The organism is Streptomyces roseolilacinus, assembly GCF_014649335.1.
GTDB lineage: Bacteria > Actinomycetota > Actinomycetes > Streptomycetales > Streptomycetaceae > Streptomyces > Streptomyces roseolilacinus.
In genome coordinates, this window is record NZ_BMSV01000004.1 from 512,849 (window position 1) to 568,057 (window position 55,209).

General features: G+C 73.9%; 57 protein-coding genes (2 of these 57 only partly in view). 28 read left to right on the top strand and 29 right to left on the bottom strand.

Annotated features, from left to right (window positions below; genetic code table 11):
• Window positions 1-975: the 5' portion of a two-component system sensor histidine kinase PhoR gene (phoR, locus tag IE106_RS12495; protein ID WP_189532988.1), read on the bottom strand. Its footprint begins 258 nt before the window's first position; only the first 975 of its 1,233 coding nucleotides appear in the window; its start codon is at window positions 973-975; its stop codon lies beyond the left edge, outside the window.
• 208 nt (window positions 976-1,183) lie between these two features.
• On the opposite strand from phoR, the gene phoU reads away from it, so the two are divergent.
• From phoU to IE106_RS12510, 3 genes are all read left to right on the top strand, one after another.
• The gene (phoU, locus tag IE106_RS12500; protein ID WP_189532990.1) at window positions 1,184-1,864 is read left to right on the top strand and encodes a phosphate signaling complex protein PhoU; all 681 of its coding nucleotides are present in this window, start codon (window positions 1,184-1,186) and stop codon (window positions 1,862-1,864) included.
• Between the two features lie 164 nt (window positions 1,865-2,028).
• Complete coding sequence (locus IE106_RS12505) at window positions 2,029-2,178, top strand: hypothetical protein (RefSeq protein WP_189532992.1); 150 nt, start codon at window positions 2,029-2,031, stop codon at window positions 2,176-2,178.
• A gap of 692 nt (window positions 2,179-2,870) precedes the next feature.
• Complete coding sequence (locus IE106_RS12510; protein WP_189532994.1) at window positions 2,871-3,428, top strand: DUF3291 domain-containing protein; 558 nt, start codon at window positions 2,871-2,873, stop codon at window positions 3,426-3,428.
• 159 nt (window positions 3,429-3,587) lie between these two features.
• Here the strand turns inward: IE106_RS12510 and IE106_RS12515 are convergent, their stop codons facing one another.
• Window positions 3,588-5,033 carry a hypothetical protein gene (locus IE106_RS12515; RefSeq protein WP_189532996.1) on the bottom strand — a complete coding sequence of 482 codons (1,446 nt, stop codon included), beginning with the start codon at window positions 5,031-5,033 and terminating at the stop codon, window positions 3,588-3,590.
• Window positions 5,034-5,232: 199 nt separating this feature from the next.
• Here IE106_RS12515 and IE106_RS12520 point away from each other — a divergent pair, with 199 nt between their 5' ends.
• Window positions 5,233-5,529: a ribosomal protein L7/L12 gene (locus IE106_RS12520; RefSeq protein WP_189532998.1), complete on the top strand. Its 297-nt coding sequence runs from the start codon at window positions 5,233-5,235 to the stop codon at window positions 5,527-5,529.
• 79 nt (window positions 5,530-5,608) lie between these two features.
• On the opposite strand, the gene IE106_RS12525 is transcribed toward IE106_RS12520, so the two are convergent.
• The gene (locus IE106_RS12525; RefSeq protein ID WP_189533001.1) at window positions 5,609-6,370 is read right to left on the bottom strand and encodes a phosphoglyceromutase; all 762 of its coding nucleotides are present in this window, start codon (window positions 6,368-6,370) and stop codon (window positions 5,609-5,611) included.
• A 165-nt stretch (window positions 6,371-6,535) separates the two neighbouring features.
• Between IE106_RS12525 and IE106_RS12530 the strand changes: the two genes are divergently transcribed.
• On the top strand, window positions 6,536-7,957 hold the full coding sequence (locus IE106_RS12530) for an MDR family MFS transporter (RefSeq protein WP_229840304.1): 1,422 nt from the start codon (window positions 6,536-6,538) through the stop codon (window positions 7,955-7,957).
• A gap of 135 nt (window positions 7,958-8,092) precedes the next feature.
• Here IE106_RS12530 and IE106_RS12535 read toward each other — a convergent pair whose 3' ends face one another.
• Entirely contained in the window at window positions 8,093-8,581 is a 489-nt protein-coding gene (locus tag IE106_RS12535; RefSeq protein ID WP_189533005.1) for a type III secretion system chaperone family protein, read from the bottom strand.
• Complete coding sequence (gene mshA, locus IE106_RS12540) at window positions 8,574-9,920, bottom strand: D-inositol-3-phosphate glycosyltransferase (protein ID WP_189533007.1); 1,347 nt, start codon at window positions 9,918-9,920, stop codon at window positions 8,574-8,576. The genes IE106_RS12535 and mshA overlap by 8 nt, the downstream gene beginning before the upstream one ends.
• A 371-nt stretch (window positions 9,921-10,291) precedes the next feature.
• Here mshA and IE106_RS12545 point away from each other — a divergent pair, with 371 nt between their 5' ends.
• The 3 genes from IE106_RS12545 (at window position 10,292) to IE106_RS12555 (ending at window position 13,876) form a co-directional block, all read left to right on the top strand.
• Entirely contained in the window at window positions 10,292-11,110 is an 819-nt protein-coding gene (locus IE106_RS12545) for a class I SAM-dependent methyltransferase (RefSeq protein WP_189533009.1), read from the top strand.
• A gap of 219 nt (window positions 11,111-11,329) precedes the next feature.
• Window positions 11,330-12,388, top strand: a complete 1,059-nt coding sequence (locus tag IE106_RS12550) for a C40 family peptidase (RefSeq protein ID WP_189533011.1) — start codon at window positions 11,330-11,332, stop codon at window positions 12,386-12,388.
• 240 nt (window positions 12,389-12,628) lie between these two features.
• Window positions 12,629-13,876: a PP2C family protein-serine/threonine phosphatase gene (locus IE106_RS12555; protein WP_189533013.1), complete on the top strand. Its 1,248-nt coding sequence runs from the start codon at window positions 12,629-12,631 to the stop codon at window positions 13,874-13,876.
• A gap of 58 nt (window positions 13,877-13,934) precedes the next feature.
• Here IE106_RS12555 and IE106_RS12560 read toward each other — a convergent pair whose 3' ends face one another.
• The 3 genes from IE106_RS12560 to IE106_RS12570 all read right to left on the bottom strand — a co-directional run bounded on the left by IE106_RS12560 (window position 13,935) and on the right by IE106_RS12570 (window position 15,451).
• The gene (locus IE106_RS12560; RefSeq protein ID WP_189533015.1) at window positions 13,935-14,264 is read right to left on the bottom strand and encodes a DUF2516 family protein; all 330 of its coding nucleotides are present in this window, start codon (window positions 14,262-14,264) and stop codon (window positions 13,935-13,937) included.
• Between the two features lie 130 nt (window positions 14,265-14,394).
• Window positions 14,395-14,991 (bottom strand): hypothetical protein, encoded by a 597-nt coding sequence (locus IE106_RS12565; protein ID WP_189533017.1) that lies wholly within the window; start codon window positions 14,989-14,991, stop codon window positions 14,395-14,397.
• Window positions 14,992-15,049: 58 nt separating this feature from the next.
• The gene (locus IE106_RS12570; RefSeq protein ID WP_189533019.1) at window positions 15,050-15,451 is read right to left on the bottom strand and encodes a helix-turn-helix domain-containing protein; all 402 of its coding nucleotides are present in this window, start codon (window positions 15,449-15,451) and stop codon (window positions 15,050-15,052) included.
• A gap of 141 nt (window positions 15,452-15,592) precedes the next feature.
• On the opposite strand from IE106_RS12570, the gene IE106_RS12575 reads away from it, so the two are divergent.
• Window positions 15,593-16,387, top strand: coding sequence for a DUF5710 domain-containing protein (locus tag IE106_RS12575; protein WP_229840307.1), 795 nt, complete (start codon window positions 15,593-15,595; stop codon window positions 16,385-16,387).
• Window positions 16,388-16,477: 90 nt separating this feature from the next.
• Here the strand turns inward: IE106_RS12575 and IE106_RS12580 are convergent, their stop codons facing one another.
• The 5 genes from IE106_RS12580 to IE106_RS12600 form a co-directional block, all read right to left on the bottom strand.
• Window positions 16,478-17,329, bottom strand: coding sequence for a sulfurtransferase (locus tag IE106_RS12580; RefSeq protein WP_229840308.1), 852 nt, complete (start codon window positions 17,327-17,329; stop codon window positions 16,478-16,480).
• Between the two features lie 176 nt (window positions 17,330-17,505).
• Window positions 17,506-18,747: an ATP-grasp domain-containing protein gene (locus IE106_RS12585; RefSeq protein WP_189533024.1), complete on the bottom strand. Its 1,242-nt coding sequence runs from the start codon at window positions 18,745-18,747 to the stop codon at window positions 17,506-17,508.
• A gap of 117 nt (window positions 18,748-18,864) precedes the next feature.
• On the bottom strand, window positions 18,865-20,922 hold the full coding sequence (locus tag IE106_RS12590; protein WP_189533026.1) for a HelD family protein: 2,058 nt from the start codon (window positions 20,920-20,922) through the stop codon (window positions 18,865-18,867).
• Between the two features lie 47 nt (window positions 20,923-20,969).
• Window positions 20,970-21,647 carry a TetR family transcriptional regulator gene (locus IE106_RS12595; protein WP_189533028.1) on the bottom strand — a complete coding sequence of 226 codons (678 nt, stop codon included), beginning with the start codon at window positions 21,645-21,647 and terminating at the stop codon, window positions 20,970-20,972.
• Window positions 21,640-22,401: a TetR/AcrR family transcriptional regulator gene (locus IE106_RS12600; RefSeq protein WP_189533030.1), complete on the bottom strand. Its 762-nt coding sequence runs from the start codon at window positions 22,399-22,401 to the stop codon at window positions 21,640-21,642. Before IE106_RS12600 ends, IE106_RS12595 begins: the two co-directional genes overlap by 8 nt.
• Window positions 22,402-22,478: 77 nt before the next feature.
• Here IE106_RS12600 and IE106_RS12605 point away from each other — a divergent pair, with 77 nt between their 5' ends.
• Both IE106_RS12605 and IE106_RS12610 read left to right on the top strand, forming a co-directional pair.
• Window positions 22,479-23,495 (top strand): ATP-binding cassette domain-containing protein, encoded by a 1,017-nt coding sequence (locus IE106_RS12605; RefSeq protein ID WP_308427869.1) that lies wholly within the window; start codon window positions 22,479-22,481, stop codon window positions 23,493-23,495.
• Entirely contained in the window at window positions 23,488-24,240 is a 753-nt protein-coding gene (locus IE106_RS12610) for an ABC transporter permease (protein WP_189533032.1), read from the top strand. Before IE106_RS12605 ends, IE106_RS12610 begins: the two co-directional genes overlap by 8 nt.
• Window positions 24,241-24,262: 22 nt before the next feature.
• Here the strand turns inward: IE106_RS12610 and IE106_RS12615 are convergent, their stop codons facing one another.
• Both IE106_RS12615 and IE106_RS12620 read right to left on the bottom strand, forming a co-directional pair.
• A complete protein-coding gene (locus tag IE106_RS12615) occupies window positions 24,263-25,531 on the bottom strand; it encodes a GNAT family N-acetyltransferase (protein WP_189533034.1) in 1,269 nt (422 codons plus the stop codon).
• A gap of 147 nt (window positions 25,532-25,678) precedes the next feature.
• The gene (locus IE106_RS12620; protein WP_189533037.1) at window positions 25,679-26,359 is read right to left on the bottom strand and encodes an RsiG family protein; all 681 of its coding nucleotides are present in this window, start codon (window positions 26,357-26,359) and stop codon (window positions 25,679-25,681) included.
• Between the two features lie 113 nt (window positions 26,360-26,472).
• Here IE106_RS12620 and dtd point away from each other — a divergent pair, with 113 nt between their 5' ends.
• The gene (gene dtd / locus IE106_RS12625) at window positions 26,473-26,898 is read left to right on the top strand and encodes a D-aminoacyl-tRNA deacylase (RefSeq protein WP_189533038.1); all 426 of its coding nucleotides are present in this window, start codon (window positions 26,473-26,475) and stop codon (window positions 26,896-26,898) included.
• Window positions 26,899-26,918: 20 nt separating this feature from the next.
• Here dtd and ygfZ read toward each other — a convergent pair whose 3' ends face one another.
• The 4 genes from ygfZ to IE106_RS12645 all read right to left on the bottom strand — a co-directional run bounded on the left by ygfZ (window position 26,919) and on the right by IE106_RS12645 (window position 29,554).
• A complete protein-coding gene (ygfZ, locus tag IE106_RS12630) occupies window positions 26,919-27,902 on the bottom strand; it encodes a CAF17-like 4Fe-4S cluster assembly/insertion protein YgfZ (protein ID WP_189533040.1) in 984 nt (327 codons plus the stop codon).
• 10 nt (window positions 27,903-27,912) lie between these two features.
• Window positions 27,913-28,362 (bottom strand): Fur family transcriptional regulator, encoded by a 450-nt coding sequence (locus IE106_RS12635; RefSeq protein WP_189533042.1) that lies wholly within the window; start codon window positions 28,360-28,362, stop codon window positions 27,913-27,915.
• Window positions 28,363-28,400: 38 nt separating this feature from the next.
• On the bottom strand, window positions 28,401-28,973 hold the full coding sequence (locus IE106_RS12640; protein ID WP_189533044.1) for a heme-binding beta-barrel domain-containing protein: 573 nt from the start codon (window positions 28,971-28,973) through the stop codon (window positions 28,401-28,403).
• 239 nt (window positions 28,974-29,212) lie between these two features.
• Window positions 29,213-29,554, bottom strand: a complete 342-nt coding sequence (locus IE106_RS12645) for a hypothetical protein (RefSeq protein WP_189533046.1) — start codon at window positions 29,552-29,554, stop codon at window positions 29,213-29,215.
• 378 nt (window positions 29,555-29,932) lie between these two features.
• On the opposite strand from IE106_RS12645, the gene IE106_RS12650 reads away from it, so the two are divergent.
• The 3 genes from IE106_RS12650 (at window position 29,933) to IE106_RS12660 (ending at window position 31,509) form a co-directional block, all read left to right on the top strand.
• Window positions 29,933-30,295, top strand: a complete 363-nt coding sequence (locus tag IE106_RS12650; RefSeq protein ID WP_189533048.1) for a DsrE family protein — start codon at window positions 29,933-29,935, stop codon at window positions 30,293-30,295.
• 522 nt (window positions 30,296-30,817) lie between these two features.
• Window positions 30,818-30,991, top strand: coding sequence for a hypothetical protein (locus IE106_RS12655; protein ID WP_189533050.1), 174 nt, complete (start codon window positions 30,818-30,820; stop codon window positions 30,989-30,991).
• A 221-nt stretch (window positions 30,992-31,212) separates the two neighbouring features.
• The gene (locus IE106_RS12660) at window positions 31,213-31,509 is read left to right on the top strand and encodes a hypothetical protein (RefSeq protein ID WP_189533052.1); all 297 of its coding nucleotides are present in this window, start codon (window positions 31,213-31,215) and stop codon (window positions 31,507-31,509) included.
• A 609-nt stretch (window positions 31,510-32,118) separates the two neighbouring features.
• Here the strand turns inward: IE106_RS12660 and IE106_RS12665 are convergent.
• The 8 genes from IE106_RS12665 to IE106_RS12695 all read right to left on the bottom strand — a co-directional run bounded on the left by IE106_RS12665 (window position 32,119) and on the right by IE106_RS12695 (window position 37,519).
• Window positions 32,119-32,382, bottom strand: coding sequence for a DUF3099 domain-containing protein (locus tag IE106_RS12665; RefSeq protein WP_189533054.1), 264 nt, complete (start codon window positions 32,380-32,382; stop codon window positions 32,119-32,121).
• 97 nt (window positions 32,383-32,479) lie between these two features.
• The gene (locus IE106_RS12670) at window positions 32,480-32,767 is read right to left on the bottom strand and encodes a DUF1416 domain-containing protein (protein WP_189533056.1); all 288 of its coding nucleotides are present in this window, start codon (window positions 32,765-32,767) and stop codon (window positions 32,480-32,482) included.
• A gap of 37 nt (window positions 32,768-32,804) precedes the next feature.
• Window positions 32,805-33,650, bottom strand: coding sequence for a sulfurtransferase (locus tag IE106_RS12675; protein WP_189533058.1), 846 nt, complete (start codon window positions 33,648-33,650; stop codon window positions 32,805-32,807).
• Window positions 33,651-33,800: 150 nt separating this feature from the next.
• Window positions 33,801-33,884: a putative leader peptide gene (locus tag IE106_RS30965; protein WP_361657456.1), complete on the bottom strand. Its 84-nt coding sequence runs from the start codon at window positions 33,882-33,884 to the stop codon at window positions 33,801-33,803.
• A 241-nt stretch (window positions 33,885-34,125) separates the two neighbouring features.
• Window positions 34,126-34,815 (bottom strand): LmeA family phospholipid-binding protein, encoded by a 690-nt coding sequence (locus tag IE106_RS12680; protein WP_189533060.1) that lies wholly within the window; start codon window positions 34,813-34,815, stop codon window positions 34,126-34,128.
• A 146-nt stretch (window positions 34,816-34,961) separates the two neighbouring features.
• Window positions 34,962-36,350: a hypothetical protein gene (locus tag IE106_RS12685; protein WP_189533062.1), complete on the bottom strand. Its 1,389-nt coding sequence runs from the start codon at window positions 36,348-36,350 to the stop codon at window positions 34,962-34,964.
• 10 nt (window positions 36,351-36,360) lie between these two features.
• Window positions 36,361-36,615 carry a MoaD/ThiS family protein gene (locus IE106_RS12690; RefSeq protein WP_189533064.1) on the bottom strand — a complete coding sequence of 85 codons (255 nt, stop codon included), beginning with the start codon at window positions 36,613-36,615 and terminating at the stop codon, window positions 36,361-36,363.
• Between the two features lie 16 nt (window positions 36,616-36,631).
• Window positions 36,632-37,519: an alpha/beta hydrolase gene (locus IE106_RS12695; RefSeq protein ID WP_189533066.1), complete on the bottom strand. Its 888-nt coding sequence runs from the start codon at window positions 37,517-37,519 to the stop codon at window positions 36,632-36,634.
• A gap of 245 nt (window positions 37,520-37,764) precedes the next feature.
• On the opposite strand from IE106_RS12695, the gene IE106_RS12700 reads away from it, so the two are divergent.
• From IE106_RS12700 to IE106_RS12720, 5 genes are all read left to right on the top strand, one after another.
• On the top strand, window positions 37,765-38,571 hold the full coding sequence (locus tag IE106_RS12700) for a winged helix-turn-helix transcriptional regulator (protein WP_189533068.1): 807 nt from the start codon (window positions 37,765-37,767) through the stop codon (window positions 38,569-38,571).
• A gap of 24 nt (window positions 38,572-38,595) precedes the next feature.
• Window positions 38,596-39,624 carry a LacI family DNA-binding transcriptional regulator gene (locus tag IE106_RS12705; RefSeq protein WP_189533070.1) on the top strand — a complete coding sequence of 343 codons (1,029 nt, stop codon included), beginning with the start codon at window positions 38,596-38,598 and terminating at the stop codon, window positions 39,622-39,624.
• A gap of 101 nt (window positions 39,625-39,725) precedes the next feature.
• On the top strand, window positions 39,726-40,751 hold the full coding sequence (locus IE106_RS12710) for a S1C family serine protease (RefSeq protein ID WP_189533072.1): 1,026 nt from the start codon (window positions 39,726-39,728) through the stop codon (window positions 40,749-40,751).
• Window positions 40,752-40,773: 22 nt separating this feature from the next.
• Entirely contained in the window at window positions 40,774-41,502 is a 729-nt protein-coding gene (locus tag IE106_RS12715; protein WP_189533075.1) for a response regulator transcription factor, read from the top strand.
• Entirely contained in the window at window positions 41,499-42,962 is a 1,464-nt protein-coding gene (locus IE106_RS12720; protein ID WP_189533077.1) for a sensor histidine kinase, read from the top strand. Before IE106_RS12715 ends, IE106_RS12720 begins: the two co-directional genes overlap by 4 nt.
• On the opposite strand, the gene IE106_RS12725 is transcribed toward IE106_RS12720, so the two are convergent.
• Entirely contained in the window at window positions 42,942-43,808 is an 867-nt protein-coding gene (locus IE106_RS12725) for a phosphatidylinositol-specific phospholipase C (RefSeq protein ID WP_189533079.1), read from the bottom strand. The two genes, IE106_RS12720 and IE106_RS12725, sit on opposite strands and share 21 nt — an antisense overlap.
• 115 nt (window positions 43,809-43,923) lie before the next feature.
• A complete protein-coding gene (locus tag IE106_RS12730) occupies window positions 43,924-45,747 on the bottom strand; it encodes a bifunctional metallophosphatase/5'-nucleotidase (protein WP_189533081.1) in 1,824 nt (607 codons plus the stop codon).
• 183 nt (window positions 45,748-45,930) lie between these two features.
• Between IE106_RS12730 and mshD the strand changes: the two genes are divergently transcribed.
• The 8 genes from mshD to pstB form a co-directional block, all read left to right on the top strand.
• Window positions 45,931-46,902, top strand: a complete 972-nt coding sequence (gene mshD, locus IE106_RS12735) for a mycothiol synthase (RefSeq protein WP_189533083.1) — start codon at window positions 45,931-45,933, stop codon at window positions 46,900-46,902.
• Window positions 46,903-47,238: 336 nt separating this feature from the next.
• Window positions 47,239-49,485, top strand: a complete 2,247-nt coding sequence (locus tag IE106_RS12740) for an RNA degradosome polyphosphate kinase (protein ID WP_189533086.1) — start codon at window positions 47,239-47,241, stop codon at window positions 49,483-49,485.
• Complete coding sequence (locus IE106_RS12745) at window positions 49,472-50,425, top strand: CHAD domain-containing protein (RefSeq protein ID WP_189533088.1); 954 nt, start codon at window positions 49,472-49,474, stop codon at window positions 50,423-50,425. The genes IE106_RS12740 and IE106_RS12745 overlap by 14 nt, the downstream gene beginning before the upstream one ends.
• Entirely contained in the window at window positions 50,422-50,829 is a 408-nt protein-coding gene (locus tag IE106_RS12750; protein WP_189533090.1) for an NUDIX hydrolase, read from the top strand. Before IE106_RS12745 ends, IE106_RS12750 begins: the two co-directional genes overlap by 4 nt.
• Window positions 50,830-51,106: 277 nt before the next feature.
• Window positions 51,107-52,237, top strand: a complete 1,131-nt coding sequence (pstS, locus tag IE106_RS12755; RefSeq protein WP_189533092.1) for a phosphate ABC transporter substrate-binding protein PstS — start codon at window positions 51,107-51,109, stop codon at window positions 52,235-52,237.
• A gap of 105 nt (window positions 52,238-52,342) precedes the next feature.
• Window positions 52,343-53,341: a phosphate ABC transporter permease subunit PstC gene (gene pstC / locus IE106_RS12760; protein WP_189533094.1), complete on the top strand. Its 999-nt coding sequence runs from the start codon at window positions 52,343-52,345 to the stop codon at window positions 53,339-53,341.
• Complete coding sequence (gene pstA / locus IE106_RS12765) at window positions 53,338-54,417, top strand: phosphate ABC transporter permease PstA (protein WP_189533096.1); 1,080 nt, start codon at window positions 53,338-53,340, stop codon at window positions 54,415-54,417. Before pstC ends, pstA begins: the two co-directional genes overlap by 4 nt.
• Before the next feature lie 52 nt (window positions 54,418-54,469).
• Window positions 54,470-55,209: the 5' portion of a phosphate ABC transporter ATP-binding protein PstB gene (pstB, locus tag IE106_RS12770; protein ID WP_189533098.1), read on the top strand. It continues 37 nt past the right edge of the window; only the first 740 of its 777 coding nucleotides appear in the window; it begins with the start codon at window positions 54,470-54,472; its stop codon lies off the right edge, out of view.

The window sequence follows — 55,209 nt, forward strand, 5'->3', positions numbered from 1 at the left end:
GCGCTCCTTGTCCTTGTCGGGGATCCCGATGCCCTGGTCGGTGACGGCGATCTCGATGAGGTCGCCGCCGGGGGCGGTGACGCGGCGGGCCGCGATGCCGACGCGGGTGTGGGCCGGGGAGTAGTTGACGGCGTTCTCGACAAGGTTGCCGAGGGCCGCGGCGAGCTGGCCCCGGTGGCCCCAGACCCGCAGGTCGGTGGTGCCTCCGGCGGCCATGGTGATGTTCTTGGTGCCGGCCGTCTGGCGGGAGCGGTCGATGGCCTCGGCGACCAGTTCGTCGACGCGTACGGGCTCGGCGTCCTCCAGCGGGTGGTCGTTCTGCACCCGGGAGAGGTCGATCAGCTCCTGGACGAGGTTGGTCAGCCGGGTCGCCTCGATCTGCATGCGCCCGGCGAACCGGGTCACCGCCTCGGGGTCGTCGGCGGCGTCCATGACCGCCTCGGACAGCAGGGACAGGGCGCCCACGGGCGTCTTCAGCTCGTGGCTGACGTTCGCGACGAAGTCGCGGCGCACGGCCTCGATGCGGCGGGCCTCGGTCAGGTCCTCCACGAGCAGGAGCACCAGCCGGGAGCCGAGCGGCGCCACCCGCGCGGAGACGGCGAGGGCCTCGCCCCGGCCCGTGCCCCGCCGCGCCAGGTCCAGCTCGACCTGGCGTATCTCGCCGTCGCGCCGGGTGTCGCGGGCCATCTGGAGCATCGGTTCCACGGCCAGCTTCCCGCCGCGGACCAGTCCGAGCGCGTACGCCGCGGAGCTGGCCTTCACCACCGCGTCGCCCTCGTCGAGCACCACGGCGGAGGAGCGCAGCACCGACAGCACCGTGTCGACGCCGGGTGGCAGGACCGCGTCCGTGTGCAGCGAGGTCCGGGTGGGCCTCGCCTGGTCGCGCTCGCTCCAGCGGAACGCGAGCATGGCGATGACACCGGTGAGCAACCCGGCGATCGCTGCCACTGCGGCGACCGCCGCGTTCACGTCCATGCATCCAGGTTAGGCATGGTCAACGGCGCACTCCCAGCCGTTCGAGTGGCTGCTCGAACAGTCGTCGCCCAGAGTTCACCGAGGGGACGGTGACGGTTCACTTGGGAGGGAGGCCCCCGACTTGTCACCCGGTGACCGTGGGAACGTGGGGTCCGAGCACCACCCAAGCCCCACCCGGACCCCGAAGCGTAGTGAGAGAGGGACATCCATGCGGGACGCGTACCACGAGGAACTGGACTCGATCGGCGAGGGGCTGGTCGAGATGGCCCGGCTGGTCGGGTCGGCGATCGGGCGCGCCACGACGGCGATGCTCGACGCGGACCTCAAGCTGGCGGAGGCGGTGATCGCCGCCGACCAGAAGATCGACGACCTCCAGCACGACCTGGAGGCCCGTGCGATAGCACTGCTGGCGCGCCAGCAGCCGGTGGCGACGGACCTGCGGATCGTCGTGACATCGCTGCGCATGAGCGCCGACCTGGAGCGCTCCGGCGACCTGGCGCAGCACGTGGCGAAGCTGGCCCGGCTGCGCTTCCCGAACCGCGCGGTCCCGCGCGACCTGCACGCCACGATCCTGGAGATGGGCCAGCTCGCGCAGCGCCTGATGGCCAAGGCGGCGGAGGTCATCATCACCAAGGACGTCGACCTGGCGCTCCAGCTGGAGCAGGACGACGACGAGATGGACCTGCTGCACCGGACGCTGTTCCAGCACCTGATGGACGACCGCTGGAAGCACGGCATCGAGACCGCCGTCGACGTCACCCTGCTGGGCCGCTACTACGAGCGCTTCGCGGACCACGCGGTGTCGGTGGCGAAGCGGGTGGTCTACCTGGTGACGGGCGAGCACGCGGACGAGCTCCAGCAGTCCGAGGCGCCGGTCGAGGGCGCCTGAGGCGGCGCCGCCGGGCTCCGGGCGGTCACGGGACCGCCCGGAAGCGCCTGGTGGTACGGCAGGGGCGCGGAGTCGGCACGGCGCATCCATGCGCCGTTGATGCGCCGCCACCGGCGGGCGTGCAATGGGGGCGAGGCGACACAGGCCCCGCTGAGGAGGAAGCCATGGCAGATTCCCCCACGACCCTGACCGAGCAGGAAACCCCCGCCGAAGCACCCCACCTGCCCCTGCTCGGCGCCTGCGGGTGCGGATCCGGCTGCAGCTGCGGCTGCCAGTCGGGCGGCCCCTGCTCGTGCAGCGGCAACTGCGGGTAACCACGAAGGCCGTGTGACGGCCGCTCGCGGGCAGCGGCGGAGAGGCGACCTCCGGTGCTCGCGGGTACCCGCACCCCACTTCGTACGACGGGCCCCGCGCCGAGGCGACTCGGCGCGGGGCCTTACGCGTGCCCGGGGGGGCGGGGGGCGGCTCCGGGTCCGGGGCGGGGGCGGGGCGGGGACGGCTCGGGGTCCCGGACGGGGGTGGGGCCGGGGCGGGACCGGGGTGGGGCCCGGTGTCGCCACTGAGGTCGGGGCGTCGGCCTTGCGGCGGGGCGGGTCCCCCGGGCGCGACGCCGCCGCAGGTCCGGAGCCGCCCTCGCACACGTCCGCCGGGCCCTCCCCCGGTTCCGTCGCCCCACCCGGTCACCGGGCCGGCACGGACCTCCCGACCTCCCGGCCTCCCGGCCTCCCGGCCTCCCGGCCTCCCGACGGCGGGCGGCGTCACCGCCCCGAACCCCCGTAAACGCCTGTGCACGAAGCCACTTGGGCGGGAAAAACGCAACTTCGACACGGCCCGCGGAGGCGGTTACCTTCGCCTGGCCGTCGGCGGTCGCCCACGGCCGCACAGGGGGTTTTCCAGGCCGTGCCGTCCGCGACGGGACGAGCCGGCCACGCCGCACGAATCCCCGTCCCATGCGCAAGCCACCGAACCGGGTCCACACCGGGCACCCCCAGCCAGGGAGAGACGCATGCCCCACCTTGCTCTGTACACGTTCGGCGCCCTGAAGTCGCCTCTCGCCGATCCCGCACCCCTCACCCGCGAGTTCCACGACCGCGCCGGGGCCGTCTACCAGGAGGTCGGCGAGCACCCCGGATACCTCGCCCGCGCCGAACCGGCAGAAGGCAGCCGGGGCGCGCACTTCGACTTGGACTGGGGCGCGTGGGGGGAGTTCGCCGTACCGGCCTGGTACGACAAGGGCCGTACGGTGGACACCATCGCCCTGGCCACGACCCTCTCCCTCTGGACCGGCCTGCGCCCCGCCTTCGAAGCCGTCTACGGCGGTCTGCACCGCGAGGCGCTGAGCAGGCGTCACGACTGGTTCGAGAGGACGGGGCACCCGAGTCACGTGTTCTGGTGGGTGTCCGACGGCGCGACACCCACCTGGCAGGACGGGGTCTCCCGGCTGGAGCACCTGCACGACCGCGGTGCCACGCCGCACGCCTTCACCTTCCACCACTCGTTCGCCCCGGACGGAACCCCGACCAGGCTCGAAGACATCGGGCCGAAGAACGACCGGGTTCACTGACGGGGAAGCCGAACGGCCGGGCTCGCCGTCGAACGCCTCGATCGGACGGCGGCGAACAGCGACGGCCCGGCTTCGTTCACGAGCTGCCGCGGTCGGTGAGGCCGGCGGGCCCTCGTCCCGTCCACCCGGGCGGGCGGCCCGGCACGGTATCGCTCGGGGTCATTCCCTCTCCCCCGTCAGGGACGCGAAAGGCACCACCGCTTCCGCGTAGAGGTTCACGACTCCGTACCCGTCCATCTCCCGCTCCCTCTCCTCTTCCTCGACACTCCCCTTCGGCTGGAACCGGAAGGACGATATGGACACGTAGGAAGAGGAATCCTCGGGCGTGACAGACCACCACGTGGTCACGTACCTGGGGCGACGCGTCACGTTCACCAGGTTGTTGTTGTGCCGCACCTTGCCGTGATAGATGAGGGTCTCACCACACTCGGAAGGAGCGCAGTAGAACCGCCCTTCCTTCTTTTCCCAGGAGAAGTGGGGCTCCTGGAACTCCCACACGTCGATCCCACCCTTGTCCTCCCGCATCAAGGTCAGTGAGAAATAGGCTTCCAGCGCTTCGTAATCGGCCGTTCTGGGGATGCGGACCAGCTTCTCTGCGGTGTACTCCTCGCCGGGCTCCAGCACCCATCCCGGCGACAGGAAACGCCCCGCGCTCACCGTCTCGCTCTTTTGCTCGGCCACGTACCTCGCCGCGTCGGACTCGGTTTCCATCGCCTCCTTCGTGCCCTTCAGCCCGCCGCCCCTCTTCGAGAACCTCACCATCCACCCGTACACCGAGTAGTCATCGCCGAGGACATAGGCGGGAACCTTCCCCCTGTTCTGCGCGCGCAGCGTCAAGGGCAGCTCCACGAACGAGGTCCGCGAGTCCACCGTGGGTTTTCCGAACCTCGCTTCCAGGTCGACCAGAATCGGCTGGGCAGCCGGTTGGTACATGCTCGAATACACCAGGTTCGCACCGGCTACGAGGGTGGTGGCGGTGATGCCGGCCGCGAAACTCCTGGGATGCGGGATCCCGGCCCAGGTTCTTTCACGGACCAGCAGGCACAGGGCCCACAGCGACCAGCACCACAGAGGGAAGTACGCCAGCAGGTAGGGCGTGTACTCCTTCTCCTGGAGCCAGAGGAACATCAGGAGGCTGTGGGTGATCAGGGCGATGAGCGCTCCGAGCAGCACCGCGGCGCCCGAGAACCGCACCCGCCGCTTCCCCCAGTAGTCGAGGACCGCCGACGCGGACACGCCCTGGACCAGGCCCGCGAGTACGAACAGGAACCCGGTGATCCGGCCCGCGAAGGTCAGACCGCCCAGCGCGTCGGGCGTTCCGATGACCACGAGCAGGGCCATGGACCCCAGCAGGCCGGCCATCATGAACGCGATCGTGAGGCGCCGCTTGACGAAGCGGTCGGGCCACGTCCGGCTGTCTCCCCCGCGCCACCGCACGAGGGTCCCGTCCTCCACCTCCACGTCGCCGGGATGGCCGAGCCGCCGGAGGACCCTTCGCAGGCCCTTCAGCGACCAGGCGCTCCCGACCACCTCCCCGCCCCTGGTGACCTGGCGCAATCCGCGGCTGTCGGGGGGCTCAACGGTTATGTCGGGGCCGTCTTCCATGGGACCAGGCTTGACGCGGAGCCCGACGGGCACCATCCGGACTGCTCCATACGAAGGGGAGGGCAGGTCGTACGGCCCCGGCCTGACTCCGCGGGGTGTACGCCCACCGCATGCCGAGCAGCCGCCGGCGCGCCCGGAAAGCCGTGGCTGCCGTCCTCGAGGGCGCGTACGCTCCCGTTCGCTGAGGCAGGAGGACGAGATGTCCGACGGAGAGACCGCCGAGTACTACACGTCGCTCTGCGACGACCCGTCCCACGAGGTGGTGCTCATCGACTGCGGGCCCCGTGAGATGGACGTGACCCGAGCCGTGCGCAAGGTGACCGGGCTGAGCCTGTGGCACAGCCGGGCCCTGGCGCGCCGAGCACCCGTCGCCCTCCTTGGGGGCCTGTCCGCGTGCAGGGCCCAGGCCGCCGTCGCCGTACTCCGGAGCGCCGGCGCCAGAGCGGAGTGGCGGCAGGAGCCGGAGTACGGAGAGCGCACGGCCCCGTCGCCCTGACGGTCCGGCGGCGGCCCGAGGCAGCGAAAAGCCCCCTCCCGGCGGAGAAACCGCGGGCAGGGGGCTTGTTCGCGGGTGGTTACTTCTTCTTGCCCTGGTTCTTCACGGCCTCGATGGCGGCCGCGGCGGCCTGGGGGTCGAGGTACGTGCCGCCCGGGGTGACCGGCTTGAAGTCGGCGTCGAGCTCGTAGGAGAGCGGGATGCCCGTCGGGATGTTCAGCCCCGCGATGTCGGCGTCGGAGATGCCGTCCAGGTGCTTGACCAGGGCGCGGAGGCTGTTGCCGTGGGCGGCGACCAGGACCGTGCGGCCGGCCAGCAGGTCGGGGACGATGCCGTCGTACCAGTAGGGCAGCATGCGGACGACGACGTCCTTCAGGCACTCGGTGCGCGGCCGCAGCTCCGGCGGGATCGTCGCGTAGCGCGCGTCGCCGGCCTGCGAGAACTCGTTGTCGTCGGCGAGGGGCGGCGGCGGGGTGTCGTACGAGCGGCGCCAGAGCATGAACTGCTCCTCGCCGAACTCGGCGAGCGTCTGCGCCTTGTCCTTGCCCTGGAGCGCGCCGTAGTGCCGCTCGTTCAGCCGCCAGGAGCGGTGGACCGGGATCCAGTGGCGGTCGGCTGCCTCCAGGGCGAGCTGCGCGGTGCGGATCGCGCGCTTCTGGAGGGAGGTGTGGAGTACGTCGGGGAGCAGACCGGCGTCCTTGAGCAGCTCACCGCCGCGGACCGCCTCCTTCTCGCCCTTCTCGGTGAGGTTGACGTCCACCCAGCCGGTGAACAGGTTCTTCGCGTTCCACTCGCTCTCGCCGTGGCGGAGGAGGATCAGCTTGTACGGTGCGTCGGCCATGCGTACGAGATTAGTGGACGCTCCGGACGCGACGACGCTTGACGGTCCCCGTCAATTGAGTGGCCGACGGACCGTGAACGCTCGTAAGTTCCCGGTAAGCAGACAGCCACTTACGGGGGAGCTCGCGTGTCCATCGTCCCGCTCATACGTTCAGCGCGTCGCACGGTGTCCGGGCTCCCGGGAGGGTTCTGGTGGCTGTGGCTGTCGACGCTGGTGAACCGTACGGGTGCGTTCGTCCTGACGTTCCTGTCGCTCTTCCTCACCCAGGAGCTGGGCTTCTCCGGCTGGTACGCGGGGCTCGTCGTCGCGCTGCACGGGCTCGGCGGAATCGCCGGGTCGCCGCTGGGCGGCATGCTCAGCGACCGGTGGGGGCGCCGGCCGACGATGGTGACCGGGCACCTGGCGGCGGCCGCGTGCGCGGCGGCGCTGGCGGTGGTGACCAGCGCCTGGGCGGTCGCGGCGGTGGTGCTCCTCATGGGCGTCGCCATGCAGTCCGTACGGCCCGCCATCGGCGCGACCATCGCGGACCAGGTGCCGGAGCACGACCGGCGCCGGGCGTACGCGCTGAACTACTGGGCGCTCAACCTGGGCTTCGCCATCGCCGCGATCGGCGGCGGTGCCGCGCTGTTCCTCGGCTACCGGACGCTGTTCCTGCTGGAGGCCCTCGCGACGGCGCTGTGCGCGCTGATCGTGTTCGTACGGCTGCCGGAGACGCGGCCCGAGCTGCCGGTGAACGCGGACGGGAAGCGCTCCGCCGGGCCCCGGCTGACGACGCTGGACGTGCTGCGGGACGGGCCGTTCCGGACGCTGGTGCTGCTGAGCCTGCTCGTGTGCACCGTCTTCAGCACCCCGTGGGTCGGCCTTCCGCTGACGATGACCTCCGAGGGGCTGGAGCCGGACGCGTACGGCATGGTCATCGCGGTGAACGGCGTCGTCATCGTCGCGTTCCAGCTGCTCGTCAACAAGATCACCGAGCGGCGGTCGCCGGTCGCGCTGCTCGTCGTCTCGGCGCTGCTGTTCGCGGTGGGCACGGGGGCGACGGCGCTGGTGGGGTCGCCGCTGATGTTCGCGGTGACCGTGGTGGTGTGGACGATCGGCGAGATGGTCTACATCCCGACGAACGCCGCCGCCACCGCCCTGCTGGCGCCGGTGCACGCCCGGGGCCGGTACCAGGGCGTGATGGGGATGGCGTGGTCGGTCGGCGGGTTCGTCGCGCCGGTCACGGCGGGCTGGGTCGTGACCGGGCCGGGGCCGGACGCCCTGTGGCTGGGCTGCGCCGCCGTCGCGGTGGTGGCGGCCGCCGGGTACGCGCTGCTGCTGGGGCGCGCGCTGGGCGGGCACGGGGCGGAGGCCGGGCCGGGGGCCGGCGCGGAGGTGCCGGCCGGTGCGGAGGCGGTGCGTGACGCGGAGGCGGTGCTCGACGCGGCGGCCGGCGCGGGTGTGGTGACCGGTGCGGATGTAGCGGCCGGCGCGGGTGTGGCGGCCGGTGCGGATGTGGCGGCCGGGGGCCCTGCGGGGGCCGGGGGCGCCGCGGCGGCCGGTACCAGGAAGGCCGGCGCCGAGGAGGCCGGGCTCAGCGCGGTGTGAGACCGCGCCGGGCGGCGGCGCCGAGGACTCTGGGGGCGTACGGACACGGGGGTGCCGTACGCCCCCAGGCACGTGCGGGGCCCCGGGGACGCGCTCGCCGGACGGGCGCGGCCGGGCGGAGGCCCGGCCGCGGCGTCACTTCGACGGCTGCGTGAGGTGGCTGAACGCCTCCAGGTTGCGGGTGGACTCGCCGCGGGAGACCCGCCACTCGTACTCCTTGCGGATCGCCGACGCGAAGCCCATCTCCAGGAGCGTGTTGAACGCGCCGTCCGCGGCCTCCAGGACGGAGCCCATCAGGCGGTCCAGCTCGTCGGGCGTGACGGCGGACAGCGGGAGCTTGCCGGTGAGGTAGACGTCGCCGAGCGGGTCGACGGCGTACCCGACGCCGTACAGCTTCAGGTTCCGCTCCAGCAGCCAGCGGTGGACGGCCGCCTCGTTCTCCTCCGGGTGGCGGATGACGAAGGCGTTGAGGGACAGCGAGTGGTTGCCCAGGCGCAGGGACAGCGTGGTGGACAGCTTCTTGGTGCCGGGGAGCGTGACGACGTACGAGCCGGGCTCCGGTGACTCCCAGCCCAGGTCGGCGTCGCGCAGTGCGGACTCGAGGATCTGCTGTACGTCAGCCATGGGGGGAGCGTACGCGACGGCGGTGCTCGTGCATGGCAGCCGCGTACACCTCGGCGGTGGCCGACGCGGCCCGGTCCCAGCCGAAGGACCGCGCGTGGTGCGCGGCGGCGTCGCCGAGGCGGCCGGTGAGGTGCGGGTCGGTGGCGAGCCGGGCCAGGGCGCGCGCGTAGTCGGCCGGGTCGTGGCCCTCGACCAGGAAGCCGGTCTCACCGTCCCGGACGGCCACCGGCAGGCCGCCGACCGCGGCCGCCACGACGGGCGTGCCGGTGGCCTGCGCCTCGATGGCGACGAGCCCGAAGGACTCGCTGTGCGACGGCATGACGAGGACGCTCGCCGCGCGGAACCAGTCGGCCAGCTCCTGCTGCGCGACGGGCGGGTGGAAGCGGACCACGTCGGCGATGCCGAGCCGGGCCGCCAGCTTCTGCAGGCCCTCCGGCCGGGCGAGGCCGCTTCCGCTGGGCCCGCCGACGACGGGGACGATCATGCGGGAGCGGAGGGAGGGGTCGGCGTCGAGGAGCCGGGCGGCGGCGTGGAGCAGGACGTCCGGGGCCTTGAGGGGCTGTATGCGGCCGGCGAAGAGCGGGACGAAGGCGTCCTGCGGCAGGCCGAGGCGGGCCCGTGCGGCGGCGCGGCCGTCGGCGGGGCGGAAGCGGTCCAGGTTGACGCCGGGGTGGACGACGGCGACCCGCGCGGGGTCGGCGTCGTAGTGGTGGATCAGCTCCTCGGCCTCGCCGTCGGTGTTGGCGATCAGACGGTCGGAGGCCCGGACGATCTGCGTCTCCCCGATCACGCGCGCGGCGGGCTCCGGGGTGTCGCCCTCGGCGAGCGCGGCGTTCTTGACCTTGGCCATGGTGTGCATGGCGTGGACGAGCGGGGCGCCCCACCGCTCGGCGGCGAGCCAGCCCACGTGGCCGCTGAGCCAGTAGTGGGAGTGGACCAGGTCGTAGTGGCCGGGCCGGTTGCGGGCCCAGGCGCGCATGACGCCGTGGGTGAAGGCGCACAGCTGGGCGGGGAGGTCCTCCTTGTTGAGGCCCTCGTACGGGCCGGCCTCGACGTGCCGGACGAGGACGCCGGGCGCCAGCTCGACGGACCGGGGCAGGCCGCCGGCGGTCGCGCGCGTGAAGACCTCGACCTCGATGTCGATGGCGGCGAGACGTTTCGCCAGTTCGACGATGTAGACGTTCATGCCGCCCGCGTCGCCGGTGCCGGGCTGGTGGAGCGGGGAGGTGTGGACGCTCAGCATGGCGACCCGCCGCGGCCCGCGGCGGTGCCGTCCGGGCAGCCTGAGCCGGGGCGGCGGCACCCGGGCTCCGGCGAACCGGGACACGTACTGGCTCACGTCGTCGGTCCTTCCGCTCTGGGGCAGGGGCGGGCACGGCATGGCGAAGGGGAGCGGGGAGCCCCTCTCCGCCCCGCCACAACAGCGCGGGGGGACCTTTCATTTCCGCTTTGCCAATTCATTACATCGACCCGTGCGTCGCCCGGGGGCGGCCCGGAGGGGCTGCCCGGGTGCCCGCCGGGTGCCTCCCGGGCGGGGCGGAGGCGGGCGGGCGGAGGGTGGGGTTCCGGGGGCTGGGGCCGCCGGGTCCCGGGCGTGGCTCCGGTGGCGGGGGCGGCTCGGCGGGGCGGAGGCGGGCGGGCGGGGGCGTGGCTCCGGCGGCGGGCCCGGGGCGGGGAGCGGGGTCCCGGGGAGCGTCTACGCTCGTGGGCATGGCTCCGCGGATGACACGCCCCGTCGGGAGTCCCACGCGCGGGACCACCAACCCCAACCGGCTGCGTCGCATGGACCGCTGGATCGCCGACGCCCACGGCGCCGACCTGCGCCGTGCCGACGCCCCGCCGGTCGCCGTCGACCTCGGCTACGGGGCGGCGCCCTGGACCGCCGTGGAGCTGCTGGACCGCCTCCGCCGGGACGCCGACCCGCGCACCCGGGTCGTGGGCGTGGAGATCGACCCCGCGCGCGTGGCCGCCGCGCGGCCGTACGCGCGCGAGGGCCTGTCGTTCGCGCACGGCGGCTTCGAGGTCCCGGTCGACGGCCCGGTCGCCCTGATCCGCGCGGCGAACGTCCTGCGCCAGTACGACGAGGAGCAGGTCGCGGACGTGTGGGGCCGGCTGTGCGGGCGCCTCGCGGCGCGGGGCGGCCTCCTCGTGGAGGGCACCTGCGACGAGATCGGCCGCCGCCACGTCTGGGTGGCGCTGGGCCCCGAGGGGCCGCGCACGGTGACGTTCGCCACGCGCCTCGGCTCCCTGGAGCGCCCCTCGGACCTGGCGGAACGGCTCCCCAAGGCCCTGATCCACCGGAACGTCCCGGGCGAGCCGGTGCACGCCTTCCTGCGGGACTTCGACCGGGCCTGGGCGGCGGCCGCCCCGTACGCCTCCCTGGGCGCCCGCCAGCGGTGGATCGCGACGGCCTCGTCCCTGGCCGGGGACTGGCCGCTGACCGACGGGCGCCGGCGGTGGCGCCAGGGAGAGTTGACGGTGCGTTGGGACGCGCTGGCCCCGCGGGGCTGGTCCACGGCCTCCGGGTAGGAGCACAAGGCCCCCGGGGACCGCAACCCCGCCCTGTGGACGACCGGCCCGGTGGCGCCGATCGCCCTCCGCCTGTGGACGGCCGGCGGGGCCGCCCTCCCGACCCTGTTACTTTCGCCGGTGACATGGCACGATCGCCAGCGGCACCGAATGTTACTGACGGTAAATCAGATGGGGTGCGGTGCCGCCTGGCCGGTCGACGTCCGGAGGGGGAAGCCTGTGAAGAGACGCCGTTGCGTCACCGTCGCGATCACCGCTGTGTGCGCCCTGACCGTTCTCGCGGCGCCGGCCCACGCCGCGCCCGCGCCCGCGCCGACGCCCGGTGCGGCCGCCCGGCAGTCGGGGAAGAGCCTGGAGGAGGTGCGCGCCGAGATCGAGGCGCTGTACCGGCAGGCCGCCTCCGCCACCGACGCGTACAACCTCGCGGAGGAGCAGGCGAAGAAGCAGTCCGCCGAGATCGTGAAGCTCTCCCGGGCCATCGTGGAGGGCCAGGAGAGGATCGACGGGCTGAAGCGGCGCGCCGGCGCCGCCGCCCGCGCCCAGTACCGCAACGGCGGGATCCCGGAGGAGGCGAAGCTCGTCCTCACCGACGACCCGCAGCTGTTCCTGGAGGGCGCCAACCGTCTCGCGCAGGGCCAGAAGGCGACCAGGGACCTGCTGACGGAGCTCCAGCAGAGCCAGGAGGACCTGGAGACGTACACCAGGGACGCCAGCGCCGAGTGGACCCGCCTGGAGGCGAACCGCGCCCGCCAGGCCAGGACGAAGAAGCTGATAACGGAGAAGATCGCCGCCGCGGAGAGGCTGGAGGCGCAGCTGGAGGCCGCCGAGCGGGAGCGGCTGCGGCGCCTGGAGCAGCAGGTGCAGAGGGACGCGCAGGCGGCGTGGCTGGCCTCGGGCGCCCTGAAGGAGACCGACCGCGGCGCGAGCGCCCAGGGCCGGGAGGCCATCCGGTTCGCCCTGGCGCAGGTCGGCAAGCCGTACGTGTGGGGGGCCGAGGGTCCGGACGCCTACGACTGCTCGGGGCTCACGCAGCGCGCCTGGGGCGCGGCCGGCCGCGGCATACCGCGCACGTCGCAGGAGCAGTGGCGCCTGCTGCCGCGGGTGGCGGTCCAGGACATGCGGCCCGGCGACCTGATCGTCTACTTCGGTGACGCCAGTCACGTGGGGATGTACGTCGGGGACGGCACCATGGTCCACGCCCCGCGGCCGGGGCGGCACATCACGGTGGCGGGCGCCGGTTCGATGCCGATCCTGGGCGTCGTCCGACCGGACAGGTAGGCGCGGTCCGGGCACGTCGGGCCGGGGCGCCCCGAAGGCCCCGGCGCGGACGGACCACCCCCTCCCGCGTGATGTTTCTCATGAGGGGGTGGCCATCTACCTCCCCTTGCGCGGCATATGCCACAGACTCTTCGCGGGTCGCCATTCCGTTCGGACGCCGGGTGCCGCTATGGTCCCCGTCGGCGGGGCGTCGTCCGACGCTCCACCGCACCCTCGGGGGGAGGGAAGGAACCCGAACCGATGCCCGTACCCGCGCCTGTGCCCGCACCCGTGCCCGCGCAGCGACAGAGGGTGAACACGCTCGACGTGTCGAACGGTGACCTCACCCTGCTGGTGATCGAGGACGATCCGGCCGGCACCTTCACCGTCCCCGAGCTGGTCGACGCCGCCGGCGGCCGCGTCCGCATACGCACCGCCCGGAACCTCACGGAGGCGGAGCGGCTGCTCACCGACGACGTGCACTGCGTCCTGGTCGACCTCGACCTGCCCGCCGACGCGCGGCGCGGCGACGACCCGCTGTCCGTGCTGCGGCACGTCCTGCGCGTCGCCCCGCGCCACGCCGTGCTCGTCCTGGCGAGGTCGGAGCGCGCGGAGCTGGCGGCGGAGGCGGTACGGGCGGGCGCGCAGGACCGGCTGTTCCGGGAGGAGCTGGACGGGCCGCTGCTGAGCCGGGCCATCCGGTACGCGGTGGAGCGCAAGCGCGCCGACTCGGTGCAGGTGAAGCTGGCCGAATCGCGGCTGCGGGCCCAGGAGAACGCCCGGCTGGAGCGCGGGCTCCTGCCGACGCCGCTGCTCCAGGGCTCCGACCTGCGGTTCGCCGCCCGCTACCGGCCGGGCCGCTCGCGCGCCCTGCTGGGCGGGGACTTCTACGACACGGTGCGCACCCCGGACGGCACGGTGCACGCGATGATCGGTGACGTGTGCGGACACGGCCCCGACGAGGCGGCGCTCGGCGTGGAGCTGCGCATCGCGTGGCGGGCGCTGACGTTCGCGGGCCTGTGCGGGGACGAACTGCTGTCGACGCTGCAGCAGGTCCTGGAGCACGAGCGGGAGAACGAGGAGATCTTCGCGACCCTGTGCACCGTGGACATCGAGCCCGACGGGCGGCGGGCCGGACTGTGCCTGGCCGGCCATCCGGCGCCGCTCGTCGCCCGCCCCGCGCAGGGCGCCCGGCTGCTGCCGTACGAGGACGGCGGCCCGGCGCTGGGCGTGCTGCCGAGGGCGCGGTGGCCGCGGCGGCAGGTGGAGCTGGGCGGGGTGTGGAGCCTGATGATGTACACCGACGGCCTCATCGAGGGCCGCTCGGCGGGCCCCGGCTCGCCCCGGCTCGGCCAGGAGGGCATGGTCGACATGATCAACCGCCAGCTGGCCCGGGGGCTGGTCGGCGAGGAGCTGCTGGAGGCCGCGGTGGCGGAGGTCCGCGACCTGAACGACGGCGAGCTGACGGACGACGTGGCGGTCCTGCTCCTGGACCGGGCCGCCCGCTGACGGGCCGGCCGCTCCGGCCCGTCGGCCGACGGCCTGTCGGCGGACGGCCCGGGGACCGCTAGCGGCCGCCGTTGTAGGGGCCGTACGGGCCGTCGCTGCTGGAGCCGCGGCGGCCGCCGCCCGACACCTGCCGCAGGGCGGGGCGGACGTCCACCATGAAGACGATGGTCGCGACGAGTCCGGCGAGCTGGAGGACCAGGAGGATCGGGAAGAGGTTCACGACGACCGTGACGCCCAGGATGATCAACCAGAACGGCTTGGTCTGCTTGTCCGCGGCCCGGTAGGCGTCCTCGCGTGCCAGGACGGCGAGGACCAGCGCGACGGCGGCGAGCGCGAGCATCGCGAGGGACAGCAGCCCGAGCAGCGAGTTGAAGCCGGACATCAGCATGGTGAGTACCGCCTGTCAGGTGGGTGGAGCGCCTCGCGGCCAAGGTACCCGTACAACGCTCCGACAACCGTGAACGTGCCCGGCCGGGCCGCACGCCGGTGAGGCACCGGGCCCGGCCGGACGCCTCGGTTCACTTCTCGCCGGTGGTGCCCGAGGAGGTGGTCTTCCGGGTGGTGCCCCTGCGGGTGGAGGCCCTCCGCTCGGCGGCGGTCCTGGCGGGGGCGTCGGCGTCCGCCTCGGCCCCGGCCGCCTTCCCGGTGCCGCCGGCCCCGGTGGCCTTGTCGTCCTTGGCGGCCTTGGGCTCCGGGGCGGTGTCGGGCTCGACGGCGATGGCGATCTCGGTGATCTCCTCGGCGGCCTCGCCGCGCCACGCCCGGACGGCCTGCTCGCCGTGCTCGGCGACCTTCTCGTACGTCTCGCGGGCCTTCACGGCGTACTCGGCCGCCATGCCGACGCCGCGCAGGGCCAGGCCCTGGGCGGTCTCGCCGAGCTTCTTCAGGTCCGTGTCGAGGCCGTCGACCAGCTCGACGAACTTGGTCTGGAGCGTCGCCTGGGCCTCCTTGGCCTGCGCGGTGACCTTCTCCTGGACTTCCTTCGGGTCGGTGTTGCGCACCGCGTCGAGCCGGGACGGGGCCTCGGCGGCGATCTTGCGGGCCTGCTGCACGGCGAGGTCGGCGGTACCGGCGGCGAAGTAGAGGGGCGTACGCAGTTCGTCGATGATGGCCATGGTCTGTGGTCCTCCCATGTCGCGGGTCGTCGCGCGCGAGCGCGGGTTCGCCGCGGGGTCAGAGTTCGGTGGATCCTGCGCCTGTTCCGGCATCGCCGGTGCCGCCACCCGTGTCGAGCGCGTTCTCCTTGCGGAAGGAGTCGTAGATCTGGAGCAGCACCTGCTTCTGCCGCTCGTTGATCGACGGGTCGGCGAGAACGGCGGCCCGCGTCTCCAGCTCCTCGCGGTCCCGCTCGTCGAGGATCCCGGCCCGCACGTACAGGGTCTCGGCGGAGATCCGCAGCGCCTTGGCGACCTGCTGGAGGACCTCCGCGCTCGGCTTGCGCAGCCCGCGCTCGATCTGGCTCAGATACGGGTTCGACACCCCGGCCGCCTCCGCGAGCTGCCGCAGCGACAGCTGCGCGGTGCGCCGCTGCTCGCGCAGGTACTCGCCGAGGTTGCCGACGTTGAGCGATGCCATACCCCGATGCTGCCCCACTCTCGCTAACAATTGCAAGCACATGCTTGCCACGGTTACACACCCCGGACGTCCCCGCCACCGCTGCCCGCCCCGCGGCGTCCCGTGCCAGCATGGGCGGAGACGACCGTCGGGAGGGGAGCCATGGCAGTCGAACGCCTCTGGTTGGACGTGCCGTTCGCCGAGAAGGACGAGGCGAAGAAGGGCGGGGCCCGGTGGGATCCCGCGGCCCGGCGCTGGTACGCGCCGCGCCCGGGGATGGCGGAGCTGGAGCGGTGGGCGGCCGCGCCCGACGTCCCCGACCTGCTGCCCGGGGAGGACCGGAGCCTCGGCAGCGGCCTGTTCGTCGATCTGGTGCCGCGGACCTGCTGGTTCACCAACGTCCGCTCCTGCGTGGACGCGAAGGACTGGGAACGGCTCCGCCGGATGATCACCCGTCGGGCCGGGCAGCGGTGCGAGATCTGCGGGGCCGCCGAGAGCCGCGAGCAGAGGCGGTGGCTGGAGGCCCACGAGCGCTGGACCTTCGACGAGGCGGCGCGCGTGCAGACCCTCAGGCGCCTCGTCTGCCTGTGCACCGACTGCCACACGGTCACCCACTACGGCTACGCACAGGTCCGCGGCGTCGAGGCGCAGGCGTTCGCCCACCTGGTGAAGGTCACCGGGATGACCGAGGTGCAGGCCCGGCAGCACGTCCAGGCCGCCTTCGCGGTGTGGGAGAAGCGCTCCCTGGTCACCTGGGAGCTGGACCTGGGCATCCTCACCGACGCCGGGATCACGCTCGCCCCGCCTCCCGGGGCGGGGGGCCGCGCCCGGGTCTCCGAGGAGACGCTGCGTTCCGGTGGCCGCCCGGCGGCGCCCCGCCGGCCCGGTCCGGAGCGGGACGCCCGGGGGTACGGGCGGGGTCCGGCCACTCCGGGCCCTGACCGCCCCAGGCCCTGACCGGTCCTGGGCCTGACCGGTCCTGGGCCTGACCGGTCCCGGGCCTGGCCCCTCCCGGGCCTGGCCACCCCGGGTCGCCGTCCGGTGCGGTCAGGGGCGTGGGGCCGCCCCGCCCGTCACCACCGGCAGGTCCGACGGCCGCCCCCACTCGCTCCACGAGCCGTCGTACACCGCCAGGTCCCCGTACCCGGACAGCTCCGCTCCCAGTGCCAGGACGCAGGCCGTCACCCCCGAACCGCAGCTGAACAGCAGCCGCTTGGACCCCTCCCCCACCAGCGGCGCGAACAGCTCGCGCAGCTCGGCCGGAGGGCGCATCCGCCCCGCCCCGTCCAGCAGGTCCCCGAACGGCAGGTTCACCGCGCCGGGCATGTGGCCGCCGCGCAGTCCGCCACGGGGCTCGGGCTCCGTCCCGGCGAAGCGGCCGCGCGTACGGGCGTCCAGCACGACCGCGCCCGGGTCCGCGAGGGCGGCCGCGACGGCGGCGCTCCCGACGAGCCACCCCTCGCGCGGCCGCGCCGTGAACCCGCCCCGCACCGGGGCCGCGGCGGCCGGGGGGCCGTCCTCCACGGGCAGTCCCGCCGCGGCCCAGCCGGGCAGCCCGCCGTCCAGGACGGCGACCCGGTCGAAGCCCGAGGCGCGCAGCATCCACCAGGCGCGGGCGGCGGAGTGGAGGCCGGCCGCGTCGTACACGACGACCGTGCTCGTGTCGTCCACCCCCAGGTCGCGCACCGCCTCCGTGAACCGGGCGGCGTCCGGCGCGGTGTGCGGCAGCGGCGCGTCGTGGTCGGACAGCGCGCCGTCGATGTCGAAGCGCCGTGCCCCGGGCACGCGCCGCCCGACGTCCCGGTGCGCGCCCACCGAGGCGTCGAGGACGACCAGTCCGGCCGTCCCCAGCCGCTCCCCCAGCCACCGGGGGGTGACGAGCGGGCCCGGGACGGCCACCGGGGCGCCCCCGGCCGCCGTGACGTGCCGGGCCCCAGCGGCTCCCGCGCCTCCCGCGGCCTCTGTTGCTTCCGTGCCTCCCACGACCTCTGCTGCTTCGGTGCCTTCCGCGGCCACTGTTGCTCCTGTGGTTTCCGTGGGCCGGGGGTTCCGTCCGGCTTCCTGCTCCGGGGTGGTCATGCGTCCTCCTCCGACGGGGTCGTCGTCACGATCGTCCGGGACCTCAGTTCGTCGACCGCGTCCGCGCACGCGCGCGTGCCGTCCGCCGTCAGCACCGCCATGCCCAGCCGGTCCGCCGACGACCGGAGCGGGGAGACCGGGTCGCCCGGCTCCACCGGGAGGTCCCAGTGCTCCAGCCGCCACGCGGTCGGGGCGGGCCTCGGGGCGACCGCCGCCACCCGGCCCGGCGGGGCGGTGACGAACACCGTCGCCGCCGCGGCCGCCACCGCCCCGTCCGGCTCCTCGCGCGGGCCCTCGCCGACCGGCCAGCCCAGCGCGGCGCGGCGCCAGTCGATCCCGCGGGTGAGGCGTACGAGGTCGGGGATGCCGTCGCCGCCGGGGCGGTTGTGCGTCTCGATGACGGTCACGCGCGCGCCGTCGACCTTGACCTCCGTGTGCGCCGGGCCGTCCGTGAGGCCCACCGCGTCGAGCAGTTCCGCGACCGCCCGCTCCACGCGCCGCCGTCCGGCCGCGTCCAGCGACGGCGCCGGCATCAGGTGGGCGACCTCGACGCACGCCTCGCCCTGCGTGTGCTTCTCCGCGATGCCGAGGCACGTGTGGCGTCCGCCCGAGGACAGCGTCTCGACGCTGAACTCCCGCCCCCCGACGTACCGTTCGAGCAGGGTGGCCCCGGTCCTGCGGTCCTCCGGCAGGTCCGCCGCCGACCGGAGGAGCGCGACCGCGTTGCTGCCGGTGCCCGCGATCGGCTTGGCGACGACCGGCGCCCCCGCACCCGCACCCGCACCCGCACCACCGTGCCCGGCACCCCCGGCACCCCCGCCGCCCCCGCCGCCCCCGCCGAACAGCCGGGCCACCGCCTCGGCGTCGTCGCCGGCCGCGAACGGCGGGTTCAGGTGCGGGGCCGCCCGCTCCAGTACGCGCCGCATCTCCAGCTTGTCGCGGGTGGCCCGTACGACCTCCGGGGGCACCCCGGCCGCGCCGAGGCGCCGCGCCGCGACGGCCGCCGGTTCGAGCCCGAGTTCGGTGAGCGAGACGACGGCGGCCGGGGACAGGGGGCGCAGCACCTCGTCGACGAACGCCAGGAACGTCGGGCCGTGCTGGTAGTCGACCGCGTGGTGCGCGGCGGCGGGCGCGTCGAGGGGAGCCGCGCCGGGCAGCCGTACGTGGACGACGTCGACGGGCAGCGTGGCCGCCGCGCGGGCGACCGCTCCGTCGGCGCCGAGGACCACGAGCGTCACGGCGCCCGCTCCGGGGCGCGCGCACGGCGGGCGCGGCGTCCGTCCCCCCACTCCACGGGGGTGATCGTAGCGGCCGGGCGCCCGCCCCGGCACCGTGCGCGCGCCCGGGCCGACCGGTCACGGCGTCCCGGCGCCCCCGCCCAACTCCGCCGGGAGCGGCCGGGCGTGGAGGACGTCCAGCCGGGACACCGCGCGCGTGAGCGCCACGTACAGCCGGTGCGGGCCGCGCGGCCCGGCGTCCGCGACGGCGGCGGGCTCGGCGAGGACGACGTGGTCGTACTCCAGGCCCTTGGCCAGCCCGGCCGGCACCACCGTGACGCGCGGCGCGCCGGCGGCCACGTCCCCGGGGTGCCCCGTCGCGACGCCGGCCGCCTCCAGTACGCCGCGCAACCGCTCGTGCGCCGCGTCCGCCACGACCACGCCGACGGAGCCCTCCCGGTCGAGCGCCGCCCGCACGGCGTCCACCACCGCCGCCTCCAGGTCGGTCACCGCCCGTACGGTCACCTCGCCGTCCCGCCGGACCGACCGCGCGGGCGGCACGTCCACGCGCAGGGCGCCGAGCAGCCGGTTGGCCAGGTCCACGACGGCGCCCGGCACCCGGTAGCCGGCGGTCAGCGCGGTGAGCCGGGCGTCCGGGCGGCCCAGGTGCGCCAGTTGCTCCCGCCAGTCGCGGGCGGCCCACGGGGTGGTGCCCTGCGCCAGGTCGCCCAGCACGGTCAGCGAACCGGACGCGGAGGTGCGGCGGGCGACGGCCCGGCACTGCATGGGCGACAGGTCCTGCGCCTCGTCGAGGACGATGTGGCCGTACCCGGCGGCGCGTTCGAGCTGCCCGGCCAGCTCGTCGAGGAGGACCAGGTCGGCGGCCGTCCAGCGGGCGGAGCGGTACGAGCGCGGGGGCCTGGTCCAGCGGATCGCGGCGCGCTCGGCGTCGGTCAGCGCCGGGTCGCGCGGGTCGGCCAGCACCTCGGCGAGCACCTGCTCGGGGACGACCCCGGGCCAGCAGGCGTCCACCAGCGCCGACACCGGCCGCGACCGCCCGACGCGCCGCTCCCAGGCGGCGCCCACCGGGCCGGCCCGCCGCTCGGCGCGGGTGCGCAGGGCCCGTACGACGCGGCTGCGCAGGCGTTCCCGGCCGACCAGGTACGGCGGGGCCTCCGCCCGCACCTCCTCGACGAGCACCGCGAGTTCGGCGGCCGGGACGCGCCAGCGGTAGGCGCCGTCCGGCACGACCAGCTCCCCGGACGGGGGCGCCACGCGCGCGTGGAGGGCCCGGCGCAGGACGGCGGCCATGCGGGCGTCGTGCTTGACGGCCGCCGCCGCTTCGGTGTCCTCGGCGCGGGGTTCGTGGCCGACGGTGCGGGCGATCTCCTCGTCGACGGTGGTCTGGCGCACGTCCCGCTCGCCGAGCGCGGGCAGCACCTCGGAGACGTACGCGAGGAAGGCCCGGTTGGGCCCGAGGATGAGCAGGCCCGCGCGCTGGACCCGCCGGGGGTGGGTGTACAGCAGGTACGCGGCGCGGTGCAGGCCGACGGCGGTCTTGCCGGTGCCGGGGGCGCCCTGGACGCAGAGGGACGTGCCGAGCGGGGCCCGGACGAGGTCGTCCTGCTCGGGCTGGATGGTCGCGGCGATGTCCCGCATGGGGCCCACGCGCGGCCGCTCGATCTCGGCGGCGAGCAACCCGCCGGCGCGCGCTCCGGACCCACCGTCCGCTCCGGTCCCGGCCGCCGGGTCCGTCAGGTGCTCGTCCTCCAGGCCCGTCAGGTCGGCGGAGTCGCCCTTGCTGTACGGCGCCCAGCCGAAGCGCCGCCGGACCCGTACGCCCTGGGGGTCGTCCGGCCGCGCCTGGTAAAACGCGCGGGCCACGGGCGCCCGCCAGTCGACGACGAGGGGCGGCTCGGCCGGGTGGGCGCTGACGCGGCGGCGGCCGATGTGGTGGCGGCGGCCGTCGGTGTGGTCGAGGCGGCCGAAGAACAGCGGTCCGGGCGGCTCCTCGCGGAGCTCCTTGGCGTGGCTGCGCAGGTGGAAGCCGAGGTCCTCGGCGTCGGCGCCGGACGCGGAGACGTCCTCGCCGGTGACGACGCGTTCGTCGGCGCCGTCCGCCATGCGGGTCAGCGTGGCGCGGCAGAGGTCGTGGAAGGCCCGTTCCCGGTCCAGGTCGTGGTCGAGTGGCGTCATTCCCCCGAGAATAACGCAACCGAGTATCTTTTTTTACCGAGTAACGCTCAGCGGAGGTGACTCGCGAGGCCCTCCGCCAGCTGCCGGAACGCCACGTCCGCCGCCGCGACCGCGTCCGGGTACACCGCGTCCGCGCTCTCGCCGGCCTCGATCCGCCGCCAGTTCTCCTCCGCCAGGACCCGCAGCACGGCGACGACCTGCCCCGCCGCGAGCCGCCCGCCGACGCCTCCGCCGAGCGCCTCCGCGAGCGCCCGCTCGGACTCGCCCTGGTACGCGTACAGCCGCGCGACCAGGCTCGGCGTCCCGTACAGCAGCCGGTGGAAGGCGAGGACGGAGGGCTCGTCGCTCAGCCCGGTGACCGGGTCGCGGCGGTCGAGCCCGTCGAGGACGTGCCGGTGCAGGGCCGCCAGCGGCCCGACGCCCTCCGCGCGGGCGGCGACCACGCGCGCGGCCTCGTCGCGGTGGTCCGCGAACCGGTGGACGACCAGGTCCTCCTTGGCCGGGAAGTACCGGAACAGCGTCGGCTTCGACACCTCGGCGGCCGCCGCGACCTCGGCGACGGAGACCCGGTCGAAGCCGCGCTCCAGGAAGAGCGCGACGGCGGTGTCGGAGATGGTCCGGTACGTCCGCGCCTTCTTCCGCTCCCGCAGACCGGGCCCGCCCCCGGCCCCCGGCTTCCCGGCACCGCCCGCGCCCGCCGGGGCGCCCGTACCCGCCTCAGCCATCCGTCCGCTCCACCAGCACCTGGACCCCGTCCAGCAGCCGCTCCAGGCCGAAGCGGAACTCGTGGTCCGGGTCGTCCGGACCGTCCATGGCCCCGGACTCCAGCGCCCGCGCCACCGCCGGGTACCGCTGCGGGTCCGCCAGCAGCCGCAGCGTGCGGCCGTAGCGGGCCATCACCTGCTCGGGCGTCTCACCGGTCGCCTTCATCGCCGCGGCGAGGTCCGCCGTCAGGCCGGCCTCGTTGCGCACGAACCCGCCGACCAGCAGCACCACCGAGATCTTCGCGCCCTCGTCGAGCCCGGTCGGCGCGAGCGCCTCCATCCCGGCCTCCCACCACGCCACCGAGTTCGGCGTCGCCGGGGGACCCGAGACCGGGATGCGCAGCAGCCACAGGTGCCGCTGGAACACCGCCCGCTGCGCCCGCGCCCAGCGGGCCAGCCCCTCGCGCCAGCCGGTGCCGGGCGGCGGCGGGTCCGGGGGCGCGCCGATCGCCGCGTCCTGCATGAGCACGTACAGCTCGTCCTTGGCGCCGACGTACCGGTACAGCGACATCGTCGAGACGCCCAGCTCCTTCGCGACGCGCCCCATGGAGACCGCCGCGAGCCCCTCCGACGCGGCGAGGGCGACCGCCGCGTCCACGATCCGGTGCACGCTCAGGCCGGGCCGGGGCCCCTTCGCGGGGCGTTCGCGCAGCCCCCAGGCGGCCTCCAGGCCGGGCGGGAGCCCCGTACCACCAGCGTCCGCCACCGGCCTCATCCTCCCTGCCTCCGGCCCGGACCCCGGGCCGCTTGACTCCCATCCTAGTAATGCGTAACCCTTACACAGTAACGCGTATGTCATACGCAGTAGAGGGGATCGCCATGCCCGGCACCACCGCCATCGAGGCCGTCGGCCTCCGCAAGTCGTACGGGGACCTCCGCGTCCTCGACGGGATCGACCTGCGCGTCCCGCGCGGGACCGTCTTCTCCCTCCTCGGCCCGAACGGCGCCGGGAAGACCACCACCGTCCGCGTCCTGGCCACGCTCACCCCGCCGGACGGCGGCCGCGCGCGGGTCGCCGGGCACGACGTGGTCGCCGAGCGCGCCCGGGTGCGCCGCGCGATCAGCCTCACCGGGCAGTACGCCGCCGTCGACGACCTCCAGACCGGCGCCGAGAACCTGCGCATGATGGGCAGGCTCTCCGGGCTGTCCCGCCGCGACGCGCGCCGCCGCGCCACCGCCCTGCTGGAGCGCTTCGACCTCGCGCACGCCGCCGACCGCCCCGCCGGCACCTACTCGGGCGGCATGCGCCGCAGGCTCGACCTCGCGGCCGGCCTCGTCGGCGAACCCGAGGTGGTCTTCCTCGACGAACCGACGACCGGCCTGGACCCGCGCAGCCGCCAGGAGCTGTGGCGGGTCGTGCGTGACCTGGCGGAGGGCGGCGCGGCGGTGTTCCTCACCACCCAGTACCTGGAGGAGGCCGACCGGCTGGCCGACCGCGTCGCCGTCATGGACGGGGGGCGCGTCGTCGCGGAGGGCACGGCCGAGTCCCTCAAGTCCCGCGTGGCGGGCCACCGGCTGGACGTCGTCGCCACGGACGCGGCGGCCTACGAGCGCCTCGCGGCGAAGGCGGGGACGCTCACCCGCGCGCACGCGGCGCCCACCGCCGACCCCGGTCCGCGCCGCTCCCCCGAGTCCCTCACCCTCGGCGTGCCCACCGACGGCGGCGCCCCGTCCGTGCGGGCGCTGCTCGACGCGCTGGACCCCGACGGGACCGACGTCGCCCGCTTCGCGGTGCGCACCGCCACCCTCGACGACGTCTTCCTGGCGCTGACCGGCGCCACCACCGCGAAGGAGCCCGCCCGTGCCTGACGCCACCCTCACCCTCGTCGGCCGGGGCGTCCGGCTCAGCCGCCGCAACCCCGACGCGCTCGTCACCGCGATGGTGCTCCCGGTGATGCTGATGCTGGTGTTCGTCTACTTCTTCGGCGGCGCCATCGACACCGGCACCGGCACCTCGTACGTGACGTACGTCGTGCCCGGCGTCCTCCTGCTGTGCGCCGGCTTCGGCGCGTCCACCACCGCCGTGCGGGTCAGCGAGGACATGCGGGCGGGCATCGTCGACCGGTTCCGCTCCCTCGACGTGGGCGCGACGCCGATCCTCGCCGGGCACGTCGGGGCGAGCCTCGTGCGGAACCTGCTGTCGACGGGGCTCGTCGTCGGCGTCGCGTTCCTGATCGGTTTCCGCCCGGAGGCCGGGGCCGCCGGGTGGGCGGCGGCGCTGGGGCTGCTGTTCACGTTCGTGCTGGCCGTGTCGTGGCTGTCGGCGGCGGCCGGCCTGCTGGCGCGCACGCCGGAGGCGGCGAGCGGCTTCACCTTCTTCATGATGTTCCTGCCCTACCCGAGCAGCGCGTTCGTCCCGATCGGCACGATGCCCGGCTGGCTGCACGGCTTCGCCGAGCACCAGCCGGTCACGCCGGTCATCGAGTCGCTGCGGGGCCTGCTGCTGGACCGGCCGGTGGGCGACGCCCCGTGGGTCGCGCTGGCGTGGTGCGCGGGGCTGCTGGCCCTGGCCCTGGCCCTGTCGGGGGCGCTGTTCCGGGCCCGTACCCGGTGAGGGCGGCCCGCCGGACCCGCCGTCAGAAGACGTCCGGGCACCAGGCCCGGCGCGAGGCCCCGAACAGCAGGTCCGCCCGCGCCGCCGCCCCCGGCACCGGCTCCTCGACCCGGCCCAGCGCCACCAGCCGGGACACGGACCCGTCGCCCAGGTACAGCGCGCCCAGTTCGGCCACGTCCAGCACCAGGTCGGCCGCCGCGGACGTCGGCGCGCACGCGGCGCCCTCCGGGGAGGCGTCCAGCCGGAACCGGCCCCCGGCCGGCCCCGCGGCGTCCCGCACCTCCAGCACCAGCGACCCCTCCGCCCGGTACGCGCGCGCCTCCAACGCCCGTACGACGTCCAGGATCCGCACCCACATCATGTCCGCGTGCGTCATCACCCGGGCGGCCCGCTGGTCCGGGAGGAGCATCGGCAGCAGGTCGTCGGGGGCGCGGTCGCCGCTCCGCACGAACACCACCCAGTCGATCGAGCACACGTACCGCCACAGCGCCCGCTCGGCGGCCGGGGTGACCGCGATCAGGTCGCGCACCGTCAGCGTGTTCCGCGGCTGCCTGCCCTCGTCCCACGTCCCTTCGGCGGCGTACGTGACGTACCCCTCCGCCTCCCCCGACGCGGAGCGGTACACCGCGTGGAACGGCTCCGTCCAGGGTTCGTCCGGCCCCCTGTTCCAGCCGGTGAGGTGCTCCCAGTCGCGCACCACGCGGCTCACCATGCCGTGGCGCACGGCCCGCGCCCGGTCGTACAGCTCCGGGCCCAGCTTGCGGACGGCCTCCCCGTCGACGAGGACGACACGGCCGCCGTCCTCCGGACCGGACCAGCGCGGGTCCAGCGCGGCGCGGCGCAGGTCCACCTTCCACTCGGTGCACCAGGTGGCCGGGCCGAAGCCGAAGCGCCCGTAGATCGGGTACTCGGCGGCGATCAGCGTCGCCAGGACGTCACCGCGCTCCCTCGCCTCCGCGAGCTCGGCGGTCATCATCCGGCCGAGCAGGCCGCGGCGCCGGTGCGTCGGCGACACGGACACGTTCGTCACGGCGCTCGCCGCCACGGGGGCGCCGCCGACCGCCGTCACCTCCTGCGCGAACGACCGGAACGTCGCCACGCACCGCCCCTCGTCGAACACCCCGCGCATCCGCGGGAAGTCCTGGTAGGGCAGCCGCACCGCGATCTCCTCCGGGGAGGGCGTCGGCGGGCGCAGGAAACCGGTGCGCAGGGCGCGGAGCCAGTCGGGGTAGTCGTCCTCGGTGAGGACGCGCGGGGCGAGGGGGCCGGAGGCGGTGGGGTGGGGCGTCATGGCGGCCACGCTAGACACCCGTCCGCCCCGGCCGCACCGGGGTTTCCCGCCGCCCGCCCGGCCGGCACCGGGCGGGGCAGGGGCGGAAAGCGGCGGACCGGCGGTCAAAAGCCGCCGGTCCGCACGGCCCGCGCCCGGGCCGGTTCCTCACACCAGCAGGTCGTCGACCTGCGCCTCGCCCTCCCGGTACCGGCGGGTGATCTCCGCGCTGCACTCGTCCGCCGTGCGCTGGAGCTCCTGGCGGCGGCGGGAGACCACCTGCTCGTACCGGGCCAACCGCCCCATCGCCTCGTGGAGTTCGACGTCCGTGCGGGCGTCGAGGTCGGACAGCTCGACCTCGGCGAGCATCTCGGCCGCCAGCAGCCGGTACTCCTCGCTCCTCGGCGTGGACAGCGTCATGTGCCGGGCCGAGCCGGGGCGGCGGCCCGACGGCGCGTCGGCGAGGATCTCCGACAGCCGGTCCATCACCGGCACCTCCGGCGCCGCCCGCCGCGCCAGCTCCGCGCGGAGGATGTCGATGCGGCCCTGCAACAGCCGCCGCACGTAGCTCAGGTCGGCCTCGTCGGCGTGCGAGTCGCGCCGCAGCGCCCGCAGTTCGTCGAGGCGGAGCGTTCTCAGGTCGGGGGACACGGTGGACTCCGGCGGCCGTACGGCCTCCAGCGCGGCGAACCCGACGGCTCTGGCCGTTCCGGCCGTCGTCGTCACCGCCCCGGCGGCGGGCGACCCGGCGGCGGACCGCTGGGTCGGCGGACGGGACCGCTCGGACGCCGGACCGGCACAGGTGGCCGTGGTGGGGCCGGGCTGCTGCCCGGCGCCGGGTGTGCTCATGTGTTCCGTCCCCTCGACCGGTGCTCAGGCGCACCGCCTGACAGGCATGGTGCCACTCCCGCATGCGGCGCGCAGTCGTGTGCACCCGTTCGGCCCTCGGTAAGTTGGGACGCATGCGAGCAGTGGTACAGAGGGTCGACGGGGCACGGGTCGAGGTCGCGGGCGAGACCGTCGGGGAGGTCGTCGGCGAGGGCCTGTGCGTCCTCGTCGGCGTCACCCACGGGGACACCCCCGAGAAGGCCGCGCAGCTGGCGCGGAAGCTGTGGGGCCTGCGCGTGCTGGACGGCGAGAAGTCCTGCTCGGACGTGAACGCGCCGCTGCTGGTGATCTCCCAGTTCACCCTCTACGGGGACGCCCGGAAGGGCCGCCGCCCCACGTGGAACGCGGCGGCGCCCGGCGACGTGGCCGAGCCGCTGGTCGACGAGGTCGTGGCGCGGCTGCGGGAGGCGGGGGCGACCGTGGCGACGGGCCGGTTCGGCGCGGAGATGCGGGTCTCGCTCACCAACCACGGCCCGTTCACGGTGCTCGTCGAGGTCTGACCGCCGGCCGGCGCGGAGCCCTACGGCTCCACCACCGGCTCCTGCGCCGCCGCCGTCGTCCCGGCGACGACGAGCGGCGCGTCGACCGGAACGTTCCGCTTCACCAGCGCGAGGGCGATCGGGCCCAGCTCGTGGTGGCGGACCGCCGTGGTGACGAAGCCGAGCTGCCGCCCGTCCGGGCCGTCCGCGGCGAGCCGCACGGGCGCGCCGTGCGCCGGGAGGTGCACCTCGCTGCCGTCCAGGTGCAGGAAGACCAGGCGGCGCGGCGGCTTCCCCAGGTTGTGGACGCGCGCGACGGTCTCCTGGCCCCGGTAGCAGCCCTTCTGGAGGTGGACGGCCCGGCCGATGAGGCCGATCTCGTGCGGGATGGTGCGGTGGTCGGTCTCGAAGCCGAGCCGCGGCCGGTGCGCCTCCACGCGCAGCGCCTCGTACGCGAGGATCCCGGCGAGCGGGCCGTGCGCGGCGGCGTACGCCTCCAGCTCGCCGCGCGGCAGGAACACCTCCCGGCCGTGCGGGGTCTCCCGGACGACGGCGCCGTCCGGGACCTCGGCGACCGACCCGGCCGGGAGGTGGACCACGGCCGTCTCGTCCGTGCGGTCGGCGACCTCGACGCGGTAGAAGAATTTCATCGACTCCAGGTACGCGAGGAGCGCCTCCCGCGTGCCGGGCTCCACGTGCGCCCACACCGTCGTGCCGTCGTCGACGAGGTACAGGGCGTGCTCGATGTGGCCGTTCGCGGAGAGGATCAGCGCGTCCGCGGCGCGGCCCGGCGGCAGCTCGCTGACGTGCTGGGTGAGCAGCAGGTGGAGCCAGCTCAGCCGGTCCTCGCCGCTGACGGTGACGACCCCGCGGTGGGAGAGGTCGACGAGGCCGCTTCCCGCGGCGAGGGCGCGCTGCTCGCGGAACGGGTCGCCGTAGTGCGCGGCGACACCCTCGTCCCGGCCCTCGGCGGGGACGGCACCTGGCAGGGACAGCAGGGGGCTGGTCGGTGAAGGTCGCTGCATGCCGTCCAGCCTACGACTCGCCCTCCGGCGCCTCCGCCCGCCTCTTCTCCGTGCAGTCCCGGCACCGGCCGTAGATCGCGAAGTGCTTCAGGTCGGTGTCGAAGCCGAACGTGTCGAGGAGCTTGCGGGTGAACTCGGCGGCGACCGCCACGTCCGCCTCGATGACGCCCTCGCAGTCCCGGCAGACCAGGTGCAGGTGGTGGTGGCGGTCGGCGAGGTGGTACGTGGGCGCGCCGTGCCCCAGGTGGGCGTGGCTGACCAGGCCCAGCTCCTCCAGGAGCTCCAGGGTCCGGTAGACGGTGGAGATGTTGACGCCGGAGGCGGTCTTGCGCACCTCGGTCAGGATGTCGTCGGGCGTCGCGTGCTCCAGCACGTCCACCGCCTCCAGGACGAGCTGGCGTTGGGGCGTCAGCCGGTAACCGCGCTGCCGAAGGTCGCTCTGCCAGTCGGTGCTCACCACGCGCTCCAGTGTAGGAGCACCGACCGGTCCCGTCGGGCCTACTTGAAGAAGGCGATGCCGTCGTCCGGCAGGTCGCCCAGGCTCTTCGCCATGGCCTCGACCTCCTCCGGCGTGACGACCTTCTTCAGGTGCGCCGACATGTACGGGCGGAGCGGCACCTCGGGGGTGGCCTTCTCGCCGACCCACATCAGGTCGCTCTTGACGTACCCGTACAGCCGCTTGCCCCCGCTGTACGGGCCGGAGGCGGCGGTGCGGGCGACGGCGTCGGTCGCCAGGTCGATCTGCGGCTTCTTGTCGGCGAGCTCGCCGTACCAGACCTCGACGATGCCCTGGTCGCGGACCATCACGACCTCGACCTTGCGGTCCTTGTCGATGCGCCAGTAGCCGCTCTCGCTCTCCAGCGGGCGGACCTTGTTGCCCTCGGCGTCCAGGACCCAGGTGCGGGAGGTGTACTCGATGAAGTCCCGGCCGTCGTGGCCGAAGGTCACGGACTGGCCGAAGTTGCACTTCTCGGCGCCGGGGAAGTCGGAGACGCCCGCGCCCTCCCACGTGCCCAGGAGGAACGCGAGGGGAACGAGGTCCGGGTGCAGGTCGGACGGGATCTGGATCATGATGTCAGGCTGCCTGGCGATCTGTGCGGGTGCGGGGGGTCAGCGCTGGCCCTGGTACAGCTTCTTCACGGTCAGACCGGCGAAGGCGAGGACGCCGATGCAGACCAGGACCAGCAGGGCGGAGAAGAAAGCCTCAAGCACGGGGTGCTCCTCGGGTGGACGGTGCGCTGGGTAAGGGGCCGGGTCCCAGCCTAATGGGTGGGACCCGGCCCCTTCCTGTGAGGTGCGCCGGACCCGGCTCAGCCGAGCAGCCGGTCCCGCAGGACGACCGTCTGGGGGAAGGGCACCTGCGCGAGCGTGCCCTTCCGGGACCGGACGACCGGCGCCAGGGTGTCGCCGGCGACGGCGTACGCCTGCCGGGTCCGCTCCGGGCCGTACGGGGCGACCTCACGGAACACGTACGACGACGTCTCCGTCTCGTCGGGCAGGGTCCGGACCGGGTCGTTCCCCATGCGGGCGCCGCCCGTGAGGGCCGTGCCGGGGGTGCCGCCGAACCCCAGGTCCTCGTCCTGGAAGGCCCGGGTGGAGGCCGCGGAGTCGAACTGCAGCAGGTGGACCCTGGTGGCGGTGCCGTCCGGCATGGTCCAGCCGCGGGCCGCGACGCGGCGCGCGGAGTGGCCGGTGAGCGCCTGCCTCGGCTCCGGGCGCGTCGCCGGCCGGGTCCTCGCCGGGCTCCGGCCGCTCCCGCGTCCACAGCGCGGTCGACACGGTCCGGTCCGCCCCGTCGGCGGTCCTCTTCGCGTACACCGGCCCGCCGCCGGCCGCGCCGAGCACCAGCACCGCCGGGAGGACGGCGCCGAGCACCCGCCGGGTCCGGGAGGGGGCTTCGGTTGCCGGGTGGTCACGTCCGAGAGGAGTCCCCCCACGAGACCTGGGGTGTGCGTTCCGGTTCGGCCGTACGACCCACTGGCATGTGCAGGGAGATCGGGGCTGTGCGCACGCGCATTACAGTTCGGAACATGGCGAAAAAGCTCGTGATCAAGGTGACCGCCGGGGCCGACGCCCCCGAGCGGTGCTCGCAGGCGTTCACGGTGGCGGCGGTCGCCGCGGCCAGCGGCGTCGAGGTGTCGCTGTGGCTGACCGGGGAGTCCTCGTGGTTCGCGCTGCCGGGGAGGGCGGCCGAGTTCGAGCTGCCGCACGCCGCGCCGCTGCCCGACCTGGTCGAGTCGATCCGGGCGGCCGGCCGGATCACGCTGTGCACGCAGTGCGCGGCCCGCCGGGAGATCACCGAGGAGGACCTGATCGAGGGCGTGCGCATCGCCGGCGCCCAGGTGTTCCTGAGCGAGATCATGGAGGACGGGGTCCAGGCCCTCGTCTACTGAGGACGGACGTCCCGGCCGGCGCGTACCGCCGGACCGGCAACCGGCGCGGCGGCTCCGAAGGGGCCGCCGCTTGTCACGGTAATCGTGCATCCGGGTGACGCCGGAGAACCTTGCCCGGCCGCGACGAGTTGCACAGTGCGCCGAAACGCGGCAGCGGATGCGCGGGCTTCCCTGGACCGCGGGCGCGACCCCGATTCGGCACCTTCGGAGGGGCACTCCTCGCCTCTGAAGCGGCGGCGCCGGCCTGCTGTTTTTCTTAATCCTTCTCACGGACAGGCCGGCGCCGCTTTTCCGTCTCCCCAGTCTCTTCGCCGCCCCGTGACGACCACACCACCCTTATGGCGGCATGACCCGTCCCGCTTGCCCTCGTTCAACCAAGCGGGTGGGTAATTCTCCCGGCCCGCTGGCACCACGGACGTGCCAACGACGAGACCAGGACTGGTGGAGGTCCTCATGCGCAAAAAGGGATTCGCGGCACTCTCTCTGTCCGCCGCGGCACTTCTGACCGGCGGAAGCAGTGGCGTGGCGCAGGCAGAAGAGGCGCCCAAGTTCAGCAACGAGACCCAGATTCTTTCCTGCTTCAGCCTGGAAGTCCTGGACATCCCGATCGCCTCCGCCGCGAACAACAACATCGACTGCTCGGAGAACCACCGCTCCGTGCAGAAGCACAGCTTCAAGCACGAAGTGCGGGACTGACATCACCCGGTCGGAGCAAAACCCCCGGGGTGGCGCTTCGTTTTACTGATTGGTGATGCCGGAAAGCGGAACTGATGCCTTACGGCATGAGCGCCCTGATGGCAGAAGCGACCACAATCCGGCATTGCGGTTGAACCCGGTACTGAATATCAGTCACACAGGCGTTCCGCCCTGTCGGCGCAACGACATACAACTCTCAGAATCAGAAGGAAAAGAGAAGGATGAAGCTCAAGAGCGCCCTCGCCTGCACGTTCGCCGCCCTGGCCGTGGCTGGTGGTGCCGCCGGCACCGCTCAGGCCGCCGACGACGACACGACGAAGTTCGAGAACAACACGCAGATCCTCAGCTGCGACGTCGTCGAGGTCATCGACATCCCGATCCTCTCGTCCGCCAACAACAACATCGACTGCTCCGAGAACGTCAAGGAGGAGGAGCACCAGTCGGTGCACATCGTGGACGAGGACAACGCCCACGCCACCGCGGTGGTCGTCCCCAAGGGTCACCACGAGTACCGCTGATCATGAGTGCTCGGCGCCCGGGCACGACCAGCGGCGTCGAGCACTCGTGGAGTCCGTCCGCTTCGGATCCTGTCCGGAGCGGTCGGACGGGCCGGGTGGATCCCGATGACTGAGACGCATATCGCGCGGCTCCGGCGGTGTCCACTTCCTTCACCCGCCGTGGGCGCCCGTGCGCTCCGGCTGTCGGACCCGGCCCCGCCTTCCTCCTAGAGGCAACGAAGCACCACCAGCTCGACAGGCCGGACACAGCCGCTAGTCCGGTCAGCACGACGGTAGGCCCAGCTCGCCCTGCACCATCCGTCCACTCCACCGACATTCGGCAGCGCTCGGCAAGGCGCACGGCCGGAGACGCCGGTCCGCGGGAGATCCGCGGTTCGGCGGGCACGAGGGAGCGGTACGGAAAGGGCGCGCTGGGCCTTCGCGTCGTGCCGGGACCCGCGGGTCCGGCCGCACACCGCGAGCGGCCGCGCACGGCGGGCGGCTACGCACGACGGGCGGCCGCGCAGGACGAGCGGCTACGCACGACGGGCGACCGCGCAGGACGGGGCGCGGGGCCGTGCAGGACGGGACGGCCGGGTGCGTGCCGTCGGGTCCGCCCGCGGGGGCGCGCTACGGCTCCGGCTTCCTCTTGCCGTCCAGTTCGTCCCACCACTCGTCGGACTGCCGGTCACCGGTGGGGTCGTCCCACCAGCGGTCGTCCGGGCCGCGCCGGTTCGCCGCCCACGCGGCGAGCGGCGGCAGGAGCATCGCCGCGAAGGCCATCCCCACGGCCGCCTCCACGGACCACAGCCGCACGAAGGACCACGCGCTGACGAAGAGGGCCAGGCAGGTGCCCATCAGCGCGAAATAGGTGCGCCGGCGCCGTGCGTACACATCTCCAGGGTATGACCGAAGGGCCGCACCTCAAGTCCCGGAAAGCGTCCAACCCCCAGGAGGTGCGGCCCTTCGGCCGTTCGGTGGTACCGCCGCGTCAGACGGCGATCGCGACCTCGGCGAGGCCGCCCGTCTGCACGACGACCTGGCGGTCCGCCGTGGCGCCCGGCACCAGGGCGCGGACGGTCCAGGTGCCCTCCGCCGCGTAGAACCGGAACTGCCCGGTCGCGGAGGTGGGGACCTCGGCGGTGAACTCGCCGGTCGAGTCGAGCAGCCGGACGTAGCCGGTCACGGGCTCGCCGTCGCGGGTCACCTGGCCCTGGATCGTGGTCTCACCGGGCTTGATCGCGGAGGCGTCGGGGCCGCCGGCCTGGGCTCCACACATGTCGTACCTGTCCTTACGCGTCGCGGGTGGGGCGGAATTACTTGGCGGGGCCGAGCTCGATCGGCACGCCGACGAGGGAGCCGTACTCGGTCCAGGAGCCGTCGTAGTTCTTGACGTTCTGCTGGCCGAGGAGCTCGTGCAGGACGAACCACGTCAGCGCGGAGCGCTCGCCGATGCGGCAGTAGGCGATGGTGTCCTTCTCCAGGTCCACCTGCTCGTCGGCGTAGAGGGACGTCAGCTCCTCGTCCGACTTGAACGTGCCGTCGTCGTTGGCGTTCTTCGACCACGGGATGTTGCGGGCGCTCGGCACGTGGCCGGGGCGCTGCGACTGCTCCTGCGGGAGGTGCGCCGGGGCGAGGAGCTTGCCGCTGAACTCGTCGGGCGAGCGGACGTCGACCAGGTTCTGGTTGCCGATGGCGGCCACGACGTCGTCGCGGAAGGCGCGGATCGAGGTGTCCTGGGCCTTGGCCTTGTACTCGGTGGCCGGGCGGTCGGGGACCTCGGAGCCGTCGACCAGGTCGCGGGAGTCGAGCTCCCACTTCTTGCGGCCGCCGTCGAGGAGCTTGACGCTCTCGTGGCCGTACAGCTTGAAGTACCAGTAGGCGTACGCGGCGAACCAGTTGTTGTTGCCGCCGTAGAGGACGACGGTGTCGTCGTTGGCGATGCCCTTCGCGGAGAGGAGCTTCTCGAAGCCCTCCTGGTCGACGAAGTCGCGGCGGACCGGGTCCTGGAGGTCCTTCCTCCAGTCGATCCGGACGGCGTTCTTGATGTGGTTCTTGTCGTACGCCGACGTGTCCTCGTCGACCTCGACGATGACGACCTTCGGGTCCTCGATGTGGGCCTCGACCCAGTCGGCGTCTACCAGGACGTCGCTGCGGCTCATGCTGTCTTCTCCTCCGGGGCAGTCTGCGGCGGGATGCGGATACGGCAGGTCGCGCCGAGCGCTCAACGCGTACGGGGGTGCGGGGCGGCTACGGCGCACGGGAGGCCCCCACGGCGAGGGGGCCGGGAACGCGGGGTGCGAGAGCCCCGCTCAGACAGTGCGACAGAGCATGGCGGCGACGCGGCACAGGTCTACTGCCCGCCGCTTCGTGAGGTCCGCCTGTCGCTTCATCATGGGTCCGATCGTAGGGACGGACAGGCGGCCGTGTCACCGGCGTGTCGCATGGTGAGACGAGAACATCCGCCCAGTGGGACGACGAAGCCCCCGGGAGCGGCTCGGGGCCGGTCTCGCCGGGGGCGTTCCCGCAGTTCGTCTAGGGTTCGGACGGGGGCGTCTCGCGATGTGGTCCGCACTTCGGGACCGCCCCGCCACCGGGGCACCGCGCCCGGCGGTCCGGGGCGCCGTACGGGCCCGGTCAGCCCGCCAGGACCACGTTCCGGCCCGTCACCGTGATCTTGAGGCCGTCGGGGGTGGCCTCCACCTTCCGGATGCCCAGCCCGGCCGGGAAGCCGTTCACCTCGCGGTCGAAGTCCGTCCTCTGGCGGACCAGCTCCTCGATCCCCGGGATCCCCTCGCCCGGCACCTCGTCGGCCCGCACCCGCAGCGTGTCGCCGTCGACGACGCTCACCGTGGACAGCACGCTCCGGGTGAGCTTCCGGCCCAGCACCTCGACGCTGCCGGTGACCTTCAGCTTGCCGTTGCCGCCGTAGCCGAGGGCGATGTCGCTGTCGGACGTCTTGCGCAGTTCGTCGTACGAGATGCGGGCCGTGCCCGTCGCGGACGCGGCGACCGCGCGCGAGTAGCCGTTCTCCAGCCGTACGTCGTGCAGCTCGGCGAGCAGCTCGCCGACCCGGACCGTGCGCCCGCCCGCCCGCGCCTCGACGCCGGTCATGGCCACGTCGACCTGGTCCAGCTCCTTGCCGAGGACCTGCGTCAGGAACGGGAAGCCGCGGATCGACACGTCCGGCGTCCCGGACAGGCCCTGCCTGGCCCGGATCCGGTCGGCCGCCTCCGACTCGGCGGCGGCGACCACCAGCCGGTCCGCGATGGTGAAGAGTCCGCCGAGGACGACGGCGACGATCAGCAGTGTGCGTAGTGCTCGCATGGTTCGGTGTTTCCCCCGCCCTGTTGGTGCCCGACCCCCGACGACGTGAATGATCGACGTACGGGGTCACCCATTGGTTCCCCGGGCACCCCGCACGTCACATACGCCACAGGCGCAACACGGCGCCGACGTGGCCGACCGGACGGTCAGACCAGCGCGCGCCCCAGCAGGTACACGGCGGGCGCGGCGACCGTGAGCGGCAGGGCGACGCCGGCCGTCATGTGGACGAACCGCGACGGGTAGTCGTACGCGGCCACCCGCAGGCCGATCACCGCGCACACCCCGGCGGCCAGGCCCAGCACGGCGGCCTGCGCGCCCAGCCCGGCCGGCTGGCCGGCCGCGAGCCCCGCGCCGGCGCCCGCCGCCAGGGCCGCCACCAGGGAGACGGCACCGGGCAGCGGCAGGGCGCGGACGACCGCCGCGGCGGCGACGGCGAGGGCGCCGACGACGACCGCGTCGGGCTCGGCGGCCAGGAAGCCGGCGGCCACGACGGCGAGCGCCGAGGAGACGACCGTCGCCATCAGCCCGTACATCCGCTCCTCCGCCGCCGCGTGGCTGCGCAGCTGGAGGACGAGGACGAGGAGGACCCAGACGCCGAGGGTGCCGAGGAGCGCGGCGGGCGCGTGCTCCCGGCCGGTGGCGAGCAGCGCGGCGTCCGCGACGGCGCCGCCGAGGAAGGCCAGCGCGATGCCCTGGCGGGCGGGCCACATGCCGTTGAGCCGGAACCAGCCGGCGGCGGTGACCGCCTGGAGCAGCACCAGCGGGACCAGCAGCACGTACGTGCCGAGGGCGGCGCCCCCGGCGAGGAGGACGCCGAGCAGCGCGGTGAGCCCGGCGGGCTGGACGCCCGGGTCGATGATCGGCGACCGGCCCTCGGCGCGGGCGCGCTGGGCGTCGGTGATCCGGGCGTTGCCGAGGGTGGTGGGCGCGCCGTACCCGGGCTCGCCGGCGGGCGCGGGGGTGGCGGGCGCGGTGGTCGGGGCGGGCGCCGGCGCCGGGCCGGGCGCGGTGGCGACCGGGGCCTCGGGCTGCCCCGCGTGGGATCCGTGGCCGTGGCCGGGGACCACCTGACCGTACGACGGTGCCTGACCGTGGCCGGGGACCGCGTGGCCGTACGACGGTGCCTGACCGTGGCCGGGGACCGCCTGACCGTACGACGGCGCGGCCGCCTGGCCGTACGACGGCGCCGGGTCGTGGCCGGCCACCGGCGGCAGGTACGCCGTCGGGGCGTCGTACCCGGTCGGGTGCCCCGACGCGGCCTGCGGCGGCGCCGGGTGGCCGCCCGGGCCCTGCGGCGGGAGGTACGTCGTGTCGTCCGGCATCCGGGGAGGCTGCGGCTGCTGCGGCCGGACGGCCGGCTGGTAGTGGGTGTCCCACGTCTGGCCCTGCCAGGTCTGCGCGACCTCCGCGTCCGCGGCGCCCGCGCCGGCGGGGAACGGCGCCGCGGGGGGCTGCTCCCCGTACGGCCGGCCCGCGTACGGCGACGGGTCGCGCGGGGCGCGCGGGTCGTACGGGTACTGCTGATCGCTGCTCATGCTGTGCGGCTCACCCTCCTGCGAACGGCGGAAGCACCTCTACCGTGCCGCCCTCCGCCAGCCGTACCGTCTCATGCCCGCGTGTCCCCACGGGGTCTCCGTCCACCAGGAACGAGCACCTCCGCAGCACCCGGACCAGCTCCCCCGGATGCCGGTCGCGGGCGGCGGCCAGCGCCTCCGCGAGCGTCTCCGCGGCGTACGGCTCCTCGGCGGTGCCGGCGGCGGCCTTGGCCGCGGCCCAGTAGCGGATGGTTCCCGCTGCCATGGGAGGGCTCCTTTCGTCAGGCTTCCATGATGGGCCACGCCCGGGGCGCCGGGGACGGGCCCGGCCCCTCCGGTGCCGTCAGCCAGCGGGCGATCCGCGTGAGCAGCTCCTCCCCGGCGGCGTTCTCGGCGTGCCCCATGCCGGGCTCCAGCCACAGCTCGGCGTGCCCGCCCGACGCGGCGGCCAGCGCCCGCGGGTGGTCCACCGGGAAGTACGGGTCCCGGTCCCCGTGCACGACCAGCAGCGGCGTCGGCGCGATCAGCGGCACCGCCTCCACCGGGGACAGGGGCACCGGGTCCCAGTCGCGGTCGTGGATGCGGGTGCCGAACCCGTACCGGCCCACCACCCGCCCGGCGGGGCGGGTGATCAGCCAGTGCACGCGCCGCATCGGGGCGGTGCCCCGGTAGTACCAGCGGGCCGGCGCGCTCACGGCGGCCACCGCGTCCGTGCGTGCCTCCGTGCGCCCTTCGTGCCCCTCCCCGTACAGCGCGGCGTGCCGGAGCACCACCGAGCCGCCCATGGAGAAGCCGACCGTCACCACCCGCGCGTGGCCGCGCTCCCGCGCCCAGGCCACCGCCGCCGCCAGGTCGAGCACCTCCCGGTCGCCGACCGTGGAGCGCCCGCCGGAGCGGCCGTGACCCCGGAACGAGAAGGTCACCACCGCCGCGTGCCGGGCCAGGACGGCCGCGGCCCGCCGGAGCGCCGGGCGGTCCACCGACCCGGTGAAGCCGTGCGCGACGACCACCGCCGTGTCGGCCGGACCGGCGGTGCAGGGGTCGTAGCGGGCCTCCAGGCGCACTCCGTCAGGAGACCGCAAAGACATACGCAAGGTTTCGTCCAGAGGGCCGCGCGTGAGCGAGGAGACATCCACACTGTGAAATGGCTCCTCTGTCCCGGATCTCATGTGGGCTATTGTGGCTGGCAGAGGATCCGGGCAAGGCAGCCCCCGGGTCCTTTTGTGTTTTCCCGCCGTTGTTACGGGCGGGTGAACGAAGGCTCTCAAGGGCTCGGGGCCGCCGCAGGAACACCGAAGGAAGCAGTGCCGCAACGTCCTCGCACGGACCGAGGAGGAACCGACGTTATGGGCGAGCTGACCGTGCACGACCGGACGACGACCAGCAGGACGACGACCCAGGCGGGTGGGACACGATGAGTTCTCTGCTGCTGCTGACGAACGCCCTGCAGCCGTCGACCGAGGTGCTCCCGGCCCTCGGGCTGCTGCTGCACCACGTGCGGGTGGCCCCCGCCGAGGGCCCCGCCCTCGTCGACACCCCCGGCGCCGACGTGATCCTCGTCGACGGCCGCCGCGACCTGCCGCAGGTGCGGTCGCTGTGCCAGCTGCTCCGCTCGACGGGCCCCGGCTGCCCGCTGCTCCTGGTGGTCACCGAGGGCGGCCTCGCGGCCGTCACGGCCGACTGGGGCATCGACGACGTGCTGCTCGACACGGCGGGTCCGGCGGAGGTCGAGGCGCGGCTGCGGCTCGCGACGGGCCGCCGGCAGATCACCGCCGACGACTCCCCGATGGAGATCCGCAACGGCGACCTGTCGGTCGACGAGGCGACGTACAGCGCGAAGCTGAAGGGCCGGGTCCTGGACCTCACCTTCAAGGAGTTCGAGCTGCTCAAGTACCTCGCGCAGCACCCCGGCCGGGTCTTCACCCGGGCGCAGCTCCTCCAGGAGGTGTGGGGGTACGACTACTTCGGCGGCACCCGCACGGTCGACGTCCACGTGCGGCGGCTGCGCGCCAAGCTGGGCCCGGAGCACGAGTCGCTGATCGGCACCGTGCGCAACGTCGGCTACCGGTTCGTGGCGCCCGAGAAGGTGGAGCGCGCCGCGGAGGAGGCGCGGACGGGCGCACGCGCGGAGCCCGCGGCCAAGGAGGCGACGCCGGAGGTCCTCCGGATGGAGCACGGGAAAGAACCGCAGGAAGCGGCCGTACGACCTGCCCGGAGGTAGGTCACCCCGCGTAGACTGCCGCGCGTGGCCAAGGTGACGCGGGACGACGTGGCACGACTGGCGGGGACTTCCACCGCGGTCGTGAGCTACGTCATCAACAACGGACCCCGGCCGGTCGCCCCGGCCACGCGCGAGCGTGTCCTCGCCGCCATCAAGGAGCTGGGCTACCGGCCCGACCGGGTGGCCCAGGCGATGGCGTCGCGGCGGACGGACCTCATAGGCATGATCGTCCCGGACGCGCGGCAGCCGTTCTTCGCCGAGATGGCGCACGCCGTGGAAAGGGCCGCCGCCGACCGCGGGAAAATGGTCCTGGTCGGCAATTCGGACTACCGCGACGAGCGCGAGATCCACTACCTGCGCGCGTTCCTCGGAATGCGGGTCGCCGGCCTGATCCTGGTCAGCCAGGGCATGAGCGAGCGCGCCGCGCAGGAGATCGAGGCGTGGGACGCGCGCGTGGTGCTGCTCCACGAGCGCCCCGAGGCCCTGGACGACGTGGCGGTCGTGACGGACGACATCGGCGGCGCGCAGCTGGCCACCCGCCACCTGCTGGAGCACGGCCACGCGTACGTGGCGTGCCTGGGCGGGATCGAGTCGACGCCGTCCGTCGGCGACCCGGTGGCCGACCACGTCGAGGGCTGGCGCCGCGCCATGCGGGAGGCGGGCCGCTCCGTCGAGGGACGGCTCTACCAGGCCGCGTACGACCGGTACGACGCCTACGAGACCGCGCTGAAGATCCTGTCGGGCCCCGACCGGCCGCCCGCGATCTTCTGCGCCACGGACGACCAGGCGATCGGCGTGCTGCGCGCGGCGCGGGAGCTGCGGCTGGACGTGCCGGGGGACCTGGCGGTGGCCGGGTTCGACGACGTGAAGGAGGCCGGGCTGACGGACCCGCCGCTGACGACGATCTCGTCGGACCGGCCGGCGATGGCCCGCGCGGCGGTGGACCTGGTCCTGGACGACGGGCTGAAGGTCTCCGGGGGGCGCCGGGAGCGCGTGAAGCAGTTCCCGTCGGCGCTGGTGATCCGCCGCAGCTGCGGCTGCGACGGCGCGTAGCCCCCGCGACTGCCGGTCCTCATCCCGGGCACACGAGGTTCTGTCGCCGCTCTCAGGGCGTCCTCAGGAACCTCTCATCCACCGGAGCGACAGTCGTAGACATGACGGACCACGACCGCCGGAGCACCGGCCACCAGGGGAACGACGAACCGCAGCGGTACGCCGGGTTCCACGACCCGGTCCACCCGCCGCCTCCGCACGCGTCCGCGTTCCCGGAGCCCCCGGCGGTCCCGGAGCCCCCGGCGGTCCCGCCCCGTGCCGGCACCCGGCGCCGGCACCGGGCCGGGCGGCCGGTCGGGCTGATCACCGCCGTCGCCCTCGCGGCCGCCGCCGTCGGGGGCGGGGCGGGCGCCCTCGCCCGGGAACTGGCGGGCGGCGACACGGCGGCCGCCCCCTCGGGGGTCGCCGGGACGGCCGTCTCGCGAGCGGGCACCGGCACGGTCGCCGGGGTGGCGCAGGCCGTCTCCCCCAGCATCGTGGAGATCGGGGCCGCCACCGGCTCCGGGCAGTCCACCGGCTCCGGCGTGATCATCACCGCGGACGGCGAGGTCGTCACCAACCACCACGTCATCGCGGACGCCTCCGAGATCGAGGTCCGCCTCGGCGACGGCACCACCCGCACCGCCGACGTGGTCGGCACCGACCCCGGCAAGGACCTGGCGCTGGTCAGGGTCCGCGGCGCCGAGGGCCTCAAGGCCGCCGCGCTCGGGGACTCCGGCACGGTCCGGGTCGGCGACCAGGTCGTCGCGATCGGCTCGCCCGAGGGCCTCACCTCCACCGTGACCAGCGGCATCGTCTCCGCCCTCGACCGGGAGGTGACCGTCTCCCGGGACGGCGGCGGCAGCGGGCGGGCCCAGGACCGGTCGTCCGCGTACGGCAGCGGGTGGTCCGGTGGCGACACCGGCTCCTCGAAGACCACGTACAAGGCGATCCAGACCGACGCCTCCCTCAACCCCGGCAACTCCGGCGGCGCCCTGATCGACATGAAGGGCGAGGTCATCGGCATCAACTCCGCGATGTACGCGCCGAGCGCCGCCACCGGCTCCACCGCCGGCAGCGTCGGCCTCGGCTTCGCCATCCCGGTCGACACCCTCAAGGCCTCCCTGGACACCCTCAGGGGTGACTGACCCGCGTGCGACGCTGATCCGCATGAACACCACCGCCGAGCCCGACCGCATCCTCGTCGTCGACGACGAGCCCGCCGTCCGCGAAGCGCTCCGGCGCAGCCTGGCCTTCGAGGGGTACGGGACGCTGACCGCCGTCGACGGCGTCGACGCGCTGGAGAAGATCGGGGCGTACGCGCCCCACCTCGTCGTCCTCGACGTCCAGATGCCCCGCATGGACGGGCTGACCGCCGCCCGCCGCATCCGGGCGTCCGGCTCGACCGTGCCGATCCTGATGCTCACCGCCCGCGACACGGTCGGCGACCGGGTCACCGGCCTCGACGCGGGCGCCGACGACTACCTGGTGAAGCCGTTCGAGCTGGACGAGCTGTTCGCCCGCATCCGCGCGCTGCTGCGGCGCAGCTCGTACGCGGCGGGCGGCGGCGCCGGGCCGGGCGACCCCGGCGACGTGCTGTCCTTCGGGGACCTGCGGATGAACCTCGCCACCCGCGAGGTGGCGCGCGGCGAGCGGCGGGTGGAGCTGACGCGGACGGAGTTCACGCTGCTGGAGATGTTCCTCGCCCACCCGCGCCAGGTGCTCACCCGCGAGCAGATCCTCAAGGCCGTGTGGGGCTTCGACTTCGAACCGACCTCCAACTCCCTGGACGTGTACGTGATGTACCTGCGCCGCAAGACCGAGGCGGGCGGCGAGCCGCGGCTGGTGCACACCGTGCGCGGGGTGGGGTACGTGCTGCGCGAGGGGGGCGGCGAGTGACACCCGGCCCCGTACGGCGCTTCCGCGCGCTGCCGCTGCGCTCCCGGCTGGCGCTGCTGACGTCGCTGGCGGTCGCCGTGGCGGTGGCGGCGGTGTCGGTGGGGGCCTGGCTGCTCACCCGGGCGCAGCTGCTCGACGAGCTGGACCGGTCGCTGGAGAACACGGCGGCGCCCGAGGAGCAGGTGGTGGACGCGCTGGTGGCCTGCCGGGCCGGGGTGGCGCCGGAGCCGCCCGCCCCGGACCGGCCCGGTTTCGCGTACACGCAGGTGGTCCTGGCGGACGGCGAGCGGTGCCTGGCGCGGTACTCGCGGGCGGTGCGGGTGACGCCGCGGGACGTGGCCGTCGCGGCCGGCGGCGCGCGGGAGGCGCTGCACACCTCGGCGACGGACAGCGGGGAGAGCGTGCGGGTGCACACCGTGCGGGAGACGGTGAGCGTGCCCGGGGTGGCGCCGCGGGTGACCGTCGCCGTGTCGCTGGCGCGTCCGCTGGCCGAGGTCGACGCCGCGCTGAGCCGGCTGGCGCTGCTGCTGACCGCGCTCGCCGGGATAGGCGTCGTCGGCGCGGGCGCGGTGGGGCTGTGGGTGGCGCGGGCCGGGCTGAAGCCGGTCGACCGGCTGACGGACGCGGTGGAGCACGTGGCGCGCACCGAGGACCTGACCGTGCGCATCCCGGTGGAGGGCGAGGACGAGATCGCCCGGCTGTCGCGGTCGTTCAACGCGATGACCGGGGCGCTCGCCTCGTCCCGCGACCGGCAGGCGCAGCTCATCGCGGACGCGGGGCACGAGCTGCGGACGCCGCTGACGTCGCTGCGGACCAACGTCGAGCTGCTGGCCCGGATCGAGGAGACCGGGCGGTCGATCCCGGCGGAGGACCGGCGGGCGCTGATGGCGTCCGTGAAGGCGCAGATGACGGAGCTGGCCGCGCTGATCGGCGACCTCCAGGAGCTGGCCAGGCCGGACGCGGCGGCGGCGGGCCGCCTGGCGGTGGTCGCGCTGCACGACGTGCTCGACCAGGCTCTCGGGCGGGCGCGGCTGCGCGGCCCGGAGCTGCGGTTCACGCGGGAGGTGCGGCCCTGGTTCGTACGGGCGGAGGCCGCGGCGCTGGAGCGGGCGCTGGTCAACGTCCTGGACAACGCGGTGAAGTTCTCCCCGCCGGGCGGCACGGTGGAAGTGCGGCTGGTGGACGGGGTGCTGACGGTGCGGGACCACGGTCCGGGCATCGCGCGGGAGGAGCTGCCGCACGTCTTCGAGCGGTTCTGGCGCTCCCCGTCGGCCCGTTCCCTGCCCGGCTCGGGCCTGGGCCTGTCGATCGTGGCCCGCACGGTGCGGCAGGCCGGCGGCGAGGTGGCGCTGAGCCGGGCGGAGGGCGGCGGCACGCGCGCGGAGATCCGCCTGCCGGGCGCCCCGACGCCGCCGCCGGGGGACGCGGGCGCCGTGGGGTCAGTTGTGCCGCAGGAGTGAGGCGATCAGGCCGGGGCGGGTGTCGGGGAAGTCCATGGGGACGATGCCGAGGCCGCGCCAGGCGGTGGCCCCGGCGCTGTCCAGGAGGGCGTGGACGCGCGGGTTGAGGCGGTCGGCGTTCCAGCGGGGCGGGAGCAGCGCGGCGGTGGAGACGTGGTTGACGTACAGCCTGCCGGGTTGCGCGACGGCCTTGCGGAAGTGCGCCTCGATCTTGGGGTACTTGGCGGTCGGCTCGGCCGTGTAGTCGTCCTGCACGTCGAAGAGCGCGCCGTCGCCCCAGCGGACCCCGGGCAGTCCGGCGTTGTCGGCGAGGAGGACGACCCGGCCGCGGGCCTCGCCGAGGAGGGGCAGTCCGTCGCCGATGCGGAAGAGGGGGCGCCAGCCCTTGGCGTCGAGGTAGCGGTCGAAGACCTGCCGGAAGACGGCGTCGCTCTCCTGCGAGTACTCCTGCTTGACCCGCATGAGGACGGTCTCGGCGGGGTGCGCGGCGAGGAAGTCGCGGCAGGCGGTCAGCACGTCGCCGAACATCTGGTTCTGGTAGTACGCGCCGTGGTGGATGGCGAAGGAGTCGCCGGTGACGCGGCACCGGATGTCGAGGTAGCGGACGCCGCCGGCCAGTTGCTGGGCGACGGTGGTGTTCTGGCAGGCCACCCAGGGGCCGCCCGCGGGGGCGGCGGAGTTGTGCGTGCCGGGGATGGTGAGGGTGCGCAGCGGGGTGGTGTCGGGGTGGGCGCCCATCCAGTCCCCGGGGCCGGCGGCGCGGGCGCGGGCGGGCGGGGCGCCCAGGGCGAGGGCGGCGCCGGTGGCGGTGGCGGCCGTGAGGAAGCCGCGTCGGGTGAGGGCCATGCGCCGGATTATGACGCGTACACACCAACAGAAGAAGACCGCCCGCGGGCCGGCCGGGAAAAGGGGGAGGGGGCGGCGGACCTCCGTGGTCCGCCGCCCCCGTCCGTCCGGCGTGCTACTTGACGACCGTGATGCGGTCCGCCGCGGGCGGCGTCAGCGGGGCGTCCGCCGAGGAGTGCGCGCCCAGGTAGGCGATGAAGACCTCCAGGTCGGACGCGCCGACCCGCTTGTTCGCGCCCTGGCCGAGGGCCGTGAAGCCGTCACCGCCGCCGGAGAGGAACTCGTTCATCGCGACGCGGTACGTCGCGGCCGGGTCCAGCGGCCGGCCGTCCAGCTTCACCGAGGGGACGACGACGCGGGCGGCGCCGGTCTTCGTCATGTCCAGCGTGTACGTGAAGCCCCGCGACACCTGGAGGATCTTCGGCGACGCCTCGTTCGCGCCGCTGACCTGCTGCTGGAGCGCGGTGACGATCTGCGCGCCGGTCAGGTCGACGGTGGTCATCATGTTGGTGAACGGCTGCACGGTGTACGCCTCGCCGTACGTCACGACGCCGTCCGCCGCCTCGCTGCCGGACCTGGCGTGCACCAGGTCGCCGCGGATGCCGCCCGGGTTCATGAAGGCGATCTGCGCGCCGCCCTTGTCGGCCGGGGCGAGGCCCTCCAGCTGCGCGTCGGCGATCAGGTCGCCGAGCGGCTTCTCGTACGCGGTGGAGCCGCGGCCGTCGATGTTGGCCGAGATGTGGCCCACCGGACGGTTGGCGATCGGCGCGGCGAGGGCGTTCCACTTGGTGATCAGGTCGGTCATGTCCCGGGCCGCGCGCTCACGCGTGACCACGTGGTTCGCGGAGGTGACGGCCGTGCGGACGATGTCCTTGGTGGCGCGGTCGTAGGTGAGGGTCGTGTCGGTGTACAGCTTGCCGAACGACGCCGCCGAGGTGACCGTGCGCGGCTTGCCCGCCGGGTCCGGGATGGTGCACGCGTACGCCTGGTGGGTGTGGCCGGTGACCAGGGCGTCGACCTGCGGGCTGAGCTTCCTGGCGATGTCCACGACCGGGCCGGAGACGCCGTCGCCCGGGCCGGGGCTGTCGCAGTCGTAGTTGTACGCCGAGGAGGCCGGCGCGCCGCCCTCGTGGATCAGGGCGACGATGGACTTCACGCCCCGGCGCTCCAGGACCTTCGTGTACTTGTTGATCGTCTCGACCTCGTCGCCGAACTTCAGGCCCTTGATGCCCTCGGCGTTGACGATGCCCGGGGTGCCCTCCAGGGTCACGCCGATGAAGCCGATGCGGACGCCGTCCTTCTGCCAGATGAAGTACGGGTCGAGGACCGGCTCGCCGGTCTTCTCGTTCGTGACGTTCGCGGCCAGGTAGGGGAACTCGGCGCCCTCGTAGGTCGTGCCCTCGGCGCAGCCGTCCGTGGGGTGGCAGCCGCCGTTCTGGATGCGGGCCAGCTCGGCCGCGCCCTCGTCGAACTCGTGGTTGCCGACCGAGCTGACGTCGAGCTTCAGCTTGTTGAGCGCCTCGATCGTCGGCTCGTCGTGGAACAGGCCGGAGATCAGGGGGGAGGCGCCGATCATGTCGCCGGCCGCCGCGGTGATCGAGTACCGGTTGCCCTTGCGGGCGTCGCGCAGGTGCGTGGCCAGGTACTCGACGCCACCGGCCTTGATCTTCTCGGTGGTGCCGTCCTCGTGGCGGTGGACGACCTCGCCGGAGGAGCCGGCCGGGGCCTCCAGGTTGCCGTGCAGGTCGTTGAAGGAGAGCAGCTGCACGTCGACGGTGCGGCCGGTGGTCGCCTTCTTGCCGTACGTCCAGCCGTCCGCGCCGTCCTCCTCGGCCGCGCCGGCCGGGAGGGCCGCCACGAGCGCGCCGAGGGTGGCGACGCCGGCCGCGGCGGCGAGTATCCGCCGCCCCGTGCGCTTCTTGTGCCGTGTAGCTGACATATGTCTGTTTTTCCCCTTTGACACCACATGACCTTACGTGCCGTCAGGTGACGCCGAGGCCATGGCTCCTGGTATGCCGAGCGCAGCCTAAGGTCAACGCGCGTAGCGCAACAGGGGGGAACGGGTTACGACCTGGTTGCCATCGCCCCTCCGGCCCCGGCCCGCGGTCGTAGGCTCGTACCCATGACCACTGACGTTCGCGCAACAGCCCCCGAGGCGGGTCGCCGCATCGAGATCTACGACGAACTCACCCCCGAACAGGCCCGGGGCGTCCTCGACCTGCTCGCCGACGCCGCCCGCACCGACGGCATGCAGGCGGTGTCCGAGCAGGGCAGGCTCCAGCTGAAGGCCTTCCTCGCGGAGCACGGCGGCCCCGTCGGGGACGGCGGGCGGCGCGAAGGCGTGCGGCACCTGCTGCTCTCCGTCTCCGACCGGCTCGTCGGCTACGCCCAGCTGGAGGACACCGACCCGGTCGAGGCCCCGGCCGCCGAGCTGGTCATCGGCCCCGCGCACCGCGGCCGCGGCCACGGGCGGGCGCTCGGCTCGGCCCTGCTCGCGGAGTCGGGGAAGCGGCTGCGGGTGTGGGCGCACGGCGGCAAGTCCGCCGCCCGCCACCTGGCGCAGGTCCTGGGCCTCACCCTCTTCCGGGAGCTGCGGCAGCTGCGCCGGCCCCTGGCGTCCCTCGACGTCCCCGAGCCGGTCCTGCCGGCCGGGATCACGGTCCGCACGTTCGTCCCCGGCCAGGACGACGCCGCGTGGCTCGCCCTCAACGCCGCCGCGTTCGCGCACCACCCCGAGCAGGGCGCCCTGACCCAGCGCGACCTGGACGACCGCAGGAACGAGCCGTGGTTCGACCCGAAGGGCTTCTTCCTCGCCGAACGCGAGTCCGACGGGGCCCTGGTCGGCTTCCACTGGACGAAGGTGCACGCCGAGGAACGGCTCGGCGAGGTGTACGTCCTCGGCATCGCCCCCGACGCGCAGGGCGGCGGGCTCGGCAAGGCGCTCACCGCGATCGGCCTGCGCCACCTGGCCGCGCAGGGCCTGCCGACGGCGATGCTGTACGTGGACGCCGACAACACCGCGGCGCTGCGCGTCTACGAGGGCATGGGCTTCGCCACCCACGAGGTGGACCTCATGTACCGCACGGAGACCTGACCCGCCCCGCTCCCGGCGGCGCGCGCGGCCGCCGGGAGGCCGGGCACGGCCCGTGGAGCCGAAGGGCGCACGAACGCCGAGGGGGCGGTCACCCGCGGGCGCTGGGCGCGGCCGCCCCCTCGGCGCCCGCCCGGAGCACCGCGGGGGCGGACGGGGGACGGGAAGCGCGCGTTCCGGCGCACACCCCGCCCGCACCCCTCCGCATCCGGGATGTCACGTCCCCGTCACCGATCATTCAGACACGCTTGCGAAGCTCGCTCAATGAAGCCCGCCGTGTCCGCCTTCACGGCCCGCTCCGACGCGCCTGACCTGCCTCTGGCGCGGAAGAATGGTGTCATGAGCCAGCAGCCCGCAGAGGTCCCGGTCCCGCAGGTACAGCCGTCCGCCCCGCACCCGCAGCCGTCCGTGGGGTCCCCAGCCGCGCACCGGCCGCAGGGCGTCGCCGGCGCGTCCGCCGTCGGCCTCGCACCGGACATCGACGCCGACCTCGACCCGTACGACGGGGACGGCACGCGCACGGAACTGCCCGAGGGCCGGTTCCTGGACCGCGAGCGCAGCTGGCTCGCCTTCAACGAGCGCGTCCTGGAACTGGCCGAGGACCCCACGACACCGCTCCTGGAGCGGGCGAACTTCCTCGCGATCTTCGCCTCGAACCTCGACGAGTTCTTCATGGTCCGGGTCGCCGGCCTCAAGCGCCGCATCGCCACCGGCGTCGCCACCCGCTCCGCGTCCGGGCTCCAGCCCCGCGAGGTCCTCGACCTGATCTGGACCCGCTCCCGGGAGCTCATGGCCCGGCACGCCGCCTGCTTCCAGCAGGACGTCGCCCCGGCCCTGGCCGACGAGGGCATCCACCTCATCCGCTGGCCCGACCTGACCGAGAAGGAGCAGGCGCGCCTCTTCACCCTGTTCCGGCAGCAGATCTTCCCGGTGCTCACGCCGCTGGCCGTCGACCCCGCGCACCCCTTCCCGTACATCTCCGGGCTGTCCCTGAACCTCGCCGTCGTCGTCCGCAACCCGGTCAGCGGCCACCGCCACTTCGCCCGCGTGAAGGTGCCGCCGCTGCTGTCGCGGTTCCTGGAGGCGTCGCCGCAGCGGTACGTGCCGCTGGAGGACGTCATCGCCGCGCACCTGGAGGAGCTGTTCCCCGGCATGGAGGTGCTGGCCCACCACATGTTCCGGGTCACCCGCAACGAGGACCTGGAGGTCGAGGAGGACGACACCGAGAACCTCCTCCAGGCCCTGGAGAAGGAGCTCATGCGGCGCCGCTTCGGCCCGCCGGTGCGGCTGGAGGTGGAGGAGTCCATCGACCCGTACGTCCTCGACCTGCTCGTGCGGGAGCTGAAGGTCTCCGACGCCGAGGTCCACCCGCTGCCCGGCCCGCTCGACCTGACCGGGCTGTTCGGGATAGCGGGCCAGGACCGGCCCGAGCTGAAGTACCCGAAGTTCGTGGCGGGCACCCACCGCGACCTGTCCGAGGTCGAGTCGGCGTCCGCGCCCGACGTCTTCGCCGCCCTGCGCGAGCGGGACGTGCTGCTGCACCACCCGTACGACAGCTTCTCCACGTCCGTGCAGGCCTTCCTGGAGCAGGCGGCCGCCGACCCGGACGTCCTGGCGATCAAGCAGACGCTGTACCGCACCTCCGGCGACTCCCCGATAGTCGACGCCCTGATCGACGCCGCCGAGTCCGGCAAGCAGGTCCTCGTCCTCGTCGAGATCAAGGCTCGCTTCGACGAGCGGGCCAACATCAAGTGGGCGCGCAAGCTGGAGGAGGCCGGCTGCCACGTCGTGTACGGCCTGGTCGGGCTGAAGACCCACTGCAAGCTGTCCCTGGTCGTCCGCCAGGAGGGCGAGCTGCTGCGCCGGTACTCGCACGTCGGCACCGGCAACTACCACCCCAAGACCGCCCGCCTCTACGAGGACCTCGGCCTGCTCACCGCCGACCCCCAGGTCGGCGCCGACCTCTCCGACCTGTTCAACCGGCTGTCCGGCTACTCGCGCCGCGAGACCTACCGCCGCCTGCTCGTCGCGCCCAAGTCGCTGCGCGACGGCCTCGTGTCGCGGATACACAAGGAGATCGTCCACCACCGGGCGGGCCGGCCCGCGTACGTCCGCATCAAGGTCAACTCGATGGTCGACGAGGCCATAATCGACGCCTGCTACCGCGCCTCGCAGGCCGGCGTGCCCGTCGACGTCTGGGTCCGCGGCATCTGCGCCCTCCGCCCCGGCGTCGTCGGCCTGTCGGAGAACATCCGGGTCCGCTCGGTCCTCGGCCGCTTCCTGGAGCACTCCCGCGTCTTCGCCTTCTGCAACGGCGGGGAGCCCGAGGTGTGGTTCGGCAGCGCCGACATGATGCACCGCAACCTCGACCGCCGCATAGAGGCGCTGGTGCGGGTCGCCGACCCGGCCCACCGCGCGGCCCTGACCCGCCTGCTGGAGACCGGCATGGCCGAAACGACCGCGTCCTGGCACCTCGGCCCGGACGGCGAATGGACCCGGCACGCGACGGACGCCGACGGCCGGCCGCTGCGCCACGTCCAGCAGATGCTCATAGACGCCCGGAGGCGCCGACGTGCACAACCCTGACCACCAGGCATCCGCCGGTGAGGTGCTGGCACCGTACCTCCACGCCCGGGCGAACGACTTCCTGCGCGCCCTGCGCCTGCACACGGAGAGCAACGGTTCGGACACGGCAGGTGCGGAGGAGGCCGCCCGGTCGCTGCTCACCGCCGCCCGGCGCATCAGCGGGACCCTGCACACCTACCGGCCCCTCCTGGACGGGGCGTGGGCGGACGGCCTGCGCTCCGAGCTGGCCTGGCTGTACGGCACCCTCGCCCAGGAGCACGCCTGCACGTCCCGGCTCGTCCGGCTCGTCGACGCGCTGTCCCGGCTGACCGGCGGGCCCGTGCCGGCGCCGCGGGGCGCCCGCGCGGGGGCGCCGCGGGCCGGGGGCGAGGCGATCACGATGGGTGCCGCGCGCGCCGGCGCCCTGCTGGAGCGGCAGCTCACCCTCGCCCGGACGCGCGCCCACTCGGCGGCCCTGGAGGCGCTGGGCTCGTCCCGGTTCCACGCGGTCGCCGACGCGGTGGCGCTGCTGGCGTCGGAGGTGCCGTTCGGGCCCGCCGCGTCGTCCCCCGCCGAGGAGGTCCTGCCGGTTCCCGCCGAGACGGTGGAGCGCCGCCTGCTGGACGCCGTGGCGGCCCTCCCCATGAGCCCCGCCGTGGGCGGCGAGCAGCAGGACGCCCCCTGGCACCAGGTGCGCCTCCTGCTGCGCCTCCACCGGTACGCCCTGGAGGTGCGGCACGCCCCGGGCCCCGAGCTGTACGAGGCGGCGACCGCGCTGGACCGGCACCGGGACGCCGCCGAGGCCGCGGCCGCCGCCGCGTCGGCCGCGCGCACGCCGCGCATCGCCCCGGCGACGGCGTACACCCTCGGCGTCCTCCACGCCGACCAGCGCCACGAGGTGGAGGGCGCCCGCCTCGCCTTCCACCGCGCCTGGCGGCGCACGGCGGTGGCGGCGCGGTGAGCGACCGCGCGGGCGTCGTCCGGGCGGCCGGCTGCGTCCTGTGGCGCCGGACGGCGGACGGCGCGGTGGAGGTGTGCCTGATCCACCGGCCCAAGTACGACGACTGGTCGTTCCCCAAGGGCAAGGTGAAGGCCGGGGAGGAGCTGCTGGCCGCGGCGGTGCGGGAGGTCCGCGAGGAGACGGGCCGCGCGTGCGAGCCGGGCGCCCTGCTCGGCACGGTCCGCTACCGGGCGGGTACCCGGGAGAAGGAGGTCACGTACTGGTCGGCCGAGGCCACCTCGGGCGCCTTCACCCCCAACAAGGAGGTGGACGCCCTGCGGTGGCTCCCGCCCGAGGAGGCCCGGGGGCTGCTCACCCACCCGCAGGACCGCTCCCTGGTCACCTGGTTCCTGGCCGCTTGGTGACTCCTGGCCGGTTATGTGACGCACGGGGCGTACGAGGCGGGAGCGAACAGCCCGCGAAGGTACTCACCGGCACTTACAGCATGGTTCACCTCGCGTTCACCCACCCCCGCCGACCGCTTCACCTGATCTGCCTAATTTCAGCCGTACGAGGTGACCGACAGACGCCACCACGACCCACTCCGACACACGCCGTCGTACAACCGGCCATGGGCACGGACCACGTCATCGGCCCCCTGCCTCCCCGCAGCTCGGCGGTTACTGGAAGGAACACCCGAAAGTGAAGCTTCATCGCAAGACCGGGCTTCGCGCCACCGCGCTCGGCGCCCTCGCCGTCTCCGGCGCCCTGGTTCTCACGGCGTGTGGCTCGGACGACAACACGAGCCCGGACGGGGCGAAGAAGACCACCACCGCGTCGGACGTCAAGTGCGAGGGCGCCAAGGGCCAGCTCCTCGCGGCCGGCTCGACCGCCCAGAAGAACGCCATGGACCTGTGGGTCAAGAACTTCCAGGCGGCCTGCGAGGGCGTCGAGGTGAACTACCAGGCCATCGGCTCCGGTGGCGGCATCACCAAGTTCAACCAGGGCCAGGTGGCGTTCGCCGGCTCCGACTCCGCCCTGAAGGAGGAGGAGACCGCCGAGTCGCAGAAGATCTGCAAGGGCGGCAAGGGCATCAACCTCCCGATGGTCGGCGGCCCCGTCGCCATCGGCTACAAGCTGGACGGCGTGGACGGCCTCGTCCTCGACGCCTCCACCCTCGCCAAGATCTTCGACTCGAAGATCAAGAAGTGGAACGACCCCGCCATCGCCAAGCTGAACCCGGGCGTCAAGCTGCCCGACGTGGCGATCCAGGCCTTCCACCGCTCCGACGAGTCCGGCACCACGCAGAACCTCGGCAAGTACCTCAGCGAGGCCGCCGCCGCCGACTGGAAGCACGACCCGAAGACGAAGTCGTGGCCCGCCCCCGGCGGCCAGGCCGCGAACGGCTCCTCCGGCGTCGCCGCCGCGGTCAAGGACACCAACGGCGCGATCGGCTACTTCGAGCTGTCGTACGCCGCCGCCAGCAACATCAGCACGGTCAAGCTGAACACGGGCGCCGCGCAGCCGGTCGAGGCCACCACGGAGAACGCCTCCAAGGCCATCGCCGCCGCCAAGATCAAGGGCACGGGCAGCGACCTGGCCCTCTCCCTCGACTACAAGACCAAGGCCGAGGGCGCCTACCCGATCATCCTCGTCACGTACGAGATCGCCTGCGACAAGGGCAACAAGGCGGAGACGCTGCCCACCCTGAAGGCGTTCCTCAACTACACGGCCAGCGAGGAGGGCCAGAAGGTCCTCGCCGAGGCCGGCTACGCCCCGCTGCCGGCCGAGATCGCGGCCAAGGTCCGCGAGATCGTCCCCACGCTCTCCTGACGACCCCGCCGGGACCGGTCCGCCCACCCTGGACCGGGCCGGTCCCGGCATCCGGTGCACCGCCGCCAGGAGCCACCACGGCTCCGCAGACCGGAGAACACAACGATGGCCACAGCCACCACACACACCCCACCGCCCCCCGGGCGGAACGAGACAACGCCCCCGAAGTCGTCCGCCCCGTCCCAGGCGGGTGACCGGATCTTCCTCGGGCTGTCCCGCGGATCCGGCATCGCCCTGCTGGTGATCATGGCGGCGATCGCCGTCTTCCTCACCTACCGCGCGGTCCTCGCCATCGCCGACAACGAGGGCAACTTCCTCACCACCTCCGAGTGGAACCCGGCGGGCAACCCGCCCGTCTTCGGCATCGCCGTCCTGGCCTTCGGCACGATCGTCAGCTCGGTCATCGCCATGGTCATCGCCGTGCCGGTCGCCATCGGCATCGCGCTGTTCATCTCGCACTACGCGCCGCGCAAGCTCGCCACGCCGCTGGCGTACGTGGTCGACCTGCTCGCCGCCGTGCCGAGCATCATCTACGGCCTGTGGGGCGCGATCTTCCTCGTGCCGTACCTGGACGGCCTCAACAAGTGGCTCGACCAGTACATGGGCTGGACGTACGTCTTCGACAAGTCCGGTGAGGGCGTCGCGCGGAACATGTTCACCGTCGGCATCCTGCTGGCGATCATGATCCTGCCGATCATCACCAACGTCACCCGTGAGGTCTTCCTCCAGGTCCCGCGCATGCACGAGGAGGCCGCCCTGGCCCTCGGCGCGACCCGCTGGGAGACCATCCGCATGTCGGTCCTCCCGTTCGGCCGCTCCGGCATCATCAGCGCCTCCATGCTGGGCCTGGGCCGCGCGCTCGGCGAGACGATGGCCGTCGCCGTCGTCCTCTCCCCCAGCTTCATCATCTCCGGGCGCCTCCTCGACCCGGGCGGCGGCACGTTCGCGCAGAACATCGCCGCCAAGTTCAACGAGGCGAACGAGTACGGCCGTGACGCGCTGATCGCCTCCGGCCTCGTCCTCTTCGTCATCACGCTGCTGGTCAACGGCGCCGCCCGCTGGATCATCGCGCGCCGCAAGGAGTACTCGGGGGCCAACGCATGAGCCACGTCATCCAGGACCAGCGCCCGGCCACCGTCCCCGCGCGCCGCGGTTCCCCGCTCGCCCACGCGCGCATGCCGCGCTGGGCCCCGGCCGCCATAGCCGTCGGCTCCGTCGCCGCCGGCATCGGCATCGGCCTCGCCGCCGGCTGGGAGAGCCGCGTCCAGTGGGGCATGATCGCCGCCCTGCTGTTCGTCGTCGCCACGTACGTCATCACCACCGCGGTCGAGAACTCCCGCCAGGCCAAGGACCGCGTCGCGACCAGCCTCGTCTGGGTCTGCTTCGTCCTCGCGGTCGTCCCGCTCGCCTCCCTCTCCTGGGTCACGGTGAGCAAGGGCCTGGAGGTCCTCGACCCGTACTTCCTCAGCCACTCGATGAACGGCGTCCTCGACGCCGAGACCGGCGGCGGCGTCTACCACGCGCTGCTCGGCACCATCGAGCAGGTCGCCATCGCCGCGGTCATCGCCGCCCCGATCGGCATGCTGACCGCGATCTACCTGGTCGAGTACGGCCGGGGCCGGCTGTCGCAGGCCGTGACCTTCTTCGTCGACGTCATGACGGGTGTCCCGTCCATCGTCGCGGGTCTCTTCATCCTCGCCACCTGGAACCTGATGCTGGGCTTCGGGCCCTCCGGCTTCGCCGGGTCGATGGCGCTGGCCATCCTGATGATGCCGGTGGTCGTCCGCTCCACGGAGGAGATGCTCAAGCTCGTCCCGAACGAGCTGCGCGAGGCGTCCCTCGCGCTGGGCGTCCCCAAGTGGAAGACGATCCTCAAGGTGGTCCTGCCGACCGCGATCGGCGGCATCACCACGGGCGTCATGCTCGCGATCGCCCGTATCACCGGCGAGACGGCCCCCGTGCTGCTCCTCGTCTTCGGTACGAAGCTGATCAACCCGAACCCGTTCGAAGGCGCCCAGGCGTCGCTGCCGCTCTACGTGTACGAGCAGTACGCCGTCGGTACGGACGCCGCCGTGGCCCGCGCCTGGGGCGCCGCGCTCGTCCTGATCGCCTTCGTCATGATCCTCAACCTGGTGGCCCGCGGCATCGCCCGCTGGAAGGCCCCGAAGACCGGCCGCTAGGCCACGACACTCCGCTCCGCCGGACGGCGGCGCACACTGGGAAGTGATTCAGATGGCCAAGCGAATCGACGTCAGCGGCCTCTCCGCGTACTACGGCAACCACCGGGCGATCGACGACATCTCGATGACCGTCGAGCCCCGCTCCGTCACGGCCTTCATCGGCCCCTCCGGCTGCGGCAAGTCCACGTTCCTGCGCACCCTGAACCGGATGCACGAGGTCACCCCCGGTGGCCGCGTCGAGGGCAAGGTGATGCTGGACGACCAGAACCTGTACGGCAAGGACGTCGACCCGGTCGCCGTGCGCCGTACGGTCGGCATGGTCTTCCAGCGGCCGAACCCGTTCCCCACCATGTCGATCTTCGACAACGTGGCGGCGGGCCTGCGGCTGAACGGCAGGTACCGCAAGTCCGAGCTGAACGACGTGGTCGAGCGCTCCCTCAAGGGCGCGAACCTCTGGAACGAGGTCAAGGACCGCCTCAACAAGCCGGGCTCCGGCCTCTCCGGCGGCCAGCAGCAGCGCCTGTGCATCGCCCGCGCCATCGCGGTCGAGCCGGACGTCCTGCTGATGGACGAGCCCTGCTCCGCCCTGGACCCGATCTCCACCCTGGCGATCGAGGACCTGATCTGCGAGCTGAAGGAGCGGTTCACGATCGTCATCGTGACCCACAACATGCAGCAGGCCGCCCGCGTCTCCGACCGCACGGCGTTCTTCAACCTGGCCGCCGTCGGCCAGCCCGGCAAGCTGGTCGAGATCGACGACACGGAGCGGATCTTCTCCAACCCGTCGGTCCA

Bases quoted from the DNA above. Each gene is read 5' to 3' on its own strand.
- phoU (WP_189532990.1), top strand. From the start codon at position 1,184: ATGCGGGACGCGTACCACGAGGAACTGGACTCGATCGGCGAGGGGCTG.
- IE106_RS12505 (WP_189532992.1), top strand. From the start codon at position 2,029: ATGGCAGATTCCCCCACGACCCTGACCGAGCAGGAAACCCCCGCCGAA.
- IE106_RS12510 (WP_189532994.1), top strand. From the start codon at position 2,871: ATGCCCCACCTTGCTCTGTACACGTTCGGCGCCCTGAAGTCGCCTCTC.
- IE106_RS12515 (WP_189532996.1), bottom strand. From the start codon at position 5,033: ATGGAAGACGGCCCCGACATAACCGTTGAGCCCCCCGACAGCCGCGGA.
- IE106_RS12520 (WP_189532998.1), top strand. From the start codon at position 5,233: ATGTCCGACGGAGAGACCGCCGAGTACTACACGTCGCTCTGCGACGAC.
- IE106_RS12525 (WP_189533001.1), bottom strand. From the start codon at position 6,370: ATGGCCGACGCACCGTACAAGCTGATCCTCCTCCGCCACGGCGAGAGC.
- IE106_RS12535 (WP_189533005.1), bottom strand. From the start codon at position 8,581: ATGGCTGACGTACAGCAGATCCTCGAGTCCGCACTGCGCGACGCCGAC.
- IE106_RS12545 (WP_189533009.1), top strand. From the start codon at position 10,292: ATGGCTCCGCGGATGACACGCCCCGTCGGGAGTCCCACGCGCGGGACC.
- IE106_RS12555 (WP_189533013.1), top strand. From the start codon at position 12,629: ATGCCCGTACCCGCGCCTGTGCCCGCACCCGTGCCCGCGCAGCGACAG.
- IE106_RS12560 (WP_189533015.1), bottom strand. From the start codon at position 14,264: ATGCTGATGTCCGGCTTCAACTCGCTGCTCGGGCTGCTGTCCCTCGCG.
- IE106_RS12565 (WP_189533017.1), bottom strand. From the start codon at position 14,991: ATGGCCATCATCGACGAACTGCGTACGCCCCTCTACTTCGCCGCCGGT.
- IE106_RS12570 (WP_189533019.1), bottom strand. From the start codon at position 15,451: ATGGCATCGCTCAACGTCGGCAACCTCGGCGAGTACCTGCGCGAGCAG.
- IE106_RS12575 (WP_229840307.1), top strand. From the start codon at position 15,593: ATGGCAGTCGAACGCCTCTGGTTGGACGTGCCGTTCGCCGAGAAGGAC.
- IE106_RS12590 (WP_189533026.1), bottom strand. From the start codon at position 20,922: ATGACGCCACTCGACCACGACCTGGACCGGGAACGGGCCTTCCACGAC.
- IE106_RS12595 (WP_189533028.1), bottom strand. From the start codon at position 21,647: ATGGCTGAGGCGGGTACGGGCGCCCCGGCGGGCGCGGGCGGTGCCGGG.
- IE106_RS12600 (WP_189533030.1), bottom strand. From the start codon at position 22,401: ATGAGGCCGGTGGCGGACGCTGGTGGTACGGGGCTCCCGCCCGGCCTG.
- IE106_RS12605 (WP_308427869.1), top strand. From the start codon at position 22,479: ATGTCATACGCAGTAGAGGGGATCGCCATGCCCGGCACCACCGCCATC.
- IE106_RS12615 (WP_189533034.1), bottom strand. From the start codon at position 25,531: ATGACGCCCCACCCCACCGCCTCCGGCCCCCTCGCCCCGCGCGTCCTC.
- IE106_RS12620 (WP_189533037.1), bottom strand. From the start codon at position 26,359: ATGAGCACACCCGGCGCCGGGCAGCAGCCCGGCCCCACCACGGCCACC.
- dtd (WP_189533038.1), top strand. From the start codon at position 26,473: ATGCGAGCAGTGGTACAGAGGGTCGACGGGGCACGGGTCGAGGTCGCG.
- ygfZ (WP_189533040.1), bottom strand. From the start codon at position 27,902: ATGCAGCGACCTTCACCGACCAGCCCCCTGCTGTCCCTGCCAGGTGCC.
- IE106_RS12640 (WP_189533044.1), bottom strand. From the start codon at position 28,973: ATGATCCAGATCCCGTCCGACCTGCACCCGGACCTCGTTCCCCTCGCG.
- IE106_RS12645 (WP_189533046.1), bottom strand. From the start codon at position 29,554: ATGCCGGACGGCACCGCCACCAGGGTCCACCTGCTGCAGTTCGACTCC.
- IE106_RS12650 (WP_189533048.1), top strand. From the start codon at position 29,933: ATGGCGAAAAAGCTCGTGATCAAGGTGACCGCCGGGGCCGACGCCCCC.
- IE106_RS12660 (WP_189533052.1), top strand. From the start codon at position 31,213: ATGAAGCTCAAGAGCGCCCTCGCCTGCACGTTCGCCGCCCTGGCCGTG.
- IE106_RS12670 (WP_189533056.1), bottom strand. From the start codon at position 32,767: ATGTGTGGAGCCCAGGCCGGCGGCCCCGACGCCTCCGCGATCAAGCCC.
- IE106_RS12675 (WP_189533058.1), bottom strand. From the start codon at position 33,650: ATGAGCCGCAGCGACGTCCTGGTAGACGCCGACTGGGTCGAGGCCCAC.
- IE106_RS30965 (WP_361657456.1), bottom strand. From the start codon at position 33,884: ATGATGAAGCGACAGGCGGACCTCACGAAGCGGCGGGCAGTAGACCTG.
- IE106_RS12680 (WP_189533060.1), bottom strand. From the start codon at position 34,815: ATGCGAGCACTACGCACACTGCTGATCGTCGCCGTCGTCCTCGGCGGA.
- IE106_RS12685 (WP_189533062.1), bottom strand. From the start codon at position 36,350: ATGAGCAGCGATCAGCAGTACCCGTACGACCCGCGCGCCCCGCGCGAC.
- IE106_RS12690 (WP_189533064.1), bottom strand. From the start codon at position 36,615: ATGGCAGCGGGAACCATCCGCTACTGGGCCGCGGCCAAGGCCGCCGCC.
- IE106_RS12695 (WP_189533066.1), bottom strand. From the start codon at position 37,519: ATGAGATCCGGGACAGAGGAGCCATTTCACAGTGTGGATGTCTCCTCG.
- IE106_RS12700 (WP_189533068.1), top strand. From the start codon at position 37,765: ATGAGTTCTCTGCTGCTGCTGACGAACGCCCTGCAGCCGTCGACCGAG.
- IE106_RS12710 (WP_189533072.1), top strand. From the start codon at position 39,726: ATGACGGACCACGACCGCCGGAGCACCGGCCACCAGGGGAACGACGAA.
- IE106_RS12715 (WP_189533075.1), top strand. From the start codon at position 40,774: ATGAACACCACCGCCGAGCCCGACCGCATCCTCGTCGTCGACGACGAG.
- IE106_RS12725 (WP_189533079.1), bottom strand. From the start codon at position 43,808: ATGGCCCTCACCCGACGCGGCTTCCTCACGGCCGCCACCGCCACCGGC.
- IE106_RS12730 (WP_189533081.1), bottom strand. From the start codon at position 45,747: ATGTCAGCTACACGGCACAAGAAGCGCACGGGGCGGCGGATACTCGCC.
- mshD (WP_189533083.1), top strand. From the start codon at position 45,931: ATGACCACTGACGTTCGCGCAACAGCCCCCGAGGCGGGTCGCCGCATC.
- IE106_RS12740 (WP_189533086.1), top strand. From the start codon at position 47,239: ATGAGCCAGCAGCCCGCAGAGGTCCCGGTCCCGCAGGTACAGCCGTCC.
- pstC (WP_189533094.1), top strand. From the start codon at position 52,343: ATGGCCACAGCCACCACACACACCCCACCGCCCCCCGGGCGGAACGAG.
- pstA (WP_189533096.1), top strand. From the start codon at position 53,338: ATGAGCCACGTCATCCAGGACCAGCGCCCGGCCACCGTCCCCGCGCGC.